A 57,671-nucleotide genomic window follows, 5' to 3' on the forward strand; every position below is an offset into this window, starting at 1 on the left:
GAATCCGTTCATGTTTAAGCTGTACCGGCTGTTTGCTGTACTGTTTTTGCCCCTGCTTGCTTCACTCAGTCCGGCTGTGCAGGCCGAGCCCGAGGATGAGGCCGCCCACGCCTTGCATATCTTGAGCTACCTTGGCGCGGATTATCCCGCCACGGTGAGTAAGGGCGCCGTTATCAAGGAAGCGGAATACCGCGATCAGCTGGATCTCCTGCATACCTTGCAAACCCTGATCGAAGGGCTGCCGGCGCGTCCTGAACGGACCGAGTTGGAGCAGGGCGTCACCCACCTGCGCGAGGCCATCACGCAAAAGGCCGACGGCGATGCGGTCGGACAGGAGGCGAGGGCGTTAGCCGCTCGACTGGCTCAGCTGTACCACGTGACGCAGGCGCCGGCCATTACTCCGGATCCAACCCGTGGCGCACCGCTTTACGCCCAGCAGTGCGGGGTCTGTCATGGTAATACCGGGGCGGGCGACGGCCCGGCCGGCATCGGTCTGGAGCCCCCTCCCGGCGATCTGCGCGATCCGGCGCGAATGGATCATCTGAGCCTCTACGATATCTACAACACCGTCACGCGGGGCATCGACGGCACGGACATGCCTTCCTTTGCCAATCAACTCGATGAGCGTCAGCGCTGGGATGTGGCGTCCTACATTGCAAGCTTTAGTGCCGACCCGGCGAAAGCGGGTGCGGCCTCGTTCGATCTGGTGCAGCTGGCGGGCCGCACACCTGCCGAAGTAGCCGCCGCACAAGGGGATGAGGCTGCTGCCGCGTTCCGTGCCCAGCGTGCCAAGCCGCCTGTGCAGCAACGCGGCCCTGCCCAGCTGATCGACTACACCCGGGCAACCCTGGATAAAAGTCTGGCGGTCTATCGCGAAGGCGAACATGACCAGGCTTACGACCTGTCTGTGGCAGCCTATCTGGAGGGATTCGAACTGGTGGAAAGCGCCTTGGATAACCTGGACGCGACCCTGCGCAAGGACACCGAAAAGGCGCTCATGGCTTATCGGCAGTCCTTACAGGATGGCCTTGCCGTGGAGGAAGCCCAGGCTCGCCTGGACATAGCCAAGACGAAACTGGCAGCGGCCAGCGACCTGTTGAGCGGTGGTGGCATGTCTACCTCGCTGAGCTTTTTCGCCAGCCTACTGATCCTTGTCCGTGAAGGTCTGGAAGCCATTCTGGTATTGGCCGCTGTGCTGGCCTTCCTGCGCAAGACCGGCCAGCAGTCCGCCATCCGTAGCGTAAACATCGGCTGGGGCCTGGCCATGCTGGCTGGTGTCGCTACCTGGGCGGTGGCAGCGTATGCGCTCAATATCAGTGGTGCCCAGCGGGAATTGATGGAAGGCATTACCGGCCTGTTCGCCAGTGTGGTGCTGCTCTGGGTCGGCGTCTGGATGCATGATCGCCGCAACGCCGCCGCCTGGCAGGACTACATCAAGAACAGCCTCGTGGGTGGCGGTGGTCGTTTCGGCTTTGCCGTGCTGGCGTTCTTTTCGGTCTATCGCGAGCTGTTCGAAGTGATCCTGTTCTACGAGACCCTGTGGCTACAGGCCGGCCCGGCAGGTCACGCCGCAGTACTGGGCGGTGCGATTACCGCGGTTGTCCTGCTGGTAGGGCTTGCCTGGATCATCCTGCGGGGTTCCATGCGTCTGCCGCTGGGCCTGTTCTTCAGCGCCAATGCCGTCCTGTTGTGTCTGTTGTCAGTGATTTTCGCCGGGCATGGCGTCGCAGCGCTGCAAGAAGCAGGTGTGATCGGTACCCGTCCGGTACCGTTCTTTGATTTCGACTGGCTGGGTATCCACGCCGATGCCTATACCTTGACCGCCCAGGGCATCGCGATCGTGGCCATTGCGCTACTCTATGCCCGCAGCCGCTATGCCGAACGCCGTCGTGAGGTGTCAGGCGGCTCTGTCGGAAACGCGTAAGAGGTTTACATGCATATCTGGATCGACGCGGATGCCTGTCCGCGGGCTGCCAAAGAGCTGGTCTTCAAGTTTGCCCTGAAGCGCAAGCTCAACGTGATCATGGTGGCGGGCCAGCCACAGATCAAACCGCCGTATGCCTGCGTGCGGTTGATTATTGTGGAAAGCGGGATGGATGCGGCAGACGATTACTTGGTCGAACAGGCCCAGCCGGGTGATCTGGTCATCTGCAGCGACGTGCCGCTGGCGGATCGGCTGGTGAAAAAGGGCGTGGATGCGCTCGACCCGCGCGGTAAGGAGTTCGATACCCGTAACATGGGCGAGCGTCTGGCGGTGCGTAACCTGATGACGGACCTGCGCGATCAGGGCCAGATGGGCGGCGGTCAGCCGCCTTATGGAGAAAAGGAAAAGCAGGCCTTTGCCAATTCGCTCGACCGCCTGCTTACCCGGTTGACCCGCTCGGCGTAGAGCTGGCTCAGGCTGGCTCTACGTTCTGCTCCTGGTCGGCTCTTGCCAGCCAGACTTGCAGCTGCGGCAATGATAAGGGCTTGCTGAAGAAATAACCCTGGATGAAGTCGCACTGGTTTTCCCTGAGGAAAGTCAGCTGCTCCAGGGTCTCCACACCTTCGGCCACAACTCTGAGCTGCAGTTTGTGCGCCATGGCAATAATCGCGGCAGTAATCTCCATATCGGTCTGCTGATTAGGAATATCACGCACAAACGAGCGATCGACCTTGAGCGTATCGACCTTGAACTTGCTTAGGTACGCCAGGGAGGAGTAGCCACTGCCAAAGTCATCGATCGAAACCTTTACGCCAAGCGCTCGAATTCGTTCTAACAACTCAATCGCCAGGTTGAGGTTATGCATCAGAGCATTTTCAGTCAGCTCGAGCGTCAGCGCCTCGGGCGGCAGGTCGGCGGCGCTAAGCGCTTCTTCCACCCGCTTGGGAAGCGTGCGGTCGGTGAGGTTCAGCGGCGAGCAGTTCACAGCGACCCGTAGATCACTATAACCTAGCTCCCGTAGGATTTTGAGGTCTCGACAGGCACGTCGCATGACCCAATGATCCAGCTCACCAATTTGCCCGCTCAACTCTGCTACATGGACAAAGCGGTCAGGCCTGATGGGACCAAGCGTCGGATGATTCCAGCGAACCAATGCCTCCAGGCTGGCGGTAGTCCGCGCATCACTGGTAACAATAGGCTGGTAATGTACTTCCAGCGTGCCTTCAGTAATGGCCTGACGCAGTTCCTGCTCCAAGTGAAGCGTTTCCTCCGCCTGGGTCTGCAATTCCGGAGCAAAATGCAGGAAGCGATTACGCCCGTTGCGCTTGCACTGCCCCAAGGCGAGGCCTGCATTGCGCAGCAGTTCATTGGCAGAGCGGCCATCTTTGGGATAGTGGGCAATGCCGATGCTCAGCGTCATGCCTATCTGCTGTCCGCTCAGGTTGAAGGGCGGGCGAAGCTGCTCCAACAGCCGCATGGCAAGGTGTTCACTGTGCTCAGGCTGTGCCTCAGGAACCAGGACTAGAAACTCGTTACCCTGACGAGCGACGTGCACGGTGCTATCAAGCACGGCCGTGATGCGTTGGGCAACCTGGGTAAGCAGATCGTCGCCCACGTTGTAACCCAGGCTGTCATTGATTCGCTTGAAGTGATCCAGATCCAGATTAAGCAGGGCAAGGCCTTCCTCGGGGGTGGCCTTGTTGATGATGCGCGCCAGCGTTTGGGTAAAGCTGTAATCATTCAGCAGCTGGGTAAGCGGATCGAGCAGCGTAACCTGACTCAGCGCCGTCGACATCTCTTCCAGGCGTACGCTCTGCTCATGAAAACGGTGTTCCAGACGAGTGGCTGTCAGGCCTGCACAGATCACGACCAAGGTCAGAAATGCAATGATGGTCCCCAAAAGCCCATGATGGGCATCATGGGCCATCATCATGACTGGCGTATCTTCCGGGACCACTAGCGTTAGTGCAGCCATGCCAGTGAAGTGCATAGACACGATCGCACCGCCCAGAATCAGGCTACCCAGGATCATGAGCAATTGGGTATGGCGACCGGCTTGGTTACGGACGTAAAACGCCATGATCAATGCCGCCAGAGACGCCAGGATAGCCACTAGGATTGAGACCAGGAACAGGAGCGGGTTGTACACCTGGACACCAACGGAATTGATTGCGGACATTCCGGTGTAGTGCATGGCTGCAATGCCGCAGCCCGCTGCGACCGAAGCTGCCAGGTATTCCCAGGTAGCTAGCCGCTCACGGCTGATAAGCCACATGACGACGCAGGACACGGCAACGGCGATGCCTAATGACAGCAATGTCATGCTGTAGCCGTACTGCATACTGACCGGCGAGGCATAGGACAGCATTGCAATAAAGTGCATTGACCAGATACCGCTGCCCAGCGCCAGGCCGCCTACACCACACCAGAGCAGACGGTTCTTACTCAAGGCGGCCGACGAGGCGCGTCTGGCCATGTAAAGCGCGGTATAGCCAGCCGCTGTTGCCACCAGATAGGACAGCAGAACCAGAACGAAATGATGATGATCGGAGCCGACCGGTACGAAGCCGTCAGGCAGGGATGTGGCAAGCAACATGATTACAGACTCGAAAGGACATCCTACTGCATCGATATATTCGATATCGCCACGGCAAGGCTACTGAATACGTTGGTAATGGCCTTATCGGCCGCCCGTCGGCCAAGCTTGAGGGTGACCGACAGGTGGAGGCGGGAAAAAGAAAGAAAAACTATTTTTTCGGAGCGCGTATCCGGCGCCACAGCCAGAGTACCACGCCCAGAACCAGCAGGGCGCCGAGCACCATCAGTTCGTAGCGCTTGAGATTGCCCAAGGCCCCTTCGAGCACTGCTCCAAAGTGATAGGCCGCCAATCCCAGGACCGTGGCCCAGACAATGGCGCCGATACCATTGAGCAGCAGGTAGCGCGCCGGAGGATAGCCCGACATGCCAATGGCCACCGGCATTACCGTTCTCAGGCCGTAGACGAAGCGAAAGCTGAGCACCCACAGATCGGGATGACGGCGAATATGATCCAGCGCCTTGTCTCCCATGGCTTCCCATCGAGGCTTTCGCTTGAGCAGCTTGCGACCGTGACGGCGACCCAGGAAATACCAGAGCTGGTCGCCTGCATAACTTCCCATGAAGGCCACCATGATGACCGTCTGGATGTTCATGTATTCGCGGAAGGCTAGAAAACCTGCCAGAACCAGAATGGTTTCACCCTCGAAGAACGTGCCGAGGAAGAGGGCGAAATAACCGAAATCATGGAGGAATTGTTGCAGCATCGTCACGACAACAGGGCGAAATGAAGGCGCAGCCTAACTCGGTTAGCCGCCGGAAGGAAGCTATCGCTTCGTCTAACCCTTTTTAAAAGCAGGGGATTTGCATAGCGATGTGCCAAGCCGAAGCTAGAGGTCGTCTGCCTTAAACAGGGTTGATAGACATGCCTTATTGTCATCAGTTGTTACCATTCGGTCATGATAGTGACTTATAACTCATCACAATGACTCTGCTTGAGTCCGGGAGTACACCGTGAGTTTCACTTCAGTAAGCCGTTCCTTTCCACTTACGCGGATGCGCCGCCAGCGCCGGGACGATTTTTCCCGCCGTTTGATGCGTGAACATACGCTGACCGTAGACGATCTGATCCTGCCGGTGTTTGTGCTCGACGGCGAAAATCGCCGTGAGAGCGTGCCCTCCATGCCGGGCGTCGAGCGTCTGTCCATCGATCTTCTACTGGAAGAAGCGGCTGAGCTTGTAGCATTAGGCATTCCTGCTGTCGCTCTGTTCCCCGTCACACCGCCTGAGAAGAAATCTCTCGATGGTGCCGAGGCTTACAACCCTGACGGTATCGCCCAGCGTGCCACGCGTGCGCTCCGTGAACACTTTCCGGAGCTGGGCGTGATTACCGACGTTGCGCTCGATCCGTTTACCACCCACGGACAGGATGGCATTCTCGATGAGAAGGGCTATGTGCTGAACGACATATCCGTCGAGGTGCTGGTCAGGCAGGCGCTGTCCCATGCGGCCGCCGGTGCCCAAGTCGTTGCGCCGTCGGACATGATGGATGGCCGGGTAGGGGCCATTCGCGCGGCCCTGGAAGACGCGGGTTATCACAACGTGCAGATCATGGCCTACTCGGCCAAGTATGCGAGTGCCTATTATGGGCCTTTCCGGGATGCGGTCGGCTCGGCCGCCAACCTGGGCAAAGGCAACAAGGCGACCTACCAGATGGATCCGGCCAACAGTGACGAAGCCTTGCAGGAGGTGGCGGGCGATCTGGCCGAGGGGGCCGATTCCGTCATGGTTAAGCCGGGCATGCCTTACCTGGACATTGTGCGCCGGGTGAAGGACGAGTTCCGCGTGCCGACCTTTGTGTATCAGGTCAGCGGTGAATACGCCATGCACATGGCCGCAATCCAGAACGGCTGGCTATCCGAGGCGGTGATTCTGGAATCTCTGCTCGCTTTCAAACGTGCCGGCGCTGATGGCATTCTGACTTACTTTGCCAAACGCGCTGCCCAACAATTACGTCAGGAGCGTTAACGCTCCCAAGGAGCTGCCATGAACAGCCAAGGACTCATTGATACTACTGCGCGCACCGAGGAGGCCGCATTGACCGACGCTACGCCCACCGTTGAAACCACGCCTGCGGTCGCGGTGCCAGAAGCACCGGCCGTGCCGGCCTTAAGTGTTGACGACAGTAGCCTGTATATTCACCGGGAACTGTCTCAGCTGCAATTCAACATCCGGGTGCTCGAACAGGCCCTCGATGAGTCCTATCCGCTGCTTGAGCGGCTCAAGTTCCTGCTGATCTTTTCCAGCAACCTGGACGAGTTTTTCGAGATTCGTGTCGCGGGTCTGAAAAAGCAGGTCGCCTTTGCCCGCGAGCAGGCCGGTGCCGACGGCTTGCTGCCGCATCAGGCCCTGGCCCGCATCAGCGACATCGTGCATGAGCAGGTGGCGCGCCAGTACACCATTCTCAACGATGTGCTGTTGCCGGAGCTGTCCAAACATCAGATCCGCTTCATTCGCCGCCGCAACTGGGACCTGAAGATCAAGGGCTGGGTGCGTAAGTTCTTCCGCGACGAGATCGCCCCGATCATCACGCCCATCGGGCTGGATCCGACACACCCGTTCCCGCTCCTGGTTAACAAGAGTCTCAACTTCATCGTTGAGCTGGAAGGGATGGACGCCTTTGGTCGCGACTCGGGTCTGGCCATTATTCCGGCGCCGCGTTCGCTGCCGCGTATCATCAGCGTGCCCGAAGAGATTGGCGGCCCGGGCGACAATTACGTTTTCCTCTCTTCGATGATCCATGCTCATGCCGACGACCTGTTCCCCGGCATGAAGGTGAAGGGCTGCTTCCAGTTCCGTCTGACCCGTAACGCCGACCTGTCGGTGGACGCCGAAGATGTAGACGACCTGGCCCGCGCACTGCGAGGCGAGCTGTTCTCCCGCCGCTACGGGGATGCGGTACGCCTGGAGGTGGTCGAAAGCTGCCCGAAGAACCTTACGGACTATCTGCTCAAGCAGTTCAATCTGGCTGAAAGCGAGCTGTACAAGGTCAACGGCCCGGTCAACCTGACGCGCTTGTTCAGTGTGACGGGACTCGACAGCCACCCTGAGCTGCAGAACGCCCCGCTGACGCCCAGCATTCCCAAGCTGCTTCAGAAGAAGGAAAACCTCTTCAACGTACTGGGCAAGATCGATGTGCTGCTGATGCACCCGTTCGAGTCCTTTACGCCTGTGGTTGACCTGCTGCGCCAGGCTGCCAAGGATCCCAGCGTTCTGGCCATCAAACAGACCCTGTACCGCAGCGGTGCCAATTCGGAAATCGTCGATGCGCTGGTAGAAGCGGCGCGTAGCGGCAAGGAAGTGACGGCTGTCATCGAATTGCGGGCGCGTTTCGACGAGGAATCCAACCTGCAACTGGCGAGCCGTCTCCAGCAGGCAGGGGCCGTGGTGATCTATGGGGTGGTCGGCTTCAAGACTCACGCCAAGATGATGCTCATTCTGCGCCGTGAAAATGGTGAGTTGCGGCGTTATGCGCACCTGGGCACTGGTAACTACCATGCCGGCAACGCGAAGCTGTACACCGACTACAGCCTGCTGACGGCCGACATAGCCCTGACCGAAGACGTTCACAAGCTGTTCAACCAGTTGATCGGTATGGGCAAGACCCTGCGCATGAAAAAGCTCCTGCATGCGCCGTTTACGCTCAAGAAGAACCTGCTGGAAATGATCAATCGTGAGGCCGCCGCAGCCGCCGAGGGTCGCCCTGCGCACATCATGGCCAAGGTCAACGGTCTGACCGATCCCAAGGTCATCCGAGCGCTATACAAGGCAAGTCAGGCGGGTGTGAAAATCGATCTGGTCGTTCGCGGAATGTGCTGTCTGCGTCCGGGCGTACCGGGCGTGTCGCATAACATCCAGGTGCGTTCGATCATCGGCCGCTTCCTGGAGCACAGCCGGATCTATTACTTCCTCAATGGGGGAGACGAGCGTATGTACCTGTCCAGTGCGGACTGGATGGAGCGAAACCTCGACATGCGTGTGGAGACCTGCTTCCCGGTGGAAGGCAAAAAGCTCATTTCACGGGTCAAGAAGGATCTGGAAGCCTACCTCACTGACAACACCCAGAGCTGGGTGCTGCAGGAGGACGGGAGTTACCAGCGCATTTCGCCAACGGGCAACCAGAACCCGCGGACTGTGCAGGCGACTCTCATGGAGCGCCTGAGCAGTCCGGGTATCAACACACGGTAAGGGTATAGCCGATCCGCGTGAGCCACTGCGCTTCCTGTTCGAAATCAGCCTGGGTCAGCGGATTCTGCTCCAGCCAGCCGACCGGGAAGCATACCGCGAGGCTGCGCGGGCCTGCCTTGAGCGTCACGATGGGGCGCTCCTGGTTGCTGCGGATATGATGGAACAGAATGGCAAAGCGCAGCAGGATGCACAGGCGGATCAGGCTTTCGCCTTCTTCGTCCCCCAGCTCGGTGAAGCGGTCCCGCGGGATATTCCGGCGATGGCCGCGCACCAGAAGGGCTAGCATCTGCTGGTCGCGTCGGGAAAACCCAGGTAGATCGGAATGCTCGATCAGATAGGCGCCGTGCTTGTGATAGTGGTAGTGGGCAATGTCCAGTCCGATCTCATGCACGCGCGCTGCCCAGGTCAGCAGTTCCCGATAGCAAGGATTGCTCAGGTTCCAGGCTTCGGTAACCTGCTCGAAGGCCTTCAGAGCACGGCGCTCGACCCGTTCGGCCTGACGCTTGTCCACGTGGTAGCGCTCTGCTAGGGCCGACAGCGTACGCTCCCGTACATCCTCATGGTGCTGGCGACCGATCATGTCATAGAGCACACCTTCACGCAGTGCGCCTTCGGACAGGTTCATCTCCTGCAGCTCCAGCGCCTTGAAGATCGCCTCCAGAATGGCGAGACCACCCGGCAGAATGGTGCGGCGGTCGGGCTTGACCCCTTCGATATCGAGCTTTTCGATGTCGCCCTGCTTGAAGATCTTGCGCTTGAGCCACTCGATGCCTTCGGCATTGACCTCACCCTTGCCGCGTCCGGCGGCCTGGATGGCCAGGGCCACGGCGCGGATGGTGCCGGAGGCGCCTACGGCTTCCTGCCAGCCTTTTTCGCGCAGGCTCTGGTCGATGTTCATCAACTCCAGCCGGGCGGCCGTGTAGGCCTGGGCATAGCGGGACGGCGTAATCTTGCCGTCCGCGAAGAACCGCTTGGTATAACTGACGCAGCCCATCTGCAGGCTTTCGCGCTGATGGGTTTCAAAGCGCTGGCCGATAATGAACTCGGTGCTGCCGCCACCGATATCAGTCACTAGGCGACGGCCTTCCATATCTGGCATGGTATGGGAAACGCCCAGGTAGATCAGGCGGGCTTCTTCACGGCCGGAGATGACTTCCACGGAATGCCCCAGTACCTGCTGGGCACGCATGATGAAGTCGCTGCGGTTTCTGGCCTCGCGAAGCGCGTTGGTGCCTACGATACGCACGGCGCCCAGCGGCAGGCCGGTGATCAACTGGGCAAAGCGGCGCAGGCATTCGAGCCCGCGTTCCATGGCTTCTTCGCTGAGCATCCGTGATTCGTCCAGCCCAGCGGCCAGCTGAATCTTTTCGCCCATACGTTCAAGGATACGAATTTCGCCATGGTCAGTCCGCGCCCGAACAATGTGAAAGCTATTGGAGCCAAGATCGATGGCAGCAATCAGGGGAAACGGTTCTGCGGATGAATGCGGCATGCTGACGGTCTCATACATAAACGTCGACAATCGTGCCACGATCGAAGAGGTCTGCCAAACCTCAACGTGCAGTCAGACTGTTTCAATCGATGGGCTGTGGCCTGGATCAATGAACCGAACCGATGAACTGTGCCAGCTCCGGCGTCCCGGGTTAGCGAATATTTTCTTGGGATTGCCCAGTTCATGCACCTTGCCTTGATGCATGAACACCTGCACATCGCCCGCTTGGCGGGCAAAGCGCGTCTCATGAGGCATCATGATCAGTGTCATGCCATCCTGTACCCGCTGCTTTCTGTTAAGGATTCTTGCCTAGGCTGAAAATCACTTAATCAACCTTGCCTTGATTTTAAAAGGAATACGATTGGTGCTGGTTATTGGCACCAGCACGAGTCTGGTATCCAGCTTCTCGGCACCCGCTGTGCCGTGTCGATGTTGAGACCATGCGGATGAGGCATGCTGCTCCGTTCTAGTGCGCAGCTTCACTGATAAGGGCAAAACAAGGCGTATTCGTACAGGCAGCCCGCTGATTTTCCGGCGGTCTGCCAAATGGTGTAATTGAGAGGCTTTAGTTGTCCCAATAAAGAGACTTAATGGCTTGTGCCTTCCTGTTAAGCGCTGGCAGGGCTATAGTGGTCGTTCTTTTTTTGTCGTTTCCGAATTCGGAGAAAGTCCATGAGCGAATACATCACCAACGTCAGCGATGCCAGCTTCGAGCAGGACGTGCTCAAGGCTGACGGTCCCGTGCTGGTCGACTACTGGGCCGAATGGTGTGGTCCCTGCAAAATGATTGCGCCGGTTCTGGATGAAATCGCCAAGGACTATCAGGGCAAGCTTAAGGTTTGCAAACTCAACATTGATGAAAACCAGGACACCCCGCCGAAGTATGGCGTACGCGGTATCCCGACGCTGATGCTGTTCAAGAACGGCTCCGTTGAAGCCACCAAGGTGGGTGCGTTGTCCAAATCCCAGCTGGCGGCATTCCTCGATAGCAATATCTGATTTTATTGCTCTCGATCAAAGGCCCTGCGTTTAGCGGGGCTTTTTGTTATTTAGCACTAGACGTCCTGTCTAGCAGGGTGCTACATTCGATCTCGCAACGACACAAGCGCGTGTCGCCCTCTGCATGCCTTCGCCGATTCTCTTACTAGAATAACCAACGCGATTCTGTCGTTAGCCGCGGCGAGGCCTCTCAAGCCAAAAAGATTCTTACTCCCTCCTTTTCTCAGTTAGCAACGTCTATGAACCTTACCGAACTCAAGCAAAAGCCAATCACGGAACTGTTGGAAATGGCGGAAGCCATGGGCCTGGAAAACATGGCTCGCTCCCGCAAGCAGGACGTGATTTTCTCTCTGCTGAAAAAACACGCAAAAAGCGGTGAAGAGATTTCCGGTGATGGCGTGCTGGAGATTCTGCAGGATGGCTTCGGCTTCCTGCGTAGTGCGGACTCCTCCTACCTGGCCGGCCCCGACGATATCTACGTCTCTCCCAGTCAGATCCGCCGTTTCAATCTGCGCACCGGTGATACCATCATCGGCAAGATTCGCCCGCCGAAAGAAGGCGAGCGTTACTTCGCGCTGCTCAAGGTCGATACCATCAACTATGATCGACCCGAGAATGCGAAGAACAAGATCCTGTTCGAAAACCTGACGCCGCTGTTCCCCAACAAGCGCCTGACGATGGAAGCCGGTAATGGTTCCACCGAAGACCTCACCGGCCGAGTGATCGACCTGTGTGCGCCGATTGGCAAGGGCCAGCGTGGTCTGATCGTCGCTCCGCCGAAAGCGGGCAAGACGCTGATGCTGCAGAACATCGCCAGCAACATCACCCGTAACAACCCCGAGTGCCACCTGATCGTTCTGTTGATCGACGAGCGCCCGGAAGAAGTAACCGAAATGCAGCGTACCGTGCGCGGCGAAGTAGTGGCGTCCACCTTTGACGAGCCGCCAACCCGCCACGTACAGGTTGCTGAAATGGTAATCGAGAAGGCCAAGCGTCTGGTCGAGCACAAGAAAGACGTGGTGATCCTGTTGGACTCCATTACCCGTCTGGCACGTGCCTACAACACCGTGATCCCGAGCTCCGGCAAGGTACTGACCGGTGGTGTGGACGCCCATGCGCTCGAAAAGCCCAAGCGTTTCTTCGGTGCGGCACGTAACATCGAAGAAGGCGGTAGCCTGACCATTCTGGCAACAGCTCTGGTCGATACCGGCTCGAAGATGGACGAAGTCATCTACGAAGAATTCAAGGGTACCGGTAACATGGAGCTTCAGCTGGATCGCAAGATCTCCGAGAAGCGCGTATTCCCCGCCATCAACATCAACCGTTCCGGCACCCGCCGCGAAGAGTTGCTGACCGGTGAGGAAGAGCTGCAGCGCATCTGGATTCTGCGCAAGATCCTGCATCCGATGGAAGAGATCGGTGCCATCGAGTTCCTGCTCGACAAGTTGCGTCAGACCAAGACCAACGACGAGTTCTTCGACTCGATGAAGCGCAAGTAAGACTGAAAAGGCCGGGGTTTCCCGGCCTTTTTACATCCCGGGCAGGCTTTTCGTTTTCGAAAAGGGGGCCAGGAGCGGTACACTTTCCGCTTCATTCTCTGCCGAGATACCTCCCGCTATGCAATACCGCGACCTTCGCGACTTCATCCGCGGCCTGGAACAGCGTGGCGAGCTGAAGCGCATCCAGACCCCCGTCTCGCCCAACCTCGAAATGACCGAAGTGTGTGACCGTACCCTGCGTCGCAAGGGGCCGGCTCTGCTGTTCGAAAATCCGACCGGATACGACATGCCTGTGCTAGGCAACCTGTTTGGCACACCTGAGCGGGTTGCGATGGGCATGGGTGCAGAAGATGTCGGTGAACTGCGCGAGATTGGCAAGCTGCTGGCATTTCTGAAGGAGCCGGAGCCGCCCAAGGGATTGAAGGATGCCTGGTCAAAGCTGCCGATCTACAAGAAGGTCATCAGCATGGCGCCCAAGGTGATGAAGGATGCCCCTTGCCATGAGGTGATCGAAGAGGGCGAGGCGGTTGATCTGTCCCGCTTGCCGATCCAGCACTGCTGGCCGGGCGATGTCGGTCCGTTGATCACTTGGGGCCTGACCGTTACCAAGGGACCGAACAAGGAACGGCAGAACCTGGGTATCTACCGCCAGCAGGTCATTGGTCGCAACAAGGTCATCATGCGCTGGCTTAGCCATCGTGGCGGCGCCCTGGATTTTCGTGAATGGTGCGCCAAGTATCCAGGCAAGCCCTATCCCGTGGCGGTAGCCCTGGGTGCAGATCCGGCAACGATTCTGGGCGCTGTTACGCCGGTTCCGGATACGCTGTCCGAATATGCATTTGCTGGCCTTCTGCGTGGCAGCCGTACCGAGCTGGTGAAATGCATCGGCAGCGATCTGCAGGTGCCGGCCAGCGCCGAGATCATTCTGGAAGGCTTCATCTATCCCGGCGAGATGGCTGATGAGGGGCCTTACGGTGACCATACCGGCTATTACAATGAAGTAGACCGCTTCCCAGTGTTTACCGTCGAGCGTATCACTCGCCGCCGTGACGCGATCTACCACAGTACCTATACCGGACGTCCGCCGGATGAGCCGGCCATTCTTGGTGTGGCATTGAACGAAGTGTTCGTGCCGATCCTGCAAAAGCAATTTCCCGAGATCGTCGATTTCTACCTGCCGCCTGAAGGATGCTCCTACCGTATGGCGGTAGTGACCATGAAAAAGCAGTACCCCGGCCATGCCAAGCGGGTGATGCTGGGCGTCTGGAGCTTCCTGCGCCAGTTCATGTACACCAAGTTCGTGATCGTGACCGATGATGACATCAACGCTCGGGACTGGAACGATGTGATCTGGGCTATCACGACCCGCATGGACCCCAAGCGCGACACCGTGATGATCGACAATACGCCTATCGACTATCTGGATTTCGCTTCACCGATTTCGGGCCTGGGCTCGAAGATGGGGTTGGATGCCACCAACAAGTGGCCCGGAGAGACCAATCGGGAATGGGGGCGGGCTATCGTCAAGGACGAAGCCGTGGTCAAGCGGGTCGATGAGATCTGGTCCAGCCTGGGGATCGATTGATGGATACTGTTGGCCCGACGGGGATAAGTTGCGCACATTGTGCGTCGAACCCTATGCATACAGAGGAATTTGCAGGTATGGGATTCGTGCAGAGCTATCCCCAGACAACCACTTCCATTCACAAGGCGTCCTGAGATGAAGGTCACGTTACGTCCCTCTGGGGCGGTACTCGAGACGTTACCTGGCGAGCGCATCCTGGATGCGGCACGCAGACTGGGGTATGAGTGTCCGCACAGCTGCCGCAACGGTAATTGCCATGTCTGTGCAGCCTTGTTGATCGAAGGGCGGGTCAGGCAGCAGAACGATGTCATCGACCACGGTGAGATTTTCGTCTGCCTGGCCGAGCCGCTCGAAACATGCGAGTTGCATTGGGATGGAGTGTTGGCGCCGGGCGAGCTTCCAGTAGGCACCTTTGCCTGTCAGGTCCTGGCATGTGAGGATGTGGGCGGAGATGTACGCCGTGTCCGGCTGCTGGCTCCAGCAGGCAAGCCCCCGCGCTATCACGCTGGACAATACCTGATGCTTGAGCGGGACGATGGCAAGCAGTCGGCCTTTTCGCTGGCATCCGCACCGCATCAGGGGCGTGAGCTGGAGTTGCATATTCTGACGCGTGAAGAGAGCAGTCAGGCAATTATTCAGCAGCTTGAGCGAGAACGCATGGTGCGCGTCCAGCTGCCTTTTGGCGATGCGCATCTGGCCGATCTGCCTCCAGGTCCGCTTGTTCTGATCGCGGCCGGAACGGGAATGGCACAAATGCACAGCCTTATCGAGGATTGCCGTGCGCGCGGCTTCGATCAACCCCTGCACCTGTATTGGGGCGTGCGTCATCCCGATGACTTCTATGCATTACCCCATTGGGAAGAGTGGGAGCAGGACCCCCGTCTTCACTTGAACAAGGTAGTGAGTGACCTGTGTGGGTGGGAGGGGCGTTGCGGCCTTCTGCATGAAGCGGTGCGAGAGGACTTCACCGATCTGAAGTCACTCCACGTGTATGCCAGTGGGTCGCCTGCCATGGTTTATGCCACATTGGATGCGCTGGTCGAAGGTGGGATGGATCCTCACCAAATGCGGGCCGACGTGTTCGCCTACGCGCCAAGAGAGGCGCTGGGGTTGTAAGCCGGACCGATCCAGCCCGTAGCTGGATCGGTCCGTTACCTTAACTCAGTACCGGGTTTTTATGGCGCAGCGTCAGGGCCAGGAACACAATGGCCAATACGCACGACGCGACCAGCAGCATGAAGCCGCCGTCCCAGCCGTACAGGTCCACCGTGTAGCCAACCAGTGCGTTGGCGGCTACCGAGCCCCCCAGGTAACCGAACAGGCCGGTAAAGCCGGCAGCCGTCCCGGCGGCTTTCTTGGGCACCAGCTCCAGGGCCTGCAAACCGATCAGCATCACCGGGCCGTAGATCAGAAAGCCAATGGCGATCAGTGCGAACATATCGACCATGGGATTACCTGGCGGGTTGAGCCAGTAAACCACGGTGCCGACTGCCACCAGAGCCATAAACACTACACCGGTGGCGCCACGATTGCCCTTGAACAGTTTGTCCGATAGCCAGCCGCACAGCAGCGTGCCGGGAATACCGGCCCACTCATACAGAAAGTACGCCCAGGATGACTTGTCCACCGTGAAATGCTTGGCTTCCTTCAGGTAGGTAGGCGCCCAATCCAGCACGCCGTAACGCAGCAGATAGACGAATACGTTGGCCAGTGCGATGTACCAGAGCATGCGGTTTTTCAGCACGTATTTGACAAAGATTTCCTTTGTACTGAATTCGCGTTCATGGCTCTCGTCGTAGCCTTCCGGGTAGTCCTGCTTGTATTCCTCGATAGGTGGCAACCCACAGGACTGCGGCGTATCGCGCATGGTCAGGAACGCGAAAACTGCAATACCCAGCGCTACGGCCGCCGGAACGTAGAAGGCCGAGTGCCAATCGTTGAACCAGCCTAGCCCCAGCAGAAACAGCGGGCCAATCAGACCACCGCCTACGTTATGGGCAACGTTCCAGACCGAGACCACGCCGCCGCGTTCCTTCTGGGACCACCAATGCACCATGGTTCGCCCGCTGGGTGGCCAGCCCATCCCCTGCGCCCAACCATTGATGAACAGCAGGATGAACATGATGGTCACGCTTGAGGTTGCCCAATGTGCGAAACCGAAAATGAACATCACGCCCGCCGAGACTAGCAGGCCGAAGGGCAGAAAGTAGCGGGGATTCGAGCGGTCGGACACCATGCCCATGAGGAATTTGGAAAGACCATAGGCGATGGCAACGGCCGATAACGCAATACCCAGCTCTCCTCGGCTGTAGCCTTCCTCTACTAAGTAGGGCATCGCCAGAGAAAAGTTTTTGCGCAGAAGGTAATACCCGGCATAACCGATGAAGATACCGGCAAAGATCTGCCAGCGCAGGCGTTTGTAAGCAGGATCGATGCGATCGGAAGGCAGGCGCGCCGTATGCGGGGCCGGACGAAAAATACCAAGCATTTGAGCTCCGAAGATCGTTGTTTTTATGAGAAGAGACGTGCAGGGCAAATATTACAGTTTCATTTCAGAAAAATGACCGATACCGCTGTGCGATAAACGAAAATAAACGCTCGCAAAATGTTGTTTTCCGAACGTGCAGGTCCTAATGGCCGTTCAGTCACAGGTTGTGACGTGTGAACTGAACGCGGTTGGCGTTCTATAAGGGGATGCGTATGCTGCCCCGCCGGACCGCACTTGACCGCACGTGATGGGTCTCAACCATAACCGCCTGTGTTCTGATCGTTATGCCCACCTGGAAGCGCTACGTATCACGTCTGGTTGATCTCGCTACCGTCCTGATCAACCGTTATCCACGCCTGATTGCCCTGGCAGGCTTTGTTTCGGGTGTGTGCAGCTTTTTGCTGGTTGATCGCCAGCATGGCTTTGCGAAGGTAATGGCCATCGTAATGTTGGCCAGCTGGTTATGGCTGATGGTAGAGAACGTGCTGCGTCAGTGGGTGACTAGGCGGTTTGGCTGGAACCTGCCCCCTGGGCTGTTTCGCTACGCAACCCAGATGATTCATCAGGAAAGCCTGTTCTTTGTCCTGCCGTTCCTGTTTGTCACAACCACCTGGAACAGCGGACAGGCCATCTTTACCGGCCTGCTGGCCGCCATGGCTGTCGTATCGATTGTCGACCCGCTGTACTACAAAGCGCTGTCGAGCCGGCGCTGGATCTTTCTGGGCTATCACACGCTGACGTTGTTTGCCGTTCTGCTTACGTCCCTGCCCATCATCCTGCAACTGACCACCACGCAGAGCTACCGGCTGGCATTAGGCGTGGCGGTATTGTTGTCGTTTCCAAGCATTCTTGTGGCGCTCTCGATCCGACGCCTGTGGCAATGGCCTGTCGTGCTTGGTCTGAGCCTGATGGTGGGAGGCCTAGGATGGGTACTGCGCACCTGGGTGCCGCCCGCCACGCTGTGGCTGACCGATGTGGCGGTTACCAGCAGCTTTGACAACCTCAAGCGCGAACCGGGTAAGAGTCTGAAAAAAATCAGTGCTGTCCAGCTGCGTTCACAAGGTCTCTATGCCTATACGGCCATCAACGCGCCCCGTGGGCTGAGTGAGCGGATTTACCATGTCTGGCTGCATAATGGGGATGAGGTCGACCGTATCCCACTCGAGATCAGCGGAGGCCGCGAGGCTGGCTACCGGGCCTGGACACACAAGCAGAACTTCCCGAGTGATGTGGCCGGCCGATGGCAGGTACAGATCATAACCGAGGACGGGCAGATGATCGGCACCTTGCGCTTCGAGGTAACGCCCTAACGGCTATTTGGGCATGTAATGCAACTGCCAACGCCTGGGAATCCACAGGGATGCCAGGCCGATCAGGGCCGCCCAAGCGCTGCTGACAAAGAGAGCCTTGAGGCCAAGGTGGTGTTGGAGCCATGCGCCCATTATGGCGCCGCCTAGCATGCCGCCCCACGGAATCGCTTGCATCAGCCAGCCTGAGTGGCGCTCACCCAGCAGCCAGCGTCCCAGGCCTCGTCCTAGTCGTGAAAGTGCGCCCGTGACATAGGTCAGCCCAATAGACTGCCCGTTCACCTGTTCCACAGCGGCGTTGATCATGCCCATGGCGAGCACGGCGGCTACAAGAGGTGGCAAGACTGAACCAGGAAGACCGCCGGTGGACCAGCCCGCCGCCGCGGCCAACAAGGCCGATGTCAGCAGCTGGAGAGGCAGCGCCCGACGGCCGCTCACGCGCACCACGACAATACCGAGTGCATTGCCGAGGATAAAAAGGCCGATAATAAGAAGCAGCCGCAAGAGGGTGGTGCTGTCGCCCAAGGCAACGGCTACGGCCAGTCGCGTCGTATTGCCGCTCATGAAGGATACGTAGTCACCAGCCGACAAGAAGCCAATGGCATCTGTCATGCCAGCCAGGATCGACAAGGCGGCAACCAGTACCAGTCCTACACGGCGATGCCGATGCATGCTCAGGTGGAGAGGTTGGGTGTGAGCATCTGCTGATGAAAGGTCAGGCGTGAGGCGGGTGCTATCCTGTTGTTTCAAGGCGCCATCCTGGGCGGAACCTGTCCGCGACGACTAAAGAGACTGTTTTTATAGTCTGTCATATTCGGGTGGTTGCCCATCTGAATCCTATGGCTTCAGAAATGCACCGTTTAGTCGATAAGCTGTGACAGGCATAGCTATCGGTTGGCTATGCACCACTCTTTTTGTTCGAGGAATTGCCCCGTGAAAGCCCTGCTTGCGTTCGTACTTGCTTTCTCACTCGCTCTGCCAGCCTGGGCGGAGGAAAAAAAGGAGGCCGAAGAGGGCGCCCCGCAACCCAACTACATCAACCTGACGCCCGCGCTGGTCGGTAATTACGGCTCTGGTCCAAAGCTCAAGTACTACAAAGCCGATATTGCCCTGATGACGATGAGTAAGGAAGACTCGGCGCGCGTGTCCTTTCATGAGCCCTTGATCCGCAATCAGCTCATCATGCTGTTCGAGCAGCAGACCGATGAGACCCTGACCGGTGCCGACGCCCGTGAAGCGCTGCGTCAGGCGGCGCTCAAGCAGGTCCAGGACATCATCAATGGCGAAGAAGGCAAACCAATGGTCGAGGACCTGTTGTTCAACAACCTGATCGTTCAGCCCTAAGTCATCGGCAGGCCAGGATGGCCTGCCATTCTTCGTCAGTTACTGGCATGACTGACAGGCGGCTGCCCTTTTGCAGCAATGCAAAACTGCTCAGGGCAGCCACCTCGCGCAGACGCGCCAGTGAAATGACCTGATCGAATACCTCGACAATACTGACGTCGCGGGCAATCCAGGGGTTTTTCTCTAGGGTGGCTTTCGACGAATGGTATGGGCTTTTCGGATCCAGCGCGGTCGGATCAGGAAAGGAACCATTTTCTATGCGGCCAATACCGGCTACGCCTGGTTCGGGGCAGCTGGAGTGGTAGAACAGAAAGAGATCCCCGGCAGCCATGGCCCGCATGAAGTTGCGTGCCTGATAGTTACGAACGCCATCCCAGCGTCCACTGCCGAGACGTTGCAAATCATGGATGGAAAACTCATCGGGTTCCGATTTCATCAGCCAATAAGGCACGAAGATTGCTCCTGGCAAAACGGTTCTGGACTTTCTGACAGTTGGTTGACGCAATGTTTGCGTCAGAAAACTGGTTAGCGCAGAATGCCGCGGTTTTTGAGTAGCCGTACGGCCTGGCATATAAACAGGTCGGCGGTGTCGTTAATTATGCCAATGAAGGGGTAGGCACATAGATGAAACGCAAGCCGGACTTGCTTTGGGTACTGGTCGCGCTGTTTAGCTTGGGCGTTGTGACGACAGGCTATACCCAAAGTCTCTGGGAAAAGCAGCAGGACAATTCACCGTCCGCTCATGTGATTCAGCAAGTGTCCCGCTGAATCTTCGCAACACGCTGTGGAATACCCTGCGTTGTAGTCTGGCGCAGGGTTCAGGCCTTCTCTTCCTTCCCGTACCATCCCTTATCCGTCACGGTTGCCTTCATCGGCACATCCCAACTGGCCAGGGCCAGCTGATCCACCTTCTGACATTCGTGGGCCAATCCTAACAATTTAGGTGAGCGCCAGGCGATGCGACGTTTGAGATAAGCCAGGCTCCGATCATAAAAGCCGCCACCCATACCCAGGCGACCGCCCTGTGCGTCAAATCCTACCAATGGCATCAGAATCAGATCGAGTGTCCAGGGTTTGCGCTGCTGTACCCGATTCGGTCTGGGTTCGACGATCCTGAAGCGATTGCGCACCCAGCGCTCGTGGGGGCGGACACGCTGAAAATGCATACGCGTGGCGGGCCAACGGCTCAATACAGGCAGGAAGGTGGCCTTGCCGCGGCGCTGGGCTGTTCGAAGCAGCGGACGCGGGTCGATTTCACCGTCATTGGGAAGATAAAAGGCAATCTGCCGGGCACGGCGAAACAAGGGATGATGGCTGAGCTGACGATGCAGCTGTCGAGCAGCCTGCTTTTGCTCGGTAGGGCTCAATGCCCGACGTTTCTGACGCAGGATTCGGCGCAGGGCCGGACGAGAATGATCAGAAGCTTTGATCATGAGTGAAGGTAGCTCCCCGGAATGCCGCTGCCGGTGTAGCCCTTGAACCCGAGAGTTCAAGGTGGGAGAAGTCGTGGGCCATTAGGCTTTCCGGCGTGCGGACATGCACACAAGCCCAGCGAGCGACCCCCGTGGTGTTGCTTATCGGCTCAGGGACATGACCGACTGGCAAACACACCAGAGAGTGTGTCCAGTATACCCCTTCGCCACGAGAATCAAACCCCCCGTTCGTCCTGCTCTGTCGTCAGAGCCCGGTCGACACGGTCCAGCAGGTCGCGAACGCGCTCGCGCGTGCTGCTGACTTCGAAGTTCACGCCATCCTGGCGGTGCAGCAGGTCGTGAGTGATGTTAAGGGCTGCCATGACCGCAATGCGGTCGGCGCCAATCACTTTGCCGCTGGCACGGATTTCTCGCATCTTGCCGTCGAGGTAGCGCGCAGTGGTTTCAAGATTGGCGCGCTCGTCCGGTGGACAGCTGATGCAGTAGTCCTTGTCGAGGATGTGGACGGTGACGGTGTCGGTGCTCATGAGTCCTGCTCCAGGGCTTTCAGGCGTAAAATCATCGCTTCGACCTTATGTCGAGCCAAATCGTTCTTTTCGATTAGCTTGGCGCGTTCTTCTCGCCAGCCACGCTCATGGGCGCGCAGCTGGCGATTCTCTTTCCTAAGCTGTTCGATGTGTTCGAGCAGTTGCTCAATTTTATCGGTCAGTACTTGGAGATCGTTTTCGATCGAGGACTCGCGCATGGATGGCTGCTGCTCCGAGCTATACAAGGTTGGCCGGTAACAAGGTCAACGCGTAGGATACAAGGTTCATTCTAGCCATCACGTCGACTAACGACCATAGCCATCCATGACGAGTACATCATCTGCATACGCCGCGTTCACACAATTATTGAGCGAAGCGGCTCTTCCTGTCTCCCCGGCCGAGCTTCATGGCCATCTGATGGGCCGTATCTGCGCCGGCGCCGGGTTTGACGAATCCGACTGGCTCGTTGCCGCTACCGACCTCCTGGGCGGGGCGCCAAGCGACCGCCTGAAGTCAGCATTGATAGGGCTTCTGGGCATGGTACAGCAGGAATTTGCCACCAACGAAGTGGCCATCGTGCTGCTCCTGCCAACCGACGAAGCGCCGCTCAAGGAGCGCCTGGCCGCTATGGCGCAATGGTGCCAGGGCTTCCTGTCCGGCTTTGGGCTGGCCAGTCGTACGGCGGAGCTGTCCAACGAAGCCAAAGAAGTTTTGCAGGATCTTGCCGCCATCGCGCAGGTGCAGGACACGCTCGAGGAGTCCGAGGAGGGCGAAAACGATTACATGGAGGTCACCGAGTATCTTCGTGTGGCGCCTGTCATTCTTTATAGCGAGTACGGCAAGAATCCTTCGCCTGCACCCAAGCCTTCAATCCATTGAGGATTGACCCGGCGGGCGAGGGCGAGCTTTCCGTTAAGGAGTTCGCATGATCCGCATTCCGAAGGCCGAATTCGCCCGTCGGCGTCGAGCGCTCATGGCCGAGATGGCGGCGGGCAGTATTGCGATATTGCCCGCTGCGCCTGTGCGTGTGCGTAACCGCGATATTGAATATGCCTACCGTCAGGACAGCGACTTTCAATACCTGACCGGCTTTCCCGAGCCGGATGCCGTCATGGCGTTGATTCCGGGGCGGGAACACGGTGAGTACGTGCTGTTCTGCCGGGAGAAGGATCCTGTCCAGGAGATGTGGACGGGCCCGCGCGCCGGTCAGGAAGGCGCGATTCGTCAATACGGGGCTGACGATGCCTTTCCCATCAGCGACATCCACGACATCCTGCCGGGGCTGATCGAAGGGCGGGAGCGGGTCTATTACGCCATGGGCTCAAACCCCGATTTCGATCGTCAGTTACTGGACTGGATCAACCTGATCCGCGCCAAGGCCAACCAGGGGGCACAGCCACCCAAGGAGCTGATTGCACTTGATCCTCTCCTGCATGAAGCCCGTCTCTTCAAGACCGCGGCTGAGATCAAGGTTATGCGTGAAGCGGCAAGTGTGTCGGGTGATGCTCATATTCGGGCCATGCAGGCCTGTCGGCCGGGGCTCAGGGAGTATCATCTGGAGGCGGAGCTTGATTATGCGTTTCGCAAGGGCGGGGCGCGGATGCCAGCCTACGGTTCCATCGTCGCTTCCGGCCGCAACGCCTGTATCATGCACTACCAGCAGAACGATGCGCTGCTCAAGGACGGCGATCTGGTGTTGATCGACGCCGGCTGCGAGATCGACTGCTACGCCAGTGACATTACCCGTACCTTTCCGGTCAATGGTCGGTTTTCGCCTGAACAGAAGGCTATCTACGAGATCGTGCTGGCAGCCAACGAGGCAGCTTTTGCCTGCATCGCGCCCGGGCGCCATTGGGACGAGGCCCATGAGGTCACGGTCCGTATCATTACGGAAGGGCTGGTTGATCTTGGCCTGTTGCGGGGTGAGATCAATACCCTGATTGACGAGGGCGCGTATCGTGATTTTTACATGCATCGGGCCGGACACTGGCTGGGGCTGGATGTACATGACGTTGGCGACTATCGCATCGGTGATCAGTGGCGGATGCTGGAGCCGGGCATGACCATGACGGTTGAGCCGGGCATTTACGTGGCGTCAGACAATCTACGCGTAGCGAAGAAATGGCGGGGCATTGGCGTCCGTATCGAGGATGATGTCGTGGTCAACCGCCACGGCTGCGAAATTTTGAGCCGCCATGTACCCAAGGCGGTCGATGAGATTGAACGATTGATGGCTGATGCCCGTGGCGCTTCGGCGTCCGACGCGGTCGTGTAAGGAGAGAAGACATGCAGCGCTGCACGGTGGCAATCATTGGTGGCGGATTGGTAGGCGCCAGCCTGGCCCTGTCGCTTCAGGAGCTGGCAAAGGCGCGAGGTTGGAAGATCGTGATGGTCGAGCCCTTCGCGCCGGGTGATGCCTTTCAGCCCAGCTATGATGCCCGCTCCTCGGCGCTGTCCTATGGCTCGCGTCTGATTTACGAACGGCTGGGCGTATGGAAGGCCCTGGCCGAGCGCGCCGAGGCGATCAAACACATCCATGTCTCGGATCGTGGACGCTTTGGTGCAGCGCGCCTGGATGCTGCCGAGCAGCGCGTCGATGCGCTGGGCTACGTCATCGAGAATGCCTGGCTGGGGCATTGCCTGTGGCACGCTCTGGACCGTGACATCATCGAATGGCGTTGTCCTGCCGAGGTTCGTCGTCTGGTTGCAGAGCCGGATGGCTATACACTGACCCTGGATGATGACAGTGAGCTGACCTGCGATCTGGCGGTTCTGGCCGATGGCGGCCGCTCGGCGCTGCGCGAGCAGCTGAGCATTCATGTGGAACAGACGACCTATGACCAGACGGCCCTGATTGCCAACATCACCCCGGGTGATCCGCATCAGGGCTGGGCCTTCGAGCGCTTTACCGATACCGGGCCGCTGGCCCTGCTGCCGCTACCTGAAAACCGCTGCGCCCTGATCTGGACCCGCCCGCAGGCTGATGCAGAACGGCTGGCCGCGATCGATGAGCGATCGTTTCTGGCTGAGCTGCAACAGGCTTTCGGCTATCGACTGGGCACATTCCGGCAGGTAGGCGTACGCCACAGTTATCCGCTGACCCTGATCAAGTCGCAGGAGCAGGTAAGGCCGCACCTTGTAGTGCTGGGCAATGCCGCCCATAGTCTGCATCCGATCGCCGGACAGGGTTTCAACCTGTCGCTACGGGATGTGTCCGCGTTGGCTGAAGCACTGGAAAACAGCGAAGCCAAGCCCGGTGACTTTGCAACCTTGCAACAATACCTGGAGGGTCAGCGTCTTGATCAGCAGCTGACCATCGGTTTCTCCGACCAGGTAACGCGGCTGTTTTCCAATGGCAATCCGTGGCTGGCGGCGGGGCGTAATGCCGGGCTGATCGGCCTGGAACTATGGCCCTCTGCAAAGGGGACGTTTGCCCGTCAGGCAATGGGACTCGGGACACGTCCGGCCCATGCCCTGTTTTGATCATTCCTGTCCTGTTAGGTCCATAACCGCTGCAAAGGAGCTTTGACCGTGGAAACCCAAGTAGACATCGCGATTGTCGGTGCCGGCATGGTGGGTAGCGCCCTGGCGCTGGCATTGGAGGGCAGCGGCCTGAAGGTGCTCCTCCTGGACCGCGGTCCGATGACGGTAAAGCCCTTCGACTCCGCTCAGCCCTTCGAGGCGCGTGTCAGTGCCTTGTCCGAAGCCAGCCGACGTATCCTGCAGAACCTCGGGGCCTGGGAGGGTATTGCCTCTCGCCGTACCAGTCCCTATCGACGCATGCATGTCTGGGACAGCTCAGGCACCGGTGCCATTGATTTCACCGCCAGTAGCGTTCATGCCGATGTGTTGGGACACATCATTGAAAACCGTGTCATTCAGGATGCGCTGATGGAGCGTCTGCAGGCCTCCAGTGTCCAGCTGATGCCTGACGCCCGCATGGAGCTGTTGCGCCATTCTGGTGACGATTGGCTGATTCAGCTGGCTGGCGGGCAGGCCGTCCGTACCTCGCTGGTCATTGCGGCGGATGGTGCCCACTCGGCGGTACGGCGTCTGGCCGGTGTCGAGACGCGGGAGTGGGATTATCTGCATAACGCCATCGTGACCAGTGTCCGCTGCGCGCATCCCCACCAGAAAACCGCCTGGCAACGCTTTACGGACGATGGCCCGCTGGCGTTCCTGCCTCTGGATCGCGAGGGGGACTTACATTGGTGCTCGATCGTCTGGTCCTGCACGCCCAAGGAAAGCGAGCGGTTGATGGCGATGGATGACAATGCATTCTGCGCCGCATTGGGTCGTGCATTTGAAAACCGACTGGGCGCGATCGAGCAGTCCGATCCGCGCGTCTGTATTCCGCTGCGCCAGCGCCATGCCAAGCGTTATGTCGAGCCGGGGCTGGCTCTGATTGGCGATGCCGCCCATGTCATTCACCCGTTGGCCGGGCAGGGGGTGAATCTGGGCTTTCTGGACGCCGCTGTCCTGGCTGAGGTCCTGCTGCATGCGCACAAGCGGGGCGAACATTTGGCCGATGTGCGTGTGCTGAGCCGCTATGAGCGCCGTCGCATGCCGCATAACCTTGCCATGATGGGCGCGATGGAGGGCTTTCAGCGCCTGTTCCAGAACGACAGTCTGGCCGTGCGCTGGCTGCGTAACACCGGCCTCAAGCTGGTCAACGATCACTTTGAGGCGAAGGCTGTCTTTGTCCGTCAGGCATTGGGCCAGACCGGCGATCTGCCGACACTGGCCCGTGTCTGATGAGGGTAATGACACAACTCGACACATTTGTTGAGACGGCTCGATAAGCGAGAGTCTTTATCATTTGCACCTGTCTTTCACGGAGGTGCTTTACATGCCGTTTCGCAAAGTGGTTGCTGCGTGCGCAGTGTGGCTAACGGCTGGGGTCACCCAGGCGGCTGATGAGGTGGTGGTCTACTCATCGCGAATCGATGAGCTGATCAAGCCTGTGTTTGATGCCTATACCCAGCAGACCGGTGTAAGCGTCAAGTTCATCACCGACAAGGAAGCGCCCCTGATGGCCAGGATCAAGGCAGAGGGTGCCAACACGCCAGCCGATCTGCTGATCACCGTCGATGCCGGCAACCTGTGGCAGGCCGAGCAGATGGGTATTCTGCAACCGATGCAGTCGGCCATCATTGACCAGAACATTCCATCACAGTACCGCTCCTCGACGGGGCGCTGGACAGGGCTCACGCTCCGGGCGCGCACCGTTGCCTATGCACCAGACCGCGTTTCCGAGGACGAGCTGAGTACCTATGAAGCCTTGGCTGGCCCGGAATGGGAGGGCCGCCTGTGTCTGCGTACCGCCAAGAAGGTATACAACCAATCGCTGACGGCTACCCTGATCGAAGCCCATGGCGCCGCCAAGACTGAAGAAATCCTGGCGGGCTGGGTACGCAACCTGTCTACCAGCGTTTTCCCGGACGATAACGCCGTGTTGCAGGCTATCGATGCAGGGCAGTGCGATGTGGGTATCGTGAATACCTATTACTACGGCCGAATGCACAAGCAGAACCCTGATTTGGGCGTGAAGCTGTTCTGGCCCAACCAGGACGACCGTGGCGTTCACGTGAATCTGTCGGGTGTTGGCCTGACGCAGCATGCGCCTCATCCAGAAGCCGCCAAGGCATTGGTCGAATGGATGACCGGCCCAGACGCACAGGCACTGTTTGCCGGTATCAACCAGGAGTACCCGGCCAACCCGAGCGTACCGGCTTCGGCAGAGGTTGCCAGCTGGGGCCAGTTCAAGGCCGATACGATTCCTGTCGAGGTCGCAGGGCGGCGTCAGGCAGAAGCCATCAAGATGATGGACCGCGTCGGCTGGAATTGATATCCAGCGCACCGCTATCACGCGGTGCGCCCAGCCCTGTCAGTTACGAATCCACTGCCATACCGTCCTGAGGCGATGCCTAGACCGCGCGCCCTTGGACTGCTTTCAGGTATACCCCGTGTCTCATTCCGCTGCTCGCCGCTGGTATGTCATTGCCTTCATGGCAGCAGGCCTGGTGCTCATGCCACTGTGCGTGCTCCTGCTTAGCTGGCAGCACATCGATACCGAGATCTGGTCGCACCTGTGGAGCACGCAGCTGCCCCGCCTGCTAAGCAATACCGTGACGCTTCTGATTGGCGTTGGGGTAGGCGTCACACTGTTGGGGGTAAGCCTGGCTTGGCTGACCAGCCTTTGCGAGTTTCCAGGCCGGCGTTGGCTGGATTGGGCCCTAATGTTGCCCTTTGCGATCCCGGCCTATGTATTGGCGTTTGTGTTCGTGGGGCTGCTGGATTTTTCCGGTCCCGTACAGAGCTTTCTGCGCGAGCTGTTTCACATGCGCCTGCGGTTTCCACCAGTGCGATCAACGGGCGGTGTCATCGTCGTCCTGGTGCTGGTGTTCTATCCCTACGTGTATCTTTTGGCCCGCAGCGCCTTTCTGGCGCAGGGCAGAGGGCTTACAGAGGCGGCCCGCACACTAGGGCTTTCGCCCTGGCAGGCCTTCTGGCGGATAGCCTTACCGATGGCTTGGCCGGCCATTGGTGCTGGTCTGGCATTGGCCATCATGGAGACGCTGGCCGATTTCGGTGCCGTTTCGGTATTCAATTTCGACACGTTCACCACGGCAATCTACAAGACGTGGTATGGCTTTTTCAGCCTCTCCAGCGCGGCCCAGCTGGCCAGTCTGCTCCTGCTTGGGGTCGGTGTGGTGCTGCTGGGAGAGCGCAGGCTGCGTGGCGTAGCCCGGCCCGCCAATGAGCGGGCTCGTAGCGGCGCGCTGTATCGGCTGACAGGCTGGAAGGCAATCTTTGCCACGGGCTGGTGCAGCCTTGTTTTTGCCTGCGCCTTTGCCGTTCCGGTCGTGCAGCTGGTCGTCTGGTTCTGGCAGCGTGGCCGTTTCGATCTGGATGAGCGCTATGTCGGTTTGATCCTGCATAGCCTGGGGCTGGGGCTGATTGCCGCGCTGCTGGCCGTAGGCGTAGGGTTGCTGCTGGTGTTTGCTCGTCGTCAGGCGCCGCGCCGCACGGTTCGCTCCGCTATCGGGCTCGCCAACCTGGGCTATGCACTGCCGGGCTCGGTACTGGCGGTGGCTATCATGCTAGCCTTCAGTCTGCTGGATCGTGAGCTGATCGTGCCGATGTCTCAATGGCTGGGCGGTGCGGGCAAGCCGCTTCTTCTGGGAAGTCTGGGTGCGCTGCTGCTGGCTTATCTGATCCGCTTTCTGGCAGTCGCTTACGGGCCCCTGGAATCCGCTCTGGCGCGTATCCGGCGGTCGTTGCCGGAGGCTTCCCGAAGCCTGGGTATCGGCGGACTGGGGCTGTTCATTCGCGTGTATCTTCCATTGCTGACGCCAGGAGCGCTGTCGGCTGCCTTGTTGGTCTTCGTGGATGTACTCAAGGAGATGCCCGCCACGCTGCTAATGCGCCCGTTCGGCTGGGATACACTGGCTGTACGGATCTTCGAGATGACCAGTGAAGGCGAATGGGCGCGTGCGGCGCTGCCGGCTCTTACGCTGGTCCTGGTAGGGTTGTTGCCGGTCATTGGACTGATTCGTCGTTCGGCACGGCACTGATCGCGTCTGCCGCGGTCTGTGTCTGCCATCAAGACAGACGGGAGAAATTCAAACGCCCGCTTGTCATCTCGAACGACTACAATGCCGGCCGCTGCAGCCAGCCGGACAACAAGGAGATCCCCATGGGACAGCGCACCCCGCTTTACGACTTGCATGTGGCCCTGGGCGCCAAGCTTGTGGATTTCGGTGGCTGGGATATGCCGCTGCACTATGGATCGCAAGTCGAAGAGCATCATCAGGTGCGGCGTGACTGTGGTGTGTTCGATGTCTCTCATATGACCATTGTCGATATCGACGGTGCGCAGGCTGAAGGCTATCTCTCCCGCCTGCTGGTCGGTGACGTGGCGCGTCTTTCCGCGCCGGGCAAGGCGCTGTACTCCATCATGCTCAACGCCCATGGCGGCGTGGTGGATGATCTGATCCTGTATCGCCTCGAACAGGGCTATCGACTGGTTACCAATGCTTCGACTCGTGAAAAGGTGCTCATTTGGCTGGACGTGCAGTCCGAGGGGTACGCCGTTACCCTCACGCCTCGCCCGGAGCTGGCTATCCTGGCCATTCAGGGTCCAGAGGCCCGCGAGAAGGTTGCGGATGTAGTCTCGCCGGAGCGCGCCGAGCTAATTCGCTCACTCAAGCCGTTCCAGGCCATGCCGGAAGGGCAATGGTTCATTGCCCGGACCGGCTATACCGGCGAGGACGGACTGGAGATCATCCTGCCTGCGGATGAAGTCGTCAGTTTTATGAATGAGCTAGTAGGGGCCGGAATCGGGCCGGTGGGGTTGGGGGCGCGCGATACGTTACGCCTGGAAGCCGGTTTGAACTTGTATGGTCATGAGATGGATGAGCATGTCTCTCCTCTGGCCTCCAATCTGGACTGGACCATTGCCTGGGCACCGGAAGGACGTGATTTCATTGGCCGCAAGGCCCTTGAGGAAGAGCGTGATGCCGGACCCCGCTCACGGCTGGTCGGCCTGGTACTGGAGGAGCGAGGTGTGTTGCGCGCGCATCAGGTGGTACGTATCGCCGGTTGTGGCGAAGGCGAGATCACCAGCGGCAGCTATGCGCCTACCCTGGGCAAGTCCATTGCGCTGGCCCGAGTACCGGTAGAGACAGGAGACCGGGCTGAGGTCGAGATTCGTGGGAAATGGCTGCCGGTGCGTGTGGTCAAGCCGTGTTTTGTACGTTTTGGCAAGACACTTATTTGAGCACGTTGACAGGTAATCGGCTATTTTGCGCTTTTTTCACGTCAGGCGTGGCGAGCAGACCATTCGACACGCTACGCTTGGGCTATAACGATTAGCCGATTGCCTTACAAGGAGCCGAACATGAGCACGATTCCCGCTGAACTTCGCTATGCATCCAGTCACGAGTGGGCCCGCCAGGAAAGCGATGGCACTATCACGGTCGGCATTACCGACCATGCCCAGGAGGCGTTGGGTGATGTGGTGTTCATCGAGCTGCCTGAAGTGGGCAAAACACTGGCGGCTGGTCAGGAAGCAGGCGTTGTGGAATCGGTAAAGGCGGCATCGGATATCTATGCACCAGTTTCCGGTGAAGTCATCGCTGTAAACGAGGCGCTGGCTGATGCGCCTGAGCAAGTCAATACCGACGCCTACACGGCGTGGTTCTTCAAGCTCAAGCCCAGCGATACGGCTGAGCTGGACAAGCTGATGGATGCCGACGCCTATAGCGCCGCTAACGACTGATCCCATTCAAAGAAAAAGCCCCGCCGGGCGATTCCGGCGGGGCTTTTTCATGGCCGCATGGTTTTACTGCTGGGCCGTCAGGATCTTGGTCGCCAGGTCGATATCGCTGGCGGAACTTCCTGGCGTTGCGTTGCGCATTTCGCGCAGGGCGGCTTCCAGGTAAGGACCGCGAATTTCACCATTGCTCGCGAGGAAGGCGCTGGCGTCGTCCTGGGTTGCAATGACCATCTTGTGGTCGTCACGGCTGCTCAGGTAGGTCGAGCCGGTTGTCGCTCCCGAGGTGGCGACATGACGCCAGAATTTGGCATCGGCCATAGCAGATCCGGCAGCAAACGGCAGCAGTACAAGGGGAACCAATGCAAACTTCTTGAGGCGCATAGCAACATCTCCTTCTAAAGGTTCCCTTTAGATAAGGCACGGGCCAAACGAGTTCCTTTGAAGGCAAAGTGCCTTCAAAGGACGTGAGCCGCTTGGCTTTCGAGCGGGTACTTGGTTCTAGCTTTAGGGCGCCTGAATCATTTCGTGGATCTTGCTGGCCAACGCATCGATATCGAAGGGCTTGGTCAGCATGTCCATATCCTTGCCCAGGAATTGGCTACGGATCTCGGCATTCTTGGCATAACCGGTAATGAACAGGACTTTCAGATTCGGTCGGTGCTTGCGCGCCACCTCTGCCAGCTGGCGGCCATTCATGCCGGGCAGCCCCACATCACTTACCAGGAGATCGATTCGCTGGTCGCTCTGGAGGAGAGGAATGGCCTGTTCGGCATCGCCGGCCTCGAAGGCGGTGTAGCCAAGCTCGGACAGCACTTCGAGTACGATCATGCGTACCGCAGCCTCGTCCTCGACCACCAGTACCGTCTGGCCCTCCTGGGCGCGGGGCATTCCATGGGGTGTTTCGGTCACGAGAGTTTCCATTACAGGGTCGAGGTGGCGCGGCAACAACAAGGTGATGGCTGTTCCTCGTCCCACTTCACTATCGATCCGTACGTTTCCGCCGGATTGCTTGATAAAACCGTAGATCATCGCCAGACCAAGCCCAGTACCTTGTCCAGAGGGCTTGGTGGTAAAGAACGGCTCGAATGCCTTGGTCATGACTTCGGGTGTCATGCCTTGGCCGGTATCTTTGACCTGGATACGAATGTAATCGCCCGGTTCGATGGTTTCACGTCGTGCCGTTTCGGCGTCCAGGGTAACATTTGAGGTCTCGATGCTCAGGTCACCGCCATCCGGCATAGCATCGCGCGCGTTGATGACCAGATTGAGCAAGGCATTTTCAAGCTGGTGGGCATCGCTGAATGCCATCCACAGCTCAGTGTCCAGGTGTGTTCGGATTTTGATCTGTTCGCCTACGGTGCGGACGAACAGATCACGCAGGGAATCGATAAGCTCGTTCAGATTGACCGGTTTCGTATCCAAGGTTTGACGACGGGCAAATGCCAGCAACCGATGGGTCAACGCTGAGGCTCGGTCGGCTGAGGCTGTGGCGGCATTGATGTAGCGATCCAGATCATCGGTACGACCACTGATGACACGCATGCGGATAAGATCGAGCGCTCCGACGATTCCGGTCAGCATATTATTGAAATCGTGTGCGATCCCACCGGTAAGCTGGCCGATGGCTTCCATCTTCTGAGACTGGCGCAAGGCCTCTTCCGCACGTTCACGCTCATAGATTTCCGTAATGAGTCGTGTATGGCTTTCGCCCAGTTCTTGCGTACGCTCGGCAATCTTGGCTTCCAGGGCATCGGTTGCTAGACGTGCCTCGGTAATGTCGACATTACAGCCGATGTAACCCAGGAACCCGCCTTTGTCGTCGAAGCGAGGGACAGCCTCGCAGCGCAGCCAGCGAACCTCACCTTGGATGTCTCGCATCCGTATTTCGCTGCGGTAGAGTTGACGCGCTTCGAAAGCTTGCTGGTACTCGGCAACGCAGTGTTCGCGGTCTTCCTCGAAAATCATGCGTGTCCATCCACTGTCCCGGGCACTTTCATAAGAAAGGCCATACTCGCGTTCGTAGCGGCTGTTGACGAAGAGGGTGTTACCTTCGGCATCTACGGCCCAGATCAGGGCCGGTGCGTTGTCCGCCATCAGCCGGAAGCGCGCCTCGCTCTGCCGGAGCGCCTGTTCAGAGTGGGCCCGCTCGATAGCCGCCCAGACGCGATCGGCGATATCGCGCAAAAAGCTGACCTCCTCATTGGACCAGAAGCGTACCTGGTTATCGCAGATGAACAGATAGGCTGCAAAGCGGCCATGCTCGATCAAGGGGACGATGACAAAGGCCCCAATATCGTTGGGTTCATACAGGGCTTGATAGTCCCGGGTGCGCGGATCCTGCTCAACATCCTGAACCACAACAGCCTCGCCCCGCTGCAGTTCGTCAAGGTAGGTGCCGTAGTCACTAATATGGAACGTACCGGTCAGGCTAGTTGTACTGTGGCTCCAGTCATGGGTAACAACGGCTGTTTCACCGTCAGGCTCGACTTGAGCATAACCAACCCGTGAAACATTCAGGATGTGCGCGAGGGTGTGGGAGACAATACCGCCGATATCATCGGTGTCGCTTGCCTCACGTAGGGCGTCACCCAGCTCGATCAGCGCCGTTTGTCGCTCGGCGGCAGCGGTGCGCTCCTGAATCTGGCGAGTGAGCTCGCGATTGATGGCGTTGAGCGCATCGGCATTCCGGCGCTCTTTGCTGATGTCTCGCGCAATACCAATGATGCGGCGGGTGCCATCCGGGTCGGTCACACGGCGGCCTCTCACGCTTAGCCAGACCGGTTCGGTGCTGCTATGGGCGCGTACGCGAAATTCCAATTGTGCTTCGCTATCGCTATCGCCAGCGGTAGCCGTCCTGAACATAGCCTGGACGCTCTCGCTGTCCTCCGGGTGCAGAATGTTGATGAGCAGATCGGTCACGCTGCGGGAGGCGCTGGCTGGAATACCGGTCATCTCGGTGATTCGGTTGTCCCAGGTGATCACATCGCGGTCGATATCGTAATCCCAGACGCCCAGCGCCGCGACATCGACGGCAAGGCTGATCCGTTGTTCAGCCAGCCGCAGGTCTTCTGCAGCACGGGTACGCTCGACGACTACACGGATGCGTTCAGTCACTTCGCGAACCAGCGCAATATCTTCGGCCGACCAGCTGTGCGGGGTGCTGGCATGGACATACAGCACGCCCTTGAGCTGGCCCTTGTCATGCTGGGGAACCAGCATCATGGCGCGAATGGCCCATTGTTCGAGATTTTCCCGCTGGGCATGAGTACGTGGATCGGTAGCCGTATCGTCTATCACGATAATCGCACCGCTAACCAAGTCGGCATTCAAATCCGCGCTGAAGTCACTGAGCGAAAAGCTGCCGATTTCTGGAGTAACACTATTATCGTTCCAGCTGCTCTCGGCATTAAGCGCGCCAAAGCGGTCGAGCAGCGCATAGCCGATACGCTGTACGCCCAGTACGTTGCCAAGACTTTGGCCCAGGGCGTCGGCCACGTCGGTAGGCGTCAGGGTGCCGTGCAGGCGGTCCCCCAGTTCAAGCAGGAAGCGCTGGCGGTCGTGGGTACGAATCCGCTCGCTGATATCCATGAACGTGCAGATGGCGCCCTGCAGCTCGCCGTCACGCCAGATGGGCTCGGAGCGGTATTCGACGGGGAAGCGGCTACCGTCCTGGCGGAAAAACCAATCCTGCTCGATATGGTGGGGCGTGCCGGTGTTGGCTGTTTGGAAAATCGGGCATTCGGTTTCTGGGAGCGGCGTCCCGTCTGCACGGCTGTGGTGGATGATGCCGTGCAGGGCTCGCCCGAGAACCTGGCTGCGGTCAGCAAAGCCCAACATGCGCAAGAACGCCTCATTGCACAGTGTGGTCCTGCCCTGCTGATCTACAGAGTAGAACCCTTCGCTGATCGAGTCGATCAAGAGGCGTGTGAAGGCTTCGCTTTCAAGGCGCGCCGCTTCTGCCCGCTTGCGGTCATCAATGTCCAGCGCCACGCCCACCCAGCGCTCGATTTCGCCGGCTGCGTTGAACGCCGGGGTGACGCGCGCTTCAAACCAGCGATATTGGCCGTCCGCAGCGCGGAAGGGCGCCTCGATCTTGGCAGCTGTACGGCGAAGGATGGTGTCACGCCAGGTGTTTTTGACGCGCTGGATATGATCCGGATGGACCGCTCGCATCCAGCTGTCCGGATTCATGTCGTCCGGGTCAAGGCCGGTATAGGTGTACCAATAGCGGTTGGTGTATTCCATGAAACCGTGGCGGTCACCAAACCAGACGATCTGTGGGCTGACATCCATTAAAGCCCGGTAGCGGGCTTCGTTTTGCTCCGCTGTCCGCTGTTGCAGGCGTTCAGCTGTAAGGTCTTGCAGGGTCAGAAGGAATCCGTTGGTCTCGTCCCGCTCGGTCTGCAAGGCGTGGAGACTGTAGCTGGCCTGCAGGATGTGCTTGTCCTTGCGCAGGTAAAGCCCTTCGCCCTGATGATGCCCTTGTTGCCGAGCGTAGGTCAGCAAGGTCTGGGGAAGCTGGCGGGCTTGGTCTTCGGCCGTGAAGAGCAGTTCCAGCGACTGTCCGCTCAACTCATGCTCATCCCAACCCAGGGCCGATTCGGCGCCAGGGTTGCAGGCCAGTATGCGCCCCTGGTTATCCAGAATCAGCAGTGCCTGACCCGGCTGGTTATGCATCAGCTGACGGTTCATCGACTCGCTGCGTTCGTACGCAGCCTTCACCAGGCGCAGATCCAGGAGCTGCATGACCTGCCGGCCAAGTGCCTCAAGGGATTGCGTCTGGGCTGCAGTCAGAACGCGAGGCTGCCAATCCAGCACACACAGCGTTCCAAGCGGTATGCCGGCAGATGACACCAGCGGGACGCCAGCATAGAAGCGCAGGCCGTCTGCGGTCTTGACGAGCGGATTGCTGGCGAAGCGATCATCCCCACGTAGATCAGGAATCACCACCGGGCCTGGGTGTTCGATGGTTTTGGCGCATATGGAGAGATGCAAAGGCATTTCCCGCACGCCAAAGCCTTTTTCAGCCAGAAACCATTCCCGATTCTCGGCAATCAGGTTGATGACAGCGATGGGCGCATGGCAGATCTGCGAGGCCAACTGGACGATATCGTCAAAGGCGGGCTCGGAGGGGGCGTCGAGGATGTCGTAACGGTCAAGCTCCGCGAGTCGCTCGCGTTCGCTCCAGCCTGTTGGCAGTACGGGGGCATTACTCAACACAGGCTCCGCATGATTCATCATCGTCCATAAAACCCATATACAACATCAGGGAATTTCCATTCTGCGTCACTTCATTATGCAGTGATACCCTTTTTTGGCGAAGTTCATAGATCATTCATCGCTCGCTTTGTGGTGTAACGCGGAGGACTTCTTCCATAGTAGTCAAACCTGCCGCAATTTTTTGCGCACCGGAAAGACGAAGGCTTCGCATGCCCTCTTTGAAGGCCTGTCGACGCAGCGCCGTGATATCGGTATCCGGTGAAATCAACTGTCGGGTCGCATCCGAAAGCACCATGATCTCGTACACGCCAGCCCGGCCTCGATAGCCCGTATCACGGCATTCGGAACAGCCTACGGGCTGCATGGCACCGGTGGGAAGCGGCGCGCTCCAGGGGCGGGTAAGCTCCTGCCAGTCCTGCTCGTTGAGCTCGATCGGCGCCTTGCAGTGGGGGCAGAGTGTCCGCACCAGACGCTGCGCCATGACGCCCAGCACCGTTGCCCGAATCAGGTAATAGGGCACGCCCAGCTCGATCAGGCGGCTGATGGAGCTGGGCGCATCGTTGGTGTGCAGGGTGGAGAGCACCAGGTGGCCGGTGAGGGCTGCCTGGATGGCCATCTCTGCCGTCTCCAGGTCGCGGATCTCACCGATCATGATGATATCGGGGTCCTGACGCATCAGAGCACGCACACCGCTGGCGAAATTCACATCGATATTGTGTTGCACCTGCATCTGATTGAACGAGTCCTCGACCATTTCGATCGGATCCTCGATGGTGCACACGTTGACTTCCGGCGTCGCCAGCTGCTTGAGCGTGGTGTACAGCGTCGTGGTCTTGCCTGAGCCGGTCGGACCGGTTACCAGGATAATGCCGTTGGGCTGGCCGGTCATGGCGGACCAGCGGCGCAGGTCATCGGCCGAAAAGCCCAGCTGGTCAAAACTCTTGAGCAACACATCAGGGTCGAAGATACGCATCACCAGCTTTTCGCCAAAGGCGGTCGGCATGGTGGAAAGGCGTAGTTCCACTTCTTTGTCGCCGGGCATACGCGTCTTGACGCGACCGTCCTGCGGCTTGCGCTTCTCGGCCACATTCATGCGGCCCAGGTTCTTGATGCGGCTGATAACTGCCAGGGTTACCTGCGCTGGAAACTGGTAAACGCTATGGAGCACGCCGTCAATACGAAAGCGAACGGTACCCTGGTCACGGCGCGGCTCTACGTGAATATCACTGGCGCGCTGTTGGAAGGCGTACTGGAATAGCCAATCCACGATGTTAACGATATGGGCATCGTTGGCGTCCGGTTCCTGATCGCTGGCGCCCAGGTTGACCAGCTGTTCGAAGTTGCCGACGTTGATGCCGCGCTGCTCGACTGCCGAGGCGCCGCTGACCGATTTGGCCAGGCGGAAGAATTCCTGTGTGTAGCGTTGAATGTCGACAGGGTTGGCCACCACACGCTTGATGGGTCGCTTGAGCACATGGGTGAGGTTGCTTTCCCAGCTGCTGACAAACGGCTGGGCGCTGGCAATGGTCACCTCATCGGGAGCAACGGCCACCGCCAGGATCTTGTTGCGCTGGGCAAAAGCATAGGACATCAGTGGCGTGATCGAGGCTACGTCAATCTTCAACGGATCGATTCGGAAGTAGGGCTGGCCAGAAAACTCTGCCAGCCACTGAGTCAGGGTTTCCAGGTCCAGTTTCTTCCCGGGACGCTTCAAATCCTCTACGTTCTGGGCGGCCAGAAATTCGAGCGGGTGCTGCTGGGGATTATTAGCGCCGCGGCGAATGGTCAGACATTGCTCGGCGGCCTGCTGGTCGATCCGACCTTGTGTAACCAATTCACGCAGGACGTCGGAGAGCTCCAGCCAACGGTCCTGAGCGGGGGATGCGATAGCGGACATGCAGGTCTCCTCGTCTGTAATGTACTGCTTTAACCTTCGATCGGAGCGCCTGGCCGTACGGATAACGGCAGACAGCAGTTTCGTTTGATCGTCAGGCTTGCGCTCGGCCGCTTATACACAGCTGAGCCTTTAGGCTATAGGAAGTTCGGTGCGTCCGACGATACGTCAATGAGCGCCAGAGAGGCGCCCAGAGGATGGCTGATCATTATATGAACAGCGCCGTCGCGGTGAAATCATGGCGCACCGCCATCAGGGCCAGTGCGCCATGCTGTCTGATTAGCGGGGCAGGGCTTTCCAGGCTGGCAGTGAAATAAGCGTTCGTGCCTGGCTGGCTACTGCGTCGTGTTGCTCATGGGCGATCAGCGCTGGCAGCTTGGCAAGCTCGCCATAGAGACGATCCGTTTCGGGCAGGTCAAGCACCGGACGGGCGAGGCGTAGCCAGACCAGCATACGCTCGACGCGTGGCAACTGCTCTGCTACCAGCTCGGGCTGGTTCATGCCGCGCTGAAGAGGAATGGCATCAGCCTCTTCGCTCAAGGTTCGGGGCAACCACTTGCCCAACGACAGCTGGCCTAGCTTGTTGCCTCGGTCATTACGGGCTTCTGTCCAGCGACGATCATGCAGCCACCGGGCCGCCACCAACGAGAAGTGGCCCCAGCGTGGCTTTGCCAGCTCGTTGGCAAAGCGCTCTGGTGCCTGCTGACGTGCTTCTTCATCTTCTTGGCCAATGGTTGCAAACGTTTTCCAATCCGCCAGCAGCGCGTCCAGTGCCTGACGCAGGTCACGGCTGGACGTACGGGGAACTGCCTGGCCCAGACTGCTCAGCAGCGCCCGTAGGTCGACGAGTTGATGTACCCACTCCACAAGCAGACGCCAGTGGCCATTCCAGCGGTATTGTTCTGCCAGACGCTGGCTGCTGCCAAGCAGGTGCCAGGCAATGGCTGCGAATGCGTCATCCAGGGTGGTTTCCGCCGTCAGGGTAGGGGGCGTTAGATGCAGGGTGTAGCTGGCTGCATCGTGCAGGCGATAGCCGCGTTCGGCCTTGCTGATGTCGCAAGGCATTAGCGGCAGGTCAGCCGCCAGCTGTTCAGCCAGCTCAAGAAGATCGGCCGGCTCGCCCTCGCGCAGCTCAAGCTCCAGCTCGCAGATGGCTTCCTGATGTTCGCCAGCCAGGACCGCACCCTGGTCCAGCGCTGCCTCGACTACAGCACGGCTCTTGCCGCGTTCCCATGCGATATCGGCATAGTCGCGAGTGAAATCGGTTGTGAAGATCGGCTTGAGCTGGTGTTTGTCCAGATCAGCCAGAGCCGCTGGCCAGCATTCAGGGCCCAGCAGGCTAGTGTCCAGGTCTGGACCGCTCAGGTTCCACTCCCACTCGTTGCGCTCGGACAGGCCTGCCACGCTCTGGCCGCGGCTCTTGAGGGTCTGGATGTACTGGTCACCATCGCGACGGACCCGCAGCGCCACTCGGGCATGGGCCAGCTCACGGGTGTCGGTGTCGTAGTATTGGTTGTACAGCTCGCGGCGCTTCCAACCTTCCTTGTTGCGTTTTTTCAGCACAGGGTGCTCACGCAGGGCAGCAAGGGTTTCGGGAGTCGCGCGTAATTTGATTTCGGTTTCTTTGGCCATGGCAAAAAGGTCTGGTGCCTGAAAGATCTGTGAAGTGAAGCGTTCGACCGGCGCCTTGGCGCAGCGGTATAGCTAGGCCGGCAAGGCTCGCTGGGCTATGAGTCGTCTGATTGGGTATCAGTGTATCTAACCCTGCGGCCCATGACAGGAGATTCGCATGGTGCTGGCGTCATCTTTTCGAGGAGCGGCGTTGACCCGGTCATTCAGCACTCTAAGATGGGAACTAGCCGAAGGAGTACGCCTATGCCCATCCCCGCGCTCAAACAGCAATTCAAGGCCTTGTTGGCCGAATCGTCCGTCAGTTGCACACAACCACAGCTAGACCAGTCCAACGCGGGCGTCATTACGCAGTTGTCGAGCTGGTTGGGGGATCTGGGCTTTCGCTGTGAGACCCAGGAGATTCTGCCCGGAAAATACAACCTGATCGCGACCTATGGCAGCGGACCGGGTGGGCTGGTTCTATCCGGGCATACTGACACCGTGCCTTACGATGAGCCGCTCTGGGCCAGCGACCCGCTAACACTACGCGAGGCGGATGATCGTTGGTATGGGTTGGGTAGCTGCGACATGAAGGGCTTTTTCGCCTTGGTGATCGAGGCGGTTCGTACGCTGATCGACCAGCCGTTCCGTCATCCCCTGATCATCCTGGCGACCTGTGATGAAGAATGCTCCATGGACGGCGCCCGGGCGATCGCCGAGGCAGGCAGACCATTGGGACGTGCCGCGGTGATCGGCGAGCCGACCAGTCTCAGGCCCATCCGCATGCACAAGGGCATCATGATGGAGCGTATCGATATTCTGGGGCAGAGCGGCCATTCTTCTGACCCGAGCCTTGGACGAAGCGCCATGGAGGCCATGCATGCCGTCATGGGCGAACTCATGGCGCTGCGGCAGCAGTGGCAGCATGAGCACCACAACCCTTTTTTCAACGTGCCGCAGCCGACCCTGAATCTGGGCTGTATCCACGGTGGTGACAATCCCAACCGGATCTGCGGGCAGTGTGCGTTGGAGTTTGACCTGCGTCCCCTGCCGGGCATGCAGGCGGACGAGCTGCGCAATCTGATCAAGGGGCGGCTGAGACCGATTGCAGAGCGCCATGCCGTCAAGATCGACTACCAACCCTTGTTTCCGGCGGTTCCACCCTTCGAGCAGTCAGCTACCAGCGAACTGGTCCGCATCGCCGAACAACTCACCGGCTGCGAGGCCCAGGCGGTAGCCTTTGGCACCGAAGCGCCGTATCTTCAACAGCTGGGGATCGAGACGTTGGTCATGGGGCCTGGAAATATTGCCTGCGCCCATCAGCCAGACGAACATCTGGAGCTTTCCCAGATCGAACCAACCGTAAAGGTGCTTCGTCAATTGATTCACCATTACTGCATAACGCTACCAATAGCCAAGGAGTGACCGTGTTGCTGCGACGACGATGAACGAGCCCTCACCGTTCACCTTTTACTTTTGCTGCACAAGGTTTTCTCTTTAATGCACGATTACGTTAATTGGCTTCGCCACGCGTCTCCCTACATTAATGCTCACCGTGACCGGACCTTTGTGGTCATGCTGCCTGGCGACGGGCTGGAGCATCCAAATTTCGGCAATATCGTCCACGACCTCGTGCTGCTGCACAGCCTGGGTGTGCGCCTGGTACTGGTGCATGGCTCGCGGCCACAGATCGAGACGCGACTGGCTGCGCGCGGAATTGCCCCACGCTTTCACCGTGACCTGCGCATCACCGACGCTGCGACGCTGGAGTGCGTGATCGATGCCGTGGGTAGTCTGCGCCTGTCCATCGAGGCCCGTCTGTCCATGGACATGGCTGCCTCCCCCATGCAGGGCGCGCGATTGCGGGTAGCCAGTGGCAACCTCGTCACTGCGCGACCCTACGGTATCCATGACGGTGTCGATTTTCACCATACCGGTGAGGTCCGCCGCATCGACCGCAAGGGCATCAGTCGTCTTCTGGATGAGCGCACTATTGTGCTGCTGTCACCGCTGGGGTATTCGCCCACCGGGGAGATTTTCAATATTGCCTGTGAAGACGTCGCGACCCGTGCCGCTGTCGATCTGGCCGCCGACAAGCTGGTGCTCTACGGCGCCGAGCAAGGTCTGCTGGATGCCGAAGGCAACCTGATCCGTGAGCTACGTCCTCAACAAGTGCCGCCGCATCTGGAGCGGCTTGGCAGTGGCAACTACCAGGCGGAGCTGCTGGATGCGGCCGCTCAGGCCTGCCGGGGTGGAGTGCGCCGCACGCATATCGTGAGCTATGCCGAGGATGGCGCGCTGCTCAACGAACTCTTTACCCGCAGCGGTAGCGGCACGCTGGTGGCGCAGGAGCAGTTCGAGTCCATTCGCGAGGCGGATATTGGCGATGTGGGCGGTCTGATCGAACTGATCCGTCCGCTGGAAGAACAGGGGATTTTGGTACGCCGCTCGCGGGAAGTGCTGGAGCGTGAGATCGACAAGTTCAGTATCGTCGAGCGGGAAGGGCTTATTATCGCCTGTGCCGCGCTGTATCCGATCGCTGATTCAAACGCAGGCGAGCTGGCCTGTCTGGCGGTCAATCCCGACTATCGACATGGTGGGCGGGGGGACGAGTTGCTGGAACGCATCGAGCAGAGGGCCCGCGCTCAAGGCATCAAGACCCTGTTCGTTCTGACGACCCGCACGGCTCACTGGTTTCGCGAGCGAGGCTTTGAGCCCAGCAGCGTCGATCGACTGCCCAGTGCCCGTGCATCGCTGTACAACTATCAGCGCAACTCAAAGATCTTTGAAAAAGCGCTATAGGTGATTCTGGCCGGACAGCCCGGCCAGAGCCCGAACGCTACACGCTCAGCGTGCCGAGGATGCTGGCTTGGTAGGCTGCCGCAAAGGTATCGAAGTCGCCTTGGTCGGCAGTCTCCAGTTCTTCTTGGTCCTTCAATGACTGTTCTGCCATCTGCTCGAAAAGGGCCTGCTGTTCGGGGCTTAGCTCAGCCTGGCGGAAATAGTCAGCGTGGACCTTGCTCTGTCGCAGAGAGAATTCGGCAAAGCTTTCGCCATGCTCGCGCATTTCAGCCAGGACTCGAGCCGAAGGCGTTAGGGCCGGGTTGATAAACTTGTGGCGCTGCTCTTCGACTGATACATGGTAGGCGCTGCCACCGTAGGCGGTATCCAGCAGTTTGGCACAGCGATCAATGCAGCCCAGCAGCCGCTCGGCCCAGTCCAACATCGAAATCGGGGCGCCCTGGCGTTGTAGGAACAGGCCTGGCTTGCGGCCTTCCTTCACAACCTTGGTAAAATTCTGCGTACATTCGCCACACTCGCCGTTCAGCGGCGGGCTTTCCTCAAGGGCGCAGAACAGCAGGAACGCATCCAGGAAGCGTGACTCCATCACGTCGATGCCCAATGGCAGGAACGGGTTGATATCCAGGCACCGGACTTCGATGTACTGCACGCCCCGAGCAATCAGTGCCTGGACGGGACGCTCGCCCGTACGGGTAACCCGCTTGGGCCGGATGTTCGAGTAATACTCGTTTTCAATCTGCAGGATATTGGTGTTGAGCTGCACCCATTCACCATCGCGGTGAGTGCCGATTTCAGCGTAAGGCGGGTAGGGCGTCGCCACTGCCTTGCGCAGGCTCTCCGTGTAGCTCTGCAGGTCGTTGTAACACGGCGTCAGGCTGGCTTGCGCCTCGCTCTGATAGCCCAGGTCGCTCATGCGCAGACTGGTCGCGTACGGCAGGTACAACGTGTCGGCATCAAAGGTCTCCAGTTGATGCGGGCGGCCACGCATGAATCCGACATCCAGCGCAGGGGAGGCACCGAACAGGTACATCAGCATCCAGCTGTAACGGCGGAAGTTACGGATCAGCGCAATATAGCGGGAGGACTGGTAGTCACGATCGCTACGGGTATCGCCTTCGGCCTGGCGTAACAAGGGCCAGAGCGTTTCCGGCAGCGAAAAGTTGTAATGGATACCCGCAATGCACTGCATGGTCCGACCGTAGCGCACGGCCAGCCCGCGGCGGTAGACATGCTTGAGCTTGCCGATATGGGAATCGCCATAATGGGCAATCGGAATCTGCTCTTCCTCCGGCAGCGGACACGGCATCGACGGGCTCCATAGGAGCTCACCGTCAAGCTGTCGCGTAGCGAAGCGGTGAATGATGTCGAGCTGCTCAAGCACCTTGGCAGGGTCATGCGCCGTCGGAGTAATGAATTCAAGCAGGGCTTCGGAGTAGTCCGTCGTGATCTGAGGGTGAGTCAGGGCCGAGCCCAGGGCTGCCGGATGAGGTGTCTGAGCCAATTGGCCGTGCTCGTCCACACGCAGGGTTTCACGTTCGATGCCGTGCTGACACTCAGTCAACAGCGACAGATGGGCAGAATCGCCGAGCAGGGCCAGGCGGCGGGTCAAGATATCGCTCAAGATGTTTTCCTTCACTCGACAGTGGCCCCACTATGGGGATGAGTGAGCCGGTGTACAAGTCTGTCGAATAGACTTCAATAGGCCTACCGCGGTTGCATCCGAAAGTGGACGAAGTGCACCGCGGGTACGATCGCCGTTGTGGCAGGGTAAAAGCCCGGCGCAGAACACGCCGGGCGAACGCATTACAGGCAGGCGAACGTTGCCTGGGCCTTGGCCACCAGCTTATCGTTCTGATGCACTTCCGCTTCGATGACGTGCGTTTTGCGCCCGGGATGGATCACCTTGGCGCGGCAGACGATTTCACCGTCGCTGACGCCCCGAATGTAGTTGACCTTGCACTCCAGGGTCACGCTGCCCGGCTTGCCCTCGAACAAGCTGTGGCTCGCCTGCCCAAGCGCCGTATCGATCAGCGAGAACAACGCGCCACCATGCATCTTGCCGTGCAGGTTGAGCAGCTTGTCCTGCATGTTCATCCGGACTTCGGATTCTCCCTGCTCGGCTTTGAGGATACGCATCCCCAGCAGCTGGCTGAATGCACTGTCATTACCTGCCACGGACTGGCTCATGGTTACTTCCTCAATTGTTTGGCGTTGGCAAACAGTGCTGCCATGGCACCACTGGCAGCAGGCTTGCTTTCGTTACGGGGTGCATTACGGTCACGCGATGGGTTGTTGCCAGGCTTGCCGCTGCGGGGTTGCCCGCCACGTTGGCCTTCGACCTTTTCACCGGGCGTATCACTCATGCGCATGGACAGACCCACCCGGTTACGGGGAATGTCCACTTCCATGACCTTGACCTTCACGATATCGCCTGCCTTGACCACTTCGTAGGGATCTTTGACAAACTTCTCGGACAGGGCGCTGATGTGTACCAGGCCGTCCTGGTGTACACCGATATCCACGAACGCGCCAAAGTTGGTCACGTTGGTCACGACACCTTCGAGAATCATACCGGGCTTGAGATCCTTGAGGGATTCAACGCCTTCCTGGAATTCTGCTGTCTTGAACTCGGGGCGCGGGTCTCGCCCTGGCTTGTCCAGCTCGCTCAGGATATCCGTCACGGTCGGCAGACCAAAGGTTTCATCGGTAAATTTCTTCGGATCCAAGCGCTTCAGGAAGCTGGAATCTCCAATCAGGGAGCGAATATCACGGCCGGTATCGGCAGCGATGCGCTCGACGACAGGGTAGGCTTCCGGGTGAACGCCAGAGGCATCCAGTGGATTGTTGCCGCTCATGACCCGCAGGAAGCCTGCAGCCTGCTCGAAGGTCTTGTCTCCCAGGCGACTCACTTTCTTCAACTCGTGACGGGACTTGAAAGCACCATTCAGGTCGCGGTAGGCCACGATATTCTGCGCAAGCGTTGCGTTCAGGCCGGAGATACGGGCCAGCAGCGCTGCAGAGGCCGTGTTTACGTCCACCCCTACGGCGTTTACGCAGTCTTCCACCACGGCATCCAGGCTACGAGCCAGCTTGAGTTGAGAGACGTCATGCTGGTACTGGCCCACACCAATGGACTTGGGCTCAATCTTGACTAGCTCAGCCAGCGGATCCTGCAAGCGGCGAGCGATAGATACAGCGCCACGCAAAGAAACATCCAAATCCGGAAATTCCTTGGCGGCGAGCTCGGACGCCGAGTACACCGAGGCGCCAGCTTCGCTGACCATGATCTTGGTCATCTTGAGGCCCGGGTATTTCTTGATCAGTTCTCCCGCCAGTTTATCGGTCTCGCGGCTAGCCGTGCCGTTGCCAATGGCAATCAGGTCGACGCCATGCTTGGCACACAGCTTCGCCAGTGTATCGATGGTCTGGTCCCACTGGTTTTTTGGGGCGTGCGGATACACGGTATCGGTGGCCAGCAGCTTGCCGGTTGAGTCGACCACAGCGACTTTTACGCCCGTCCGCAGTCCCGGGTCCAGACCCAGCGTGGCACGTGGGCCAGCAGGTGCTGCCAGCAACAGATCATGCAGGTTGCGTGCGAATACGCTGATGGCATCATCTTCAGCCTTTTCACGCAGCTCGCCCAGCAGATCGGTTTCCAGCGAGGTGTACAGCTTGACCTTCCAAGTCCAGCGCACGACTTCCGCCAGCCATTTGTCTGCTGCGCGATTCTGATTCTTCACCTCGAAATGCTCGGCAATCATTACCTCGCAAGGGTGCATGGTCCCAGGTGCTTCATCGCCTACCTTGAGCGAGGCACTCAGGATGCCTTCGTTACGGCCGCGGAAGATCGCAAGGGCTCGGTGGGACGGTACATTCCTGAAAAGCTCGTCATGTTCGAAATAGTCACTGAACTTGGCGCCTTCCTGCTCCTTCCCGGCCACCAGACGAGCTGAAAGTGTCGCCTCCTGCTTCAGGAATGCGCGCAGCTTTTCCAGAAGGTCGGCATCTTCGGCAAAACGCTCCATCAGAATATATTTGGCACCCTCCAGGGCCGCTTTCACGTCGGCGACGCCTTTGTCCGCATCTACATAGACGGCGGCTTCGGTCTCGGGAGAAAGCGTTGGGTCATTGAGCAAGGCATCAGCCAGTGGGCCAAGGCCGGCTTCCAGGGCAATCTGGCCCTTGGTACGACGCTTCTGCTTATAGGGCAGATAAAGGTCTTCAAGACGGGTCTTGGTATCGGCCTGCTTGATCTCGCGGGCTAGCTCCGGCGTGAGTTTACCTTGCTCGTCGATGCTGGCCAGGATCGCCGTGCGACGCTCCTCCAGCTCGCGCAGGTAGCGCAGACGCTCTTCCAGATGACGCAGGTGCGTATCGTCAAGGCTGCCGGTGACTTCTTTTCTATAACGGGCGATGAAAGGAACCGTCGATCCCTCATCAAGCAGCGCCACGGCTGCGGCGACCTGTTGTGGGCGGACGCCGAGCTCTTCGGCGATGCGGGAGTTGATACTGTCCATGAAACCACCTGAAAACCAGAGAAGCGGGCCTGACCGGCAGGCTTGAAGCGCTGCATTATACCCGTCGGGTATCAACGCGCTGCGGCAATTTGCCAAGGATAAGTGTGTGCTTTCAACTTCTTATGCAGGCTAATCCCCCATTCTCAGGAAAAATCTGCTAACAATGGACTGTCCCTCTGCGGACGAGGCCTGCGCCATAATCCACTTCCCTATTTGAAGGAGTTGACATGAGCACCACCCCCGTTACGGAAGGTGAAAAGATTCTGGTCGTAGATGACGATGCTCGTCTGCGTCGCCTGCTCGAGCGTTTTCTGGCCGAGCAGGGCTACCGTGTGCGTACCGTGGAAAGCACCGAGCAGATGGACCGCCTGATGTCCCGTGAGCTTTTCCATCTGGTCGTGCTGGATCTGATGATGCCGGGCGAAGACGGTATGTCGGCCTGCGCCCGTCTGCGTGAGCAGAACAACCAGATCCCGATCATCATGCTGACGGCCAAGGGCGATGAGGGCAGTCGCATCCAGGGGCTTGAGCAGGGCGCCGATGACTATCTGGCCAAGCCTTTCAACCCTCGCGAACTTCTGGCCCGTATCAAGGCCGTTCTGCGCCGGCAGGCACCCCAGGTTCCGGGCGCACCGGGCAGCGAAGATGCCGTCGTGACCTTTGGTGATTATGAGCTTTCACTGGCAACCCGCGAACTCAAACGCGGCGATGAAGTGCATATGCTGACGACAGGTGAATTCGCGGTGCTCAAGGCGCTGGTCCAGCATGCACGCGAGCCGCTGACCCGCGACAAGCTGATGAATTTGGCGCGTGGGCGTGAGTGGGATGCATTGGAACGGTCGATCGACGTACAGATTTCTCGCCTGCGCCGTATGATTGAACCTGATCCCTCCAAGCCTCGCTATATCCAGACGGTCTGGGGTGTTGGCTACGTATTCGTGCCGGACGGCAACAAGTAACAGTCCGGCACACAGGGACGCCTTCAGGCGAACAAGCCGTTGTGAACACCTACCAACAGGAAGATGCCCAGCAGCGCTCGATAGACAATGAAGATCCAGGTCGAAAAGCGTTCCAGAAAGCGCATCAGACCCCAGATGGCTGCAAACGCCGAAAGGCTTGCTACTAGGATGCCTACCAGCAGAAGCGACCAGGCTTCTGCCGGGATGGACGCATGCCAGAGCACGACCAGTTCTTTCAAGCCAGCCAGGGCAATCGCGGGCAGGCCCAGCAGGAAAGAAAAGCGGGCTGCTTCTTCGCGCTTTAAGTTGAGGAACATGGCCGCAGTCAATGTCGAGCCGGAGCGGGATACTCCTGGAATCAACGCGCCAATCTGTGCAATTCCAACAATCAGGGCGTCGCGCAGGCGCATTTCACTCATGTCGCGCTTGTGCTTGCAGGTCAGCTCGGCAATGGCCAGCAACGCCGCCATGCCCAGACAGGCATAGCCAATGACATTCAAGCCCCGTAAAGGCGAGTCGCAGGCATTGAGCACAGGGGAAAGCGCAAGCCCGACCACACAAATAGGGATTGTCGCCAGAATGATTGCCATGGCGAGGACAAAGGCGCGACTGTTGTAGTCCTTATGACGAATTGCATTGACGCTGCCAGTGGTAACGGAGCTGACGTCACGCCAGAAATAACTGATGACGGCTGCCAGAGCTGCCATCTGCATTGCAGCGGAAAAGGCGGAACCAGGATCTTGCCAACCTAACAGGGCTGGAACGACACGCATGTGAGCAGTAGAGGAAATTGGCAGGAGCTCGGTGATACCCTGCACAACACCTAGGAAAACAACCTGGGCGTAACTAAGGGAAGCAAAGCCAATGTCCAAGCCGGTATGGCACATATCGGACACGAAATATCTCCAGTGTGGGAGGTCTTTGAAAAGAGTCGGGCAAATGTATCAAAGTGTTTCTTAGCGAAACGAGGCTGTGAGGCATTTAAAAAGCTGTTTTGTTCAGTCACTCAACAAAATCGATGCCTTTTCTATGAAGCAAGTCTTTATAGGGTGGCAATATGCTCGGAGCGTCAATGACGTGTGGTTACTATGAAAACGCCTGCCTGGTTCCCTCAAAGCTTCTTCGCACGCTCGCTCTGGCTGGTTCTGATTGCCGTACTGTTTTCCAAGGCGCTGACGCTGGTTTACCTGCTGCTCAACGAAGATGTATTGGTTGATCGCCAATACAGTCATGGCGCTGCACTGACGTTGCGGGCCTACTGGGCCGCTGATCCGGATGACCGTCCCGCTGTCGCTCAGGCATCCGGGCTGCACTATGAATCGCCGGAAACGGTGCCAGCGGGTGAGTATCATTGGCCTTACAGTGAAATTTTCGACCGCCAGATGCAGCAGGAGCTGGGGCCGGATACTCAAGTCAGGGTTCGTGTACAGCAGGGGCCTGCACTTTGGGTGCTGGCGCCATCGCTGGGGCCTGATTGGATCAAGATACCGCTGTACGCTCACCCCCTGCGAGGCCAGCGAATCTGGAGTGTGCTGGGTTGGTTCTTCGGGATTGGCCTGTTTTCTACCGCCGTGGCCTGGGTGTTTGTCGGCCAGCTGAACCGACCACTCAAACGGCTCGTCTATGCCGCCCGCGAGTTGGGTAAAGGGCATAGCGTACGCCTGCCGGAAAGTGATGCGCCAAGCGAGATCATGGAGGTCTATCATGCCTTCAATCAGATGGCTCACGATGTCGAGCAGGCTGGACGCGAGCGTGAGCTGATGTTGGCCGGCGTGTCCCACGACCTGCGCACGCCGCTTACCCGTCTACGCCTCTCAGTCGAATTGCTGCCTGAAATGGACGAGATGACGGAGGACATGGTCCGCGATATCGAGGATATGAACCTGATTCTCGATCAGTTCCTGGCATTTATACGTGATGGACGCGATGAGCCTTTAGAAGAAACGAACCTGAATGACCTGATTCAGGAAACCGTGGCACCTTACAACCAGAATGAGGAGCGGGTCCGTCTCTCCCAGACCGATGTGCCGCCCGTGGCTTTGCGGCGTGTGTCGATCAAGCGGATGCTGACCAACCTCTTGGAAAATGCGTTCAAGCATGGAGGCGGCGCCGTGGAGGTCAGGGCTCACGTAGGTGGAGACTCGACAGCACCCTATGTTGTGCTGAGCGTTCTGGACCAAGGGCCGGGCATTGATCCCAGTGAGATAGAGGAAATCTTCAATCCTTTCATTCGGGGCAACCGGGCGCGTACCGGCTCTGGTACCGGGCTGGGGCTGGCCATCGTCAGGCGTATTGCCGCCCAGCATGGTGGCAGCGTAGAGCTGCGTAATCGTGAAAGTGGCGGAGTCGAGGCACGCGTCCTGTTGCCACTAGGTCTGCTGCTGCCTCGTACCGCCAGCTGATCTGACGCTACCAGTGGAGTCCGTCATGTTCGAGGCGGGCTTCCTGACCATATGGCCAGGCCTGGTTATCCGGGCCGTGTCCACTAGGCAGACCCGAGAACAACGGAATACCATGGGGCTCTAGCCATTCAGCAATAATCTCTTCAAGGCTGTGTACCACACCCTTGCGCGGGCAATCCGTAAAGGTGCCCAGGCATACGGCGCCAAGCCTGGCGCTATCGATACTGTTCAATAGCTGCCACAGGCTACGCTCGATGCGATAGTACGGCTCACCTACATCCTCCAGGATCAGAATGGCGCCGTCAGGCGCATACAGTCCATAGCCGGTGCCCTCGGTACTGGCCAGTGCCGTCAGGTTGCCGCCAATCAGCGGTCCTTGTATGGACTTGAGTGAGTGATTGACCGGTTGGGCTGGCAGATGCCCTCCGGCCGTTCTCAGCAGCCGATCGAGGCTACGAAACGAGTTCTCATGACGCAGCTGTTCTTCACCGTCATATCGTTTGGCCAATGACGTAGCCACTTGACCATGTACTGCAGGCAGACTTTGCCGATGAAAGGCACTGAGCATGATCGAGATATCAGAGAAACCAATCAGCGGTTTAGGGCCAGCCCGCCTGATGCGCTCCCAATCCAGATGCGGTAAAAGCTGAGCACACCCATAACCGCCCCGCAAGCACCAGACAGCACTAACCTCTGAATTCTCAAAAGCCGCATAAACATCGGTCAGACGCTGATCCACTGTACCCGCAAGATAACGATGACGGGCCTGTACGTGCTCACCTGCAACATACGGAACCTCCATCTCACGCAACCGAGCGTAGGTGGTTTCCAGCGCATCGTTGGCAATTGCTGCCGCTGGTGCAATTAGCGCTACCTTGCCCCCAAAACTGGAGGCATCAAGAAGAGACGTGCGGCCTGTCATTCCTTAGCCCTTGCCTTTGGTGCGTGTCAGGTTGGGGCCACTGTTCTTTTCTAGATACTGGATGATCATGCCCGCAATGTCCTGGTTGGTCGTTTGCTCGATGCCTTCCAGGCCCGGTGAAGAGTTTACCTCCATGACCAGCGGACCATGATTGGAGCGAAGAATATCGACACCGGCCACATTCAGCCCCAGCACCTTGGCGGCTCTAATGGCGGCCATACGCTCTTCAGGCGTAATTTTCACCAAGCTTGCCGTGCCGCCGCGATGCAGGTTGGAGCGAAACTCACCGGGCTTGGCCTGGCGCTTCATGGCGGCAATCACCTTGTCACCCACCACGAAGCAGCGAATATCCGCACCGCCTGCCTCGCGGATATACTCCTGCACCATGATGTTCTGCTTGAGCCCCATGAAGGCTTCCAGTACCGACTCGGCAGCCTTTTCGGTTTCACACAGCACCACGCCGATTCCCTGAGTACCCTCCAGCAGCTTGATGACCAGCGGAGCACCGCCAACCATGCGGATAAGGTCCGGTACATCATCTGGAGAGTGCGCAAATCCTGTCACCGGCAGGCCAACACCCTTGCGTGACATCAACTGCAGGGAGCGCAGCTTGTCTCGGGCTCGGCTGATGGCGACGGACTCATTGAGCGGAAAGACGCCCATCATTTCAAACTGCCGCAGCACTGCGCAGCCATAAAACGTTACCGATGCCCCAATTCGCGGAATCACGGCATCGAAGTCTTCGAGCGGCTTGCCTCTATAGTGAATCTGCGGTTTGTGGCTTGCGATATTCATATACGCGCGCAACGTATCGATCACGACCATCTGATGACCACGTTGCTCTCCGGCTTCCACCAGGCGACGAGTGGAATACAGGCGAGGATTACGCGACAGCACAGCGATTTTCATGCAGCACCCGGAGCGGGAGAGAGGGATAGGATGGGTTTGTCTTGCGCATAGCTGACGGCCGGATTCACGATCAGGCCACCCTCGACCAAGGCTTTCGAGCCTAGAAGCATGCGGTAACGCATGCTCTTGCGGCAGGCCAGGGTAAATTCCACTGGCCAGGATCGATTACCCAGGGCGAGATTGGTTCGAATCACATAGCGGTTCTGAGCATGGCCATTGGAGCTTCGTATGGTCTTTTTGGCTACCAACGGCGCTTCGCAATGCCGGTGCCGGGACTGCACCAGTGTGCCCAGATGGACCGTAAAACGCACCCAGCGTTCACCGTTACGCTCAAAAGGAACAACTTCCGTTGCATGCAGGGCTGAAGTGCTCGCACCTGTGTCGATCTTGGCCCTCAGGCCGATTACGCCCAGGTCCGGCAGGGCGACCCATTCACGTAGGCCGATAATGGCCAGCTCGTCGAGTGTGTCCAAGCGTAATCCTTGAAGTCGGGATCAGTGTCCCCATATCTGCTTATCGATGGAGGCCAGCGCATTGAACGCAGGCTTGGCAAACCAGTAACCCTGCATCAACGTGATACCAATGTCACGCAGGCAATCACGCTCGGCAGCGGTTTCAATACCTTCGGCAATGATCTGGATGTTCAACTCCGTACACATGGAGACGACGGCTCGAACAATGGCCTGCCGGACTCGATCATGATCGATATTGCGAATCAAGGCCATATCCAGCTTGATCAGATCCGGTTGAAAAGCGGCTAGCAGGTTCAAGCCTGAATGTCCGGCACCAAAGTCGTCAATCGCCGTCATGAAGCCGAACTGCCGATATTCTTTCAGGATATGCGTTAGATGCTGGCTATCACCAATATGCTCGCTTTCAACTGTTTCAAAAATAAGATTGCTCAACGGAAAGTCATGCCGTTTGGCCGCCTCCAGTGTGCTGCGAATGCACAGCTCCGGTCGATAGACGGCATTTGGAAGAAAGTTGATGGAAAGTTTTTCCTTCATTCCAAGCTTTGCTGCGCCTGAAATCGCCTTGGTGCGGCATAACTGATCGAAACGATAGCGGTTATGCGCATCCACCCGCTCAAGCACTGAAAGCGCACCCTGGCCTTCCGGGCCACGGACCAGCGCCTCGTGAGCAAAGATACTGCGAGTGGTTACGTCAACAATAGGCTGATAGGCAAAGGCGAAATCGAACCCAAGGGGTTCACTCTGGTGGCAGCCTTGGCAGCGCATAGGGTTGGTTAATTCTTCAGGAAAGAAGGTCTTCATGATCGTACCGTTAGAATGCCCGTAACCAGCCCTGGTCTAATGGCAAAAATTGTTAAGTATTCGGAGCGTTTTCGTTAATGACGTCTATTCAAGATATAGATGAAAAAGTCCGCCTGGATAAGTGGCTGTGGGCTGCACGGTTCTTCAAGACACGAGCACTGGCCAAGGCTGCTATAGAAGGAGGCAAGGTTCAATGTCGGGGTGAGCGGTGTAAGCCCAGCAAAGAGCCCAAGGTCGGTGATGAGCTGACGATTCGTCAGGGGTTCGATGAGAAGACCGTCATAGTCCTCTCCCTGTCTCAACAGCGTCGCGGAGCACCCGAGGCCCAGTTACTGTATCGGGAGACAGAGGAAAGTCTTGAGCGTCGCGAGCGGGCTACGGCCATGCGCAAGGCAGGAGCGCTTGGGTTGGCAACGGATGGAAGGCCAACCAAGAAGCAGCGCCGTCAGATTCATCGATTCCGGGGCGACGCTGATTCTCGGGCCAATGACTAGATGAGCAGTCAGTAGTGCTTGACCAGGCTCATCTGCCGGATAACAGGAATATGAGCTGCTACACGAAACAGCGGCGCAGTTAAACGAAGGAACATGCGGCTACCGGCATTGGCCAGCGGCGTATAAAACCCCCAGGCCATTGCCAGTAGTGCAACGGCAATACCGCCCATATAGTCATCCGAAGCCCAGTGAGCACCGGCGACCAGGCGCGGCATCATGAAAAGCATTACCAGTAGCCAAGTGACGATAAGTTGTAATGGGTTGCGCGTAAAAGCCGTTAGAAAGAGGCCCCAGAGCAGAAGAACCGAAGCATGATCCCCCGGAAAGCTGGCGCCGGAGCGATCTTTGAGCTCCCAGGCCTTTTCCCAGGACTGGAAGTAATCGCTCATGTGAATGGCATACGTCAGCATGTCGGATGGACTGGCATGCTGCAGGCCGGCGGCTTCGATAGCCTTGGTGAACAGGTTGCGGATCAGCAGCAAGGCTAGCAGTACCGTAAGCAAGCCGAAGAAGGCGCTACGGACCTGCTCTGGTTTGAACACCCAATTCCCACGTATCGTAAGTGTGAGAAGAATGATGCCCACAACGATGTCGAATGGCCTCAGGCTGGCAACGGCCCAGACGTGTAGCCAGACCGTATTGCTTTCCAGCGGTGCGTTCAGCGCGCGGAAGAGATGCGCATCCAGATCCAGAAGAGTGGTGCGTACGGAAGGGATAAGCCAGAGAATAATCAACAGCAGCGCCACGAGGTGGCTGATTAGAAATGCTCGCCATTGCCACTTGGCTTGGAAGAGTGTGGCATTGTCCATAGAATGGAATGAATCCATATGAATAAACAGAAAGCGTGACCGCACGGGAGTGTTGTCACGCTTTTGTCATTTTCCCTGTTTAAGCGTACTTTTGTCATGACCCCATTCGATTACACACAGCGTTTCCTGTTTGAAAACACCGACGTTCGCGGCGAACTTGCATCGCTTGAAAGAAGCTATGTAGAGGTGCTTGCCAAACACCCCTATCCGGAACCCGTCGCGCAGCTGTTGGGTGAAATGCTTGCAGCCGCTGCCTTGCTGTGCGGCACGCTCAAGTTCGACGGTCTGCTGGTATTGCAGGCACGCTCCAGCGGTGCGATTCCTCTATTGATGGTGGAGTGCTCGAGCGCCCGAGAGGTGCGCGGTATCGCCCGCTACAATGCCGACGACATCGCTCCTGATGCCACGCTGAAAGATCTGATGCCCGAAGGTATTCTTGCCATAACGGTCGATCCGACCAACGGTCAGCGTTACCAAGGGATCGTTCCTCTCGAAGGCCAGACGCTCGCTGAATGCCTTTCAGGCTACTTCGCCACGTCCGAGCAGCTGCCTACTCGCTTCTGGCTCAATGCCGATGGACGGCGCGCTCGTGGGCTCCTGCTCCAACAGCTGCCAGCGGACAAACACAAGGACAAAGAGTCGCGCGACGCCAGCTGGGAGCACCTTACAACCCTTGGCAATACGCTGACTGCAGAAGAACTGTTGGGGTTACCCAACGAAACGGTACTTCATCGCCTCTATCATGAAGAAACTGTCAGAGTCTTTGATCCTCAAATCGTCGAATTCCATTGTGGCTGTTCTAGGGAACGTTCTGCCAATGCGCTTGTCTCTGTGGGCCAGGAAGATGTCGAACTGCTATTGCAGGAGCAGGGTGGTCAGATAGAAATCGACTGCCAATTCTGCAATCAGCGATACCTGTTCGACGCTGCCGATGTCGCGCAGATTTTTGCAGGCGGTGGAAGCCAAACACCGCAAGAAACCCGTCACTAAGCATTGCATTCAGGAATAGGCTTTCTGGCATAATCGCGCGACTTCGTTTTTTATGTAGCCAAACTCGGGTTAAGCTACAAAACGCAAAAGGACCGGCCGAGGGCCGACGGGGAACTACATGACGCAAGCCAACGTTTATACCGATATTAGCGCCGCGCAGCTGGTAGAAGAGGCGCTTCGGCGCGGCGAGGGTGAGTTAGCCGCCAATGGCTCTCTTGTAGTCAAGACTGGACATCGCACCGGCCGCTCGCCAGCCGACCGCTTCATTGTTGAAGAGTCGTCTACCCGTGATGCCATCGATTGGGGCTCTATCAACCGTCCTTTTCCAGCGGAAAAGTTCGATGCGCTATGGGATCGCGTTTCAACCTATGTAGGTGAGCGGGATCACTTCGTTTCGCATGTGCATGTAGGCTCCGATCCAGAGCACTACCTTGCAGTCAAGATGACTACGGAAACCGCCTGGCACAACCTGTTTGGCCGTTGCCTGTTCATCAACCCGGAAAGTTACAACCCTCAGTCCCGCCAGGAGTGGGAAATCCTTAACGCCCCTTGGTTTGTCTGCGAGCCGGAGCGTGATGGAACCAATTCCGATGGCACCGTCATCATTAACTTTGCTGCTCGCAAGGTATTAATTGCGGGCATGCGTTATGCCGGTGAAATGAAGAAGGCCATGTTCTCGGTGCAAAACTTCCTGCTGCCTGAGCATGATGTACTTCCTATGCACTGTGCGGCCAACATGGGCGAAGAGGGCGACGTTACGCTGTTCTTTGGCCTGTCGGGAACAGGTAAGACGACGCTATCTGCCGATGAAAGCCGTTACCTGATCGGTGACGACGAGCATGGCTGGGGTGTCGGTACCGTCTTTAATATAGAGGGCGGCTGCTATGCTAAGTGTATCGACCTGTCCGAAAAGAATGAGCCTGTCATCTGGAAAGCCATTCAGTTCGGCGCTGTGCTGGAAAACGTGGTGCTTGATCCACAGTCGCGCCAGCCAGATTATTCGGACGATAGTCTGACCCAGAACAGCCGGGCGGCCTATCCTCGTGAGTTGATCGAAAAGCGTGCGGAACTGAACCGCGGTGGCGAGCCTAATGCAGTAATCTTTCTCACCTGCGATCTGACGGGTGTGCTGCCTCCTGTATCTATCCTTAATAACGAGCAGGCGGCTTATCATTTCCTTTCGGGTTACACTGCGCTGGTGGGTTCTACTGAAATGGGATCGGGGGCTGGCATCAAATCCACTTTCTCTACCTGTTTCGGTGCACCCTTCTTCCCGCGTCCGGCGGCCGAGTACGCTGAGCTTCTCATCAAGCGTATCAATGGGTTCGGCTCCAAAGTTTACCTGGTGAACACTGGGTGGACCGGGGGCGGTTACGGTGTAGGCAAGCGCTTCAATATCCCAACGACACGAGCAGTGATTGCCGCTATTCAAAGTGGGGCGCTGGTCGATGTTGAGACCGAGCATTTGCCCATTATCAACCTTGATGTTCCCAAGGTCGTAGCTGGTGTCGATACTGCATTGCTCAACCCGCGTAACACTTGGGAGGATAAAAATGCCTATGATGAATCGGCCAAGGCGCTGGCAGGCAAGTTCATCGAGAACTTCAAAAAGTTCAGTGGCGTCTCCGAAGCGATCAAGGCAGCTGGTCCACAGTTATAATCGTTAGGCTGAAAACAAAGGGTCGCTTAAGCGACCCTTTGTTTTTTAAGAAAAAATTTAAGAAAAACGCATTTAATGATTGCATGTGAAGAATTAAATGCATAAAATGCGCCCGCCTTGAACATGTAAGTCCACTGGTTGGCGGTCAAGGCAACGTAAGTTGAGGAAAAGTAAGAAAATCCTTGACACGACGGCAGCAAGCAAATAGAGTGCTGCCTCCTTTGGAGGGATTCCCGAGCGGCCAAAGGGATCAGACTGTAAATCTGACGTCTACGACTTCGAAGGTTCGAATCCTTCTCCCTCCACCAAATTGCAAGAGCTACAGGCTCTGCGGGTATAGTTCAGTGGTAGAACCTCAGCCTTCCAAGCTGATGATGCGGGTTCGATTCCCGCTACCCGCTCCAGTTTGTTGTAGTTTGCTCATGTAGCTCAGTTGGTAGAGCACACCCTTGGTAAGGGTGAGGTCAGCGGTTCAAATCCGCTCATGAGCTCCATTATTAAGGGCAGATATGAGAATATCTGCCTTTATTTTATGGCGGCGTTACTT

At 58.2% G+C, this 57,671-nt stretch carries 48 protein-coding genes, 3 tRNA genes, 1 other RNA gene and 1 pseudogene; 29 read left to right on the plus strand and 24 right to left on the minus strand.

Annotated features, from left to right (window positions below; translation table 11 throughout):
• Positions 1-10 precede the first annotated feature (10 nt).
• Both AC4LF3_RS01665 and AC4LF3_RS01670 read left to right on the plus strand, forming a co-directional pair.
• The gene (locus tag AC4LF3_RS01665; RefSeq protein WP_491834676.1) at positions 11-1,924 is read left to right on the plus strand and encodes an FTR1 family protein; all 1,914 of its coding nucleotides are present in this window, start codon (positions 11-13) and stop codon (positions 1,922-1,924) included.
• 9 nt (positions 1,925-1,933) lie between these two features.
• Complete coding sequence (locus AC4LF3_RS01670) at positions 1,934-2,389, plus strand: YaiI/YqxD family protein (RefSeq protein WP_010796687.1); 456 nt, start codon at positions 1,934-1,936, stop codon at positions 2,387-2,389.
• Between the two features lie 7 nt (positions 2,390-2,396).
• Here AC4LF3_RS01670 and AC4LF3_RS01675 read toward each other — a convergent pair whose 3' ends face one another.
• Both AC4LF3_RS01675 and AC4LF3_RS01680 read right to left on the minus strand, forming a co-directional pair.
• Positions 2,397-4,520, minus strand: coding sequence for a putative bifunctional diguanylate cyclase/phosphodiesterase (locus AC4LF3_RS01675; RefSeq protein ID WP_491834677.1), 2,124 nt, complete (start codon positions 4,518-4,520; stop codon positions 2,397-2,399).
• A gap of 151 nt (positions 4,521-4,671) precedes the next feature.
• Positions 4,672-5,226: a DedA family protein gene (locus AC4LF3_RS01680; protein ID WP_010796689.1), complete on the minus strand. Its 555-nt coding sequence runs from the start codon at positions 5,224-5,226 to the stop codon at positions 4,672-4,674.
• 247 nt (positions 5,227-5,473) lie between these two features.
• On the opposite strand from AC4LF3_RS01680, the gene hemB reads away from it, so the two are divergent.
• Positions 5,474-6,487: a porphobilinogen synthase gene (gene hemB / locus AC4LF3_RS01685; protein WP_312271618.1), complete on the plus strand. Its 1,014-nt coding sequence runs from the start codon at positions 5,474-5,476 to the stop codon at positions 6,485-6,487.
• 18 nt (positions 6,488-6,505) lie between these two features.
• The gene (ppk1, locus tag AC4LF3_RS01690) at positions 6,506-8,707 is read left to right on the plus strand and encodes a polyphosphate kinase 1 (protein WP_010796691.1); all 2,202 of its coding nucleotides are present in this window, start codon (positions 6,506-6,508) and stop codon (positions 8,705-8,707) included.
• Here ppk1 and ppx read toward each other — a convergent pair.
• Positions 8,694-10,199, minus strand: coding sequence for an exopolyphosphatase (ppx, locus tag AC4LF3_RS01695; protein WP_239382232.1), 1,506 nt, complete (start codon positions 10,197-10,199; stop codon positions 8,694-8,696). The genes ppk1 and ppx overlap by 14 nt on opposite strands.
• Positions 10,200-10,305: 106 nt before the next feature.
• A pseudogene (locus AC4LF3_RS01700) lies at positions 10,306-10,490 on the minus strand (amino acid ABC transporter ATP-binding protein); the annotation flags it as partial.
• A 381-nt stretch (positions 10,491-10,871) separates the two neighbouring features.
• On the opposite strand from AC4LF3_RS01700, the gene trxA reads away from it, so the two are divergent.
• The 4 genes from trxA (at position 10,872) to AC4LF3_RS01720 (ending at position 15,398) form a co-directional block, all read left to right on the plus strand.
• On the plus strand, positions 10,872-11,198 hold the full coding sequence (trxA, locus tag AC4LF3_RS01705; protein WP_010796694.1) for a thioredoxin TrxA: 327 nt from the start codon (positions 10,872-10,874) through the stop codon (positions 11,196-11,198).
• Positions 11,199-11,437: 239 nt separating this feature from the next.
• Entirely contained in the window at positions 11,438-12,697 is a 1,260-nt protein-coding gene (rho, locus tag AC4LF3_RS01710) for a transcription termination factor Rho (RefSeq protein WP_010796695.1), read from the plus strand.
• Between the two features lie 118 nt (positions 12,698-12,815).
• Positions 12,816-14,282: a 4-hydroxy-3-polyprenylbenzoate decarboxylase gene (ubiD, locus tag AC4LF3_RS01715; protein ID WP_010796696.1), complete on the plus strand. Its 1,467-nt coding sequence runs from the start codon at positions 12,816-12,818 to the stop codon at positions 14,280-14,282.
• 135 nt (positions 14,283-14,417) lie between these two features.
• A complete protein-coding gene (locus AC4LF3_RS01720; protein WP_010796697.1) occupies positions 14,418-15,398 on the plus strand; it encodes a CDP-6-deoxy-delta-3,4-glucoseen reductase in 981 nt (326 codons plus the stop codon).
• A gap of 40 nt (positions 15,399-15,438) precedes the next feature.
• Here the strand turns inward: AC4LF3_RS01720 and glpT are convergent, their stop codons facing one another.
• Positions 15,439-16,770: a glycerol-3-phosphate transporter gene (gene glpT / locus AC4LF3_RS01725; RefSeq protein WP_491834678.1), complete on the minus strand. Its 1,332-nt coding sequence runs from the start codon at positions 16,768-16,770 to the stop codon at positions 15,439-15,441.
• Between the two features lie 284 nt (positions 16,771-17,054).
• Here glpT and AC4LF3_RS01730 point away from each other — a divergent pair, with 284 nt between their 5' ends.
• On the plus strand, positions 17,055-18,080 hold the full coding sequence (locus AC4LF3_RS01730) for a DUF5924 family protein (RefSeq protein WP_073450033.1): 1,026 nt from the start codon (positions 17,055-17,057) through the stop codon (positions 18,078-18,080).
• 3 nt (positions 18,081-18,083) lie between these two features.
• Here the strand turns inward: AC4LF3_RS01730 and AC4LF3_RS01735 are convergent, their stop codons facing one another.
• The gene (locus tag AC4LF3_RS01735) at positions 18,084-18,749 is read right to left on the minus strand and encodes a YoaK family protein (protein ID WP_491836234.1); all 666 of its coding nucleotides are present in this window, start codon (positions 18,747-18,749) and stop codon (positions 18,084-18,086) included.
• A 261-nt stretch (positions 18,750-19,010) separates the two neighbouring features.
• Here AC4LF3_RS01735 and AC4LF3_RS01740 point away from each other — a divergent pair, with 261 nt between their 5' ends.
• Positions 19,011-19,421: a flagellar basal body-associated FliL family protein gene (locus AC4LF3_RS01740; RefSeq protein WP_010796702.1), complete on the plus strand. Its 411-nt coding sequence runs from the start codon at positions 19,011-19,013 to the stop codon at positions 19,419-19,421.
• 1 nt (position 19,422) lies between these two features.
• On the opposite strand, the gene AC4LF3_RS01745 is transcribed toward AC4LF3_RS01740, so the two are convergent.
• Positions 19,423-19,857: an EVE domain-containing protein gene (locus tag AC4LF3_RS01745; protein ID WP_491836235.1), complete on the minus strand. Its 435-nt coding sequence runs from the start codon at positions 19,855-19,857 to the stop codon at positions 19,423-19,425.
• A 188-nt stretch (positions 19,858-20,045) separates the two neighbouring features.
• On the opposite strand from AC4LF3_RS01745, the gene AC4LF3_RS01750 reads away from it, so the two are divergent.
• On the plus strand, positions 20,046-20,189 hold the full coding sequence (locus tag AC4LF3_RS01750) for a hypothetical protein (protein ID WP_010796704.1): 144 nt from the start codon (positions 20,046-20,048) through the stop codon (positions 20,187-20,189).
• A 50-nt stretch (positions 20,190-20,239) separates the two neighbouring features.
• Here AC4LF3_RS01750 and AC4LF3_RS01755 read toward each other — a convergent pair whose 3' ends face one another.
• The 4 genes from AC4LF3_RS01755 to AC4LF3_RS01770 form a co-directional block, all read right to left on the minus strand.
• Positions 20,240-20,854 carry a 5-formyltetrahydrofolate cyclo-ligase gene (locus AC4LF3_RS01755; RefSeq protein WP_074821567.1) on the minus strand — a complete coding sequence of 205 codons (615 nt, stop codon included), beginning with the start codon at positions 20,852-20,854 and terminating at the stop codon, positions 20,240-20,242.
• Positions 20,855-20,863: 9 nt separating this feature from the next.
• Positions 20,864-21,041: non-coding RNA, 6S RNA (gene ssrS, locus AC4LF3_RS01760), on the minus strand.
• A 28-nt stretch (positions 21,042-21,069) separates the two neighbouring features.
• Complete coding sequence (locus AC4LF3_RS01765) at positions 21,070-21,381, minus strand: cell division protein ZapA (RefSeq protein ID WP_010796706.1); 312 nt, start codon at positions 21,379-21,381, stop codon at positions 21,070-21,072.
• The gene (locus AC4LF3_RS01770; protein WP_010796707.1) at positions 21,378-21,599 is read right to left on the minus strand and encodes a TIGR02449 family protein; all 222 of its coding nucleotides are present in this window, start codon (positions 21,597-21,599) and stop codon (positions 21,378-21,380) included. The genes AC4LF3_RS01765 and AC4LF3_RS01770 overlap by 4 nt, the downstream gene beginning before the upstream one ends.
• 106 nt (positions 21,600-21,705) lie before the next feature.
• On the opposite strand from AC4LF3_RS01770, the gene AC4LF3_RS01775 reads away from it, so the two are divergent.
• The 8 genes from AC4LF3_RS01775 (at position 21,706) to gcvH (ending at position 30,664) form a co-directional block, all read left to right on the plus strand.
• Positions 21,706-22,260 (plus strand): UPF0149 family protein, encoded by a 555-nt coding sequence (locus tag AC4LF3_RS01775; RefSeq protein ID WP_073450029.1) that lies wholly within the window; start codon positions 21,706-21,708, stop codon positions 22,258-22,260.
• A gap of 46 nt (positions 22,261-22,306) precedes the next feature.
• On the plus strand, positions 22,307-23,656 hold the full coding sequence (pepP, locus tag AC4LF3_RS01780; RefSeq protein ID WP_491834679.1) for a Xaa-Pro aminopeptidase: 1,350 nt from the start codon (positions 22,307-22,309) through the stop codon (positions 23,654-23,656).
• 11 nt (positions 23,657-23,667) lie between these two features.
• Positions 23,668-24,864 (plus strand): 2-octaprenyl-6-methoxyphenyl hydroxylase, encoded by a 1,197-nt coding sequence (ubiH, locus tag AC4LF3_RS01785; RefSeq protein ID WP_491834680.1) that lies wholly within the window; start codon positions 23,668-23,670, stop codon positions 24,862-24,864.
• Between the two features lie 48 nt (positions 24,865-24,912).
• Positions 24,913-26,136: a 2-octaprenyl-3-methyl-6-methoxy-1,4-benzoquinol hydroxylase gene (locus AC4LF3_RS01790; RefSeq protein WP_491834681.1), complete on the plus strand. Its 1,224-nt coding sequence runs from the start codon at positions 24,913-24,915 to the stop codon at positions 26,134-26,136.
• 94 nt (positions 26,137-26,230) lie between these two features.
• Positions 26,231-27,229 carry an extracellular solute-binding protein gene (locus AC4LF3_RS01795; protein WP_286787097.1) on the plus strand — a complete coding sequence of 333 codons (999 nt, stop codon included), beginning with the start codon at positions 26,231-26,233 and terminating at the stop codon, positions 27,227-27,229.
• 118 nt (positions 27,230-27,347) lie between these two features.
• Positions 27,348-28,958 (plus strand): ABC transporter permease, encoded by a 1,611-nt coding sequence (locus AC4LF3_RS01800; protein ID WP_491834682.1) that lies wholly within the window; start codon positions 27,348-27,350, stop codon positions 28,956-28,958.
• Between the two features lie 122 nt (positions 28,959-29,080).
• Entirely contained in the window at positions 29,081-30,163 is a 1,083-nt protein-coding gene (gene gcvT / locus AC4LF3_RS01805; RefSeq protein WP_197873031.1) for a glycine cleavage system aminomethyltransferase GcvT, read from the plus strand.
• Between the two features lie 120 nt (positions 30,164-30,283).
• Positions 30,284-30,664 carry a glycine cleavage system protein GcvH gene (gene gcvH, locus AC4LF3_RS01810; RefSeq protein ID WP_150348185.1) on the plus strand — a complete coding sequence of 127 codons (381 nt, stop codon included), beginning with the start codon at positions 30,284-30,286 and terminating at the stop codon, positions 30,662-30,664.
• A gap of 63 nt (positions 30,665-30,727) precedes the next feature.
• Here gcvH and AC4LF3_RS01815 read toward each other — a convergent pair whose 3' ends face one another.
• The 4 genes from AC4LF3_RS01815 to AC4LF3_RS01830 all read right to left on the minus strand — a co-directional run bounded on the left by AC4LF3_RS01815 (position 30,728) and on the right by AC4LF3_RS01830 (position 39,407).
• Positions 30,728-31,042, minus strand: a complete 315-nt coding sequence (locus AC4LF3_RS01815) for a DUF2388 domain-containing protein (protein ID WP_010796716.1) — start codon at positions 31,040-31,042, stop codon at positions 30,728-30,730.
• A 123-nt stretch (positions 31,043-31,165) separates the two neighbouring features.
• Positions 31,166-35,878 carry a PAS domain S-box protein gene (locus AC4LF3_RS01820; protein WP_491834683.1) on the minus strand — a complete coding sequence of 1,571 codons (4,713 nt, stop codon included), beginning with the start codon at positions 35,876-35,878 and terminating at the stop codon, positions 31,166-31,168.
• A gap of 118 nt (positions 35,879-35,996) precedes the next feature.
• Positions 35,997-37,778: a type IV pilus assembly ATPase TfpB gene (gene tfpB / locus AC4LF3_RS01825; protein WP_074821590.1), complete on the minus strand. Its 1,782-nt coding sequence runs from the start codon at positions 37,776-37,778 to the stop codon at positions 35,997-35,999.
• Between the two features lie 276 nt (positions 37,779-38,054).
• Positions 38,055-39,407, minus strand: a complete 1,353-nt coding sequence (locus AC4LF3_RS01830; protein ID WP_491834684.1) for a CYTH domain-containing protein — start codon at positions 39,405-39,407, stop codon at positions 38,055-38,057.
• Positions 39,408-39,650: 243 nt separating this feature from the next.
• On the opposite strand from AC4LF3_RS01830, the gene argE reads away from it, so the two are divergent.
• Both argE and argA read left to right on the plus strand, forming a co-directional pair.
• A complete protein-coding gene (argE, locus tag AC4LF3_RS01835; protein WP_074821597.1) occupies positions 39,651-40,811 on the plus strand; it encodes an acetylornithine deacetylase in 1,161 nt (386 codons plus the stop codon).
• Between the two features lie 75 nt (positions 40,812-40,886).
• Complete coding sequence (gene argA, locus AC4LF3_RS01840; protein ID WP_074821604.1) at positions 40,887-42,188, plus strand: amino-acid N-acetyltransferase; 1,302 nt, start codon at positions 40,887-40,889, stop codon at positions 42,186-42,188.
• Positions 42,189-42,225: 37 nt separating this feature from the next.
• Here the strand turns inward: argA and gshA are convergent, their stop codons facing one another.
• From gshA to AC4LF3_RS01855, 3 genes are all read right to left on the minus strand, one after another.
• On the minus strand, positions 42,226-43,809 hold the full coding sequence (gene gshA / locus AC4LF3_RS01845; protein WP_074821610.1) for a glutamate--cysteine ligase: 1,584 nt from the start codon (positions 43,807-43,809) through the stop codon (positions 42,226-42,228).
• A gap of 182 nt (positions 43,810-43,991) precedes the next feature.
• A complete protein-coding gene (locus AC4LF3_RS01850) occupies positions 43,992-44,375 on the minus strand; it encodes a PaaI family thioesterase (protein WP_122040966.1) in 384 nt (127 codons plus the stop codon).
• Positions 44,376-44,377: 2 nt separating this feature from the next.
• Positions 44,378-46,705, minus strand: coding sequence for a Tex family protein (locus tag AC4LF3_RS01855; protein ID WP_491834685.1), 2,328 nt, complete (start codon positions 46,703-46,705; stop codon positions 44,378-44,380).
• A gap of 227 nt (positions 46,706-46,932) precedes the next feature.
• On the opposite strand from AC4LF3_RS01855, the gene ompR reads away from it, so the two are divergent.
• On the plus strand, positions 46,933-47,664 hold the full coding sequence (gene ompR / locus AC4LF3_RS01860) for an osmolarity response regulator transcription factor OmpR (protein WP_010796726.1): 732 nt from the start codon (positions 46,933-46,935) through the stop codon (positions 47,662-47,664).
• Between the two features lie 23 nt (positions 47,665-47,687).
• On the opposite strand, the gene AC4LF3_RS01865 is transcribed toward ompR, so the two are convergent.
• Positions 47,688-48,551: an undecaprenyl-diphosphate phosphatase gene (locus AC4LF3_RS01865; RefSeq protein WP_232235637.1), complete on the minus strand. Its 864-nt coding sequence runs from the start codon at positions 48,549-48,551 to the stop codon at positions 47,688-47,690.
• A gap of 201 nt (positions 48,552-48,752) precedes the next feature.
• On the opposite strand from AC4LF3_RS01865, the gene AC4LF3_RS01870 reads away from it, so the two are divergent.
• Positions 48,753-50,066: an ATP-binding protein gene (locus AC4LF3_RS01870; RefSeq protein ID WP_010796728.1), complete on the plus strand. Its 1,314-nt coding sequence runs from the start codon at positions 48,753-48,755 to the stop codon at positions 50,064-50,066.
• A 7-nt stretch (positions 50,067-50,073) separates the two neighbouring features.
• Here AC4LF3_RS01870 and AC4LF3_RS01875 read toward each other — a convergent pair whose 3' ends face one another.
• From AC4LF3_RS01875 to rimA, 4 genes are read right to left on the minus strand one after another with little or no spacing between them, the layout of a single operon-like run.
• Positions 50,074-50,988 (minus strand): S66 peptidase family protein, encoded by a 915-nt coding sequence (locus tag AC4LF3_RS01875; RefSeq protein WP_312509681.1) that lies wholly within the window; start codon positions 50,986-50,988, stop codon positions 50,074-50,076.
• 3 nt (positions 50,989-50,991) lie between these two features.
• Positions 50,992-51,897 carry a 30S ribosomal protein S6--L-glutamate ligase gene (rimK, locus tag AC4LF3_RS01880; RefSeq protein WP_010796730.1) on the minus strand — a complete coding sequence of 302 codons (906 nt, stop codon included), beginning with the start codon at positions 51,895-51,897 and terminating at the stop codon, positions 50,992-50,994.
• Positions 51,894-52,370, minus strand: a complete 477-nt coding sequence (gene rimB, locus AC4LF3_RS01885; protein ID WP_010796731.1) for a retropepsin-like aspartic endopeptidase RimB — start codon at positions 52,368-52,370, stop codon at positions 51,894-51,896. Before rimB ends, rimK begins: the two co-directional genes overlap by 4 nt.
• 21 nt (positions 52,371-52,391) lie before the next feature.
• On the minus strand, positions 52,392-53,171 hold the full coding sequence (gene rimA, locus AC4LF3_RS01890) for a S6 modification regulatory phosphodiesterase RimA (protein WP_150348178.1): 780 nt from the start codon (positions 53,169-53,171) through the stop codon (positions 52,392-52,394).
• A gap of 77 nt (positions 53,172-53,248) precedes the next feature.
• Here rimA and AC4LF3_RS01895 point away from each other — a divergent pair, with 77 nt between their 5' ends.
• The gene (locus AC4LF3_RS01895) at positions 53,249-53,665 is read left to right on the plus strand and encodes an RNA-binding S4 domain-containing protein (RefSeq protein ID WP_010796733.1); all 417 of its coding nucleotides are present in this window, start codon (positions 53,249-53,251) and stop codon (positions 53,663-53,665) included.
• Positions 53,666-53,673: 8 nt separating this feature from the next.
• On the opposite strand, the gene AC4LF3_RS01900 is transcribed toward AC4LF3_RS01895, so the two are convergent.
• Complete coding sequence (locus AC4LF3_RS01900) at positions 53,674-54,474, minus strand: phosphatase PAP2 family protein (RefSeq protein WP_074821646.1); 801 nt, start codon at positions 54,472-54,474, stop codon at positions 53,674-53,676.
• 96 nt (positions 54,475-54,570) lie between these two features.
• Here AC4LF3_RS01900 and hslO point away from each other — a divergent pair, with 96 nt between their 5' ends.
• The 5 genes from hslO (at position 54,571) to AC4LF3_RS01925 (ending at position 57,618) form a co-directional block, all read left to right on the plus strand.
• A complete protein-coding gene (hslO, locus tag AC4LF3_RS01905; protein ID WP_491834686.1) occupies positions 54,571-55,464 on the plus strand; it encodes an Hsp33 family molecular chaperone HslO in 894 nt (297 codons plus the stop codon).
• A 118-nt stretch (positions 55,465-55,582) separates the two neighbouring features.
• Positions 55,583-57,124: a phosphoenolpyruvate carboxykinase gene (locus AC4LF3_RS01910; protein ID WP_074821650.1), complete on the plus strand. Its 1,542-nt coding sequence runs from the start codon at positions 55,583-55,585 to the stop codon at positions 57,122-57,124.
• A 223-nt stretch (positions 57,125-57,347) separates the two neighbouring features.
• Positions 57,348-57,432, plus strand: a tRNA-Tyr gene (locus AC4LF3_RS01915).
• 22 nt (positions 57,433-57,454) lie between these two features.
• A tRNA-Gly gene (locus AC4LF3_RS01920) sits at positions 57,455-57,528 on the plus strand.
• A 14-nt stretch (positions 57,529-57,542) separates the two neighbouring features.
• Positions 57,543-57,618: transfer RNA gene (locus tag AC4LF3_RS01925), tRNA-Thr, on the plus strand.
• The last annotated feature ends 53 nt before the right edge of the window (positions 57,619-57,671 follow it).

It is taken from the genome of Pseudomonas sp. C2.3V, from assembly GCF_058536325.1.

Excerpts from the sequence above, each read along its gene's own strand:
- AC4LF3_RS01665 (WP_491834676.1), top strand. The coding sequence starts at position 11 with ATGTTTAAGCTGTACCGGCTGTTTGCTGTACTGTTTTTGCCCCTGCTT.
- AC4LF3_RS01670 (WP_010796687.1), top strand. The coding sequence starts at position 1,934 with ATGCATATCTGGATCGACGCGGATGCCTGTCCGCGGGCTGCCAAAGAG.
- AC4LF3_RS01675 (WP_491834677.1), bottom strand. The coding sequence starts at position 4,520 with ATGTTGCTTGCCACATCCCTGCCTGACGGCTTCGTACCGGTCGGCTCC.
- AC4LF3_RS01680 (WP_010796689.1), bottom strand. The coding sequence starts at position 5,226 with ATGCTGCAACAATTCCTCCATGATTTCGGTTATTTCGCCCTCTTCCTC.
- ppk1 (WP_010796691.1), top strand. The coding sequence starts at position 6,506 with ATGAACAGCCAAGGACTCATTGATACTACTGCGCGCACCGAGGAGGCC.
- ppx (WP_239382232.1), bottom strand. The coding sequence starts at position 10,199 with ATGCCGCATTCATCCGCAGAACCGTTTCCCCTGATTGCTGCCATCGAT.
- trxA (WP_010796694.1), top strand. The coding sequence starts at position 10,872 with ATGAGCGAATACATCACCAACGTCAGCGATGCCAGCTTCGAGCAGGAC.
- rho (WP_010796695.1), top strand. The coding sequence starts at position 11,438 with ATGAACCTTACCGAACTCAAGCAAAAGCCAATCACGGAACTGTTGGAA.
- ubiD (WP_010796696.1), top strand. The coding sequence starts at position 12,816 with ATGCAATACCGCGACCTTCGCGACTTCATCCGCGGCCTGGAACAGCGT.
- AC4LF3_RS01720 (WP_010796697.1), top strand. The coding sequence starts at position 14,418 with ATGAAGGTCACGTTACGTCCCTCTGGGGCGGTACTCGAGACGTTACCT.
- glpT (WP_491834678.1), bottom strand. The coding sequence starts at position 16,770 with ATGCTTGGTATTTTTCGTCCGGCCCCGCATACGGCGCGCCTGCCTTCC.
- AC4LF3_RS01730 (WP_073450033.1), top strand. The coding sequence starts at position 17,055 with ATGCCCACCTGGAAGCGCTACGTATCACGTCTGGTTGATCTCGCTACC.
- AC4LF3_RS01735 (WP_491836234.1), bottom strand. The coding sequence starts at position 18,749 with ATGCATCGGCATCGCCGTGTAGGACTGGTACTGGTTGCCGCCTTGTCG.
- AC4LF3_RS01745 (WP_491836235.1), bottom strand. The coding sequence starts at position 19,857 with ATGAAATCGGAACCCGATGAGTTTTCCATCCATGATTTGCAACGTCTC.
- AC4LF3_RS01750 (WP_010796704.1), top strand. The coding sequence starts at position 20,046 with ATGAAACGCAAGCCGGACTTGCTTTGGGTACTGGTCGCGCTGTTTAGC.
- AC4LF3_RS01755 (WP_074821567.1), bottom strand. The coding sequence starts at position 20,854 with ATGATCAAAGCTTCTGATCATTCTCGTCCGGCCCTGCGCCGAATCCTG.
- AC4LF3_RS01765 (WP_010796706.1), bottom strand. The coding sequence starts at position 21,381 with ATGAGCACCGACACCGTCACCGTCCACATCCTCGACAAGGACTACTGC.
- AC4LF3_RS01770 (WP_010796707.1), bottom strand. The coding sequence starts at position 21,599 with ATGCGCGAGTCCTCGATCGAAAACGATCTCCAAGTACTGACCGATAAA.
- AC4LF3_RS01775 (WP_073450029.1), top strand. The coding sequence starts at position 21,706 with ATGACGAGTACATCATCTGCATACGCCGCGTTCACACAATTATTGAGC.
- pepP (WP_491834679.1), top strand. The coding sequence starts at position 22,307 with ATGATCCGCATTCCGAAGGCCGAATTCGCCCGTCGGCGTCGAGCGCTC.
- ubiH (WP_491834680.1), top strand. The coding sequence starts at position 23,668 with ATGCAGCGCTGCACGGTGGCAATCATTGGTGGCGGATTGGTAGGCGCC.
- AC4LF3_RS01795 (WP_286787097.1), top strand. The coding sequence starts at position 26,231 with ATGCCGTTTCGCAAAGTGGTTGCTGCGTGCGCAGTGTGGCTAACGGCT.
- gcvT (WP_197873031.1), top strand. The coding sequence starts at position 29,081 with ATGGGACAGCGCACCCCGCTTTACGACTTGCATGTGGCCCTGGGCGCC.
- gcvH (WP_150348185.1), top strand. The coding sequence starts at position 30,284 with ATGAGCACGATTCCCGCTGAACTTCGCTATGCATCCAGTCACGAGTGG.
- AC4LF3_RS01815 (WP_010796716.1), bottom strand. The coding sequence starts at position 31,042 with ATGCGCCTCAAGAAGTTTGCATTGGTTCCCCTTGTACTGCTGCCGTTT.
- tfpB (WP_074821590.1), bottom strand. The coding sequence starts at position 37,778 with ATGTCCGCTATCGCATCCCCCGCTCAGGACCGTTGGCTGGAGCTCTCC.
- AC4LF3_RS01830 (WP_491834684.1), bottom strand. The coding sequence starts at position 39,407 with ATGGCCAAAGAAACCGAAATCAAATTACGCGCGACTCCCGAAACCCTT.
- argE (WP_074821597.1), top strand. The coding sequence starts at position 39,651 with ATGCCCATCCCCGCGCTCAAACAGCAATTCAAGGCCTTGTTGGCCGAA.
- argA (WP_074821604.1), top strand. The coding sequence starts at position 40,887 with ATGCACGATTACGTTAATTGGCTTCGCCACGCGTCTCCCTACATTAAT.
- AC4LF3_RS01850 (WP_122040966.1), bottom strand. The coding sequence starts at position 44,375 with ATGAGCCAGTCCGTGGCAGGTAATGACAGTGCATTCAGCCAGCTGCTG.
- AC4LF3_RS01855 (WP_491834685.1), bottom strand. The coding sequence starts at position 46,705 with ATGGACAGTATCAACTCCCGCATCGCCGAAGAGCTCGGCGTCCGCCCA.
- ompR (WP_010796726.1), top strand. The coding sequence starts at position 46,933 with ATGAGCACCACCCCCGTTACGGAAGGTGAAAAGATTCTGGTCGTAGAT.
- AC4LF3_RS01865 (WP_232235637.1), bottom strand. The coding sequence starts at position 48,551 with ATGTGCCATACCGGCTTGGACATTGGCTTTGCTTCCCTTAGTTACGCC.
- AC4LF3_RS01870 (WP_010796728.1), top strand. The coding sequence starts at position 48,753 with ATGAAAACGCCTGCCTGGTTCCCTCAAAGCTTCTTCGCACGCTCGCTC.
- AC4LF3_RS01875 (WP_312509681.1), bottom strand. The coding sequence starts at position 50,988 with ATGACAGGCCGCACGTCTCTTCTTGATGCCTCCAGTTTTGGGGGCAAG.
- rimK (WP_010796730.1), bottom strand. The coding sequence starts at position 51,897 with ATGAAAATCGCTGTGCTGTCGCGTAATCCTCGCCTGTATTCCACTCGT.
- rimA (WP_150348178.1), bottom strand. The coding sequence starts at position 53,171 with ATGAAGACCTTCTTTCCTGAAGAATTAACCAACCCTATGCGCTGCCAA.
- AC4LF3_RS01895 (WP_010796733.1), top strand. The coding sequence starts at position 53,249 with ATGACGTCTATTCAAGATATAGATGAAAAAGTCCGCCTGGATAAGTGG.
- AC4LF3_RS01900 (WP_074821646.1), bottom strand. The coding sequence starts at position 54,474 with ATGGACAATGCCACACTCTTCCAAGCCAAGTGGCAATGGCGAGCATTT.
- hslO (WP_491834686.1), top strand. The coding sequence starts at position 54,571 with ATGACCCCATTCGATTACACACAGCGTTTCCTGTTTGAAAACACCGAC.
- AC4LF3_RS01910 (WP_074821650.1), top strand. The coding sequence starts at position 55,583 with ATGACGCAAGCCAACGTTTATACCGATATTAGCGCCGCGCAGCTGGTA.